The following is a 55,646-nucleotide window of genomic DNA, read 5'->3' on the forward strand; positions in this document are numbered from 1 at the left end:
CGCCGGCTCACCTCCGGCGGTCCGGTGAAGCAGCTCGCCGGCCTCGCCACCGCCCCCGCCCGCCGCCCGACCCTGCACGTCCACCTCGGCACCCCGCTGCACCTCCCGGCCGACACCGCCGAGGCAACCGCCCGCGCCCACCACGCCGTCACCGCCGCCTGGACGGTCGCCGCCCGCCGCGCCGGGTGGGAGCCGGGGGCACCCGCGGAGGCGTGAGCCGGTTGGTTGCGGGCCGCGTGCGGTGGGCTCCGTACCTCGCCGGTTCGCCTGTGGGGTGGCGATCGCCCGGGTTCGTCGTGTGGTCATTGCTGCGGGGGTGGTTGGGAGGGCGTGGTTGACCGGCGATGTGAGGTCGTCGGGGCGATTGTGTCGAGCTGGGTGGTCGGGTCCGCGCTGCCGTCGCTGCCGTCGCTGCGGTCCACCGGGCCGGGCCGTGTCCCGGCGGGCGGGTTCGGGTCGGGGCGCTCCTCCTGGGGCTGTCCTCCGCGCGGTGCGGGCCGTCCGCCCGCCTGCGTCGCCGAGGGGCCGAGGAGCCCCGGCAGCGATGTCGGTGGAGTGGTCTACGGTCGGGGCATGGACGACGAACACGGCACGACGGCAGGGTTGTTCACGGCGGTGGGTCGCACGGTGGTGCTGGTCGAGGACGCCGACGCGGCGCTCGCCTTCTACCGGGACGGCCTCGGCTTCCGCGTGCTCTTCGACGGGGACCTCGACGGGTACCGGCTGCTGCACGTCCGGCCGGCGGGCGGCCCGGGGGCGGGACTGTGGCTGATGCCGGCCGAGTCCGCGGACGCGCGGGCGGCGGTGGGGCGCCAGACGGGCGGTCTGCCCCTGCTGGTGCTCTACACGGACGACCTCGACCGGGTGGCGGCCCGGCTGGCGGAGCTCGGCGTGCCCGTCCGGCCCGGTGTGCCGGACGGCGGGCCGGGCCGCTCGCTGCACTTCCGGGACCTCTACGGCAATGAGCTGATCGCCGCCCAGTTGTAGGGCGGGTCCGGGGCCGACGGGGCAGGATGGGCGGCATGGAGCGTACGTTCGAGGAGCTGGTGGACGAGGCGGCCCGGGCCCCGGTCGACGGCTGGGACTTCTCCTGGCTGGACGGCCGGGCCACCGAGGAGCGCCCGTCCTGGGGCTACCAGCGGATGCTGGGGGAGCGGCTGGCGCGCGCCTCGGCGGCGCTGGACGTGCAGACCGGCGGCGGGGAGGTGCTGGCCGGCGTCGCGGACCGCTTCCCCCGGACGATGGCCGCCACCGAGGCGTGGCCGCCGAACCTGGCCCGGGCGAGCGCGGTGCTCCACCCGCTCGGCGCCGTCGTGGTGGCGGACCAGGACGAGCCCCCGCTGCCGTTCACCGACGACGCCTTCGACCTGGTGACCAGCCGTCACCCGGTGACCGTGTGGTGGGCGGAGATCGCCCGGGTGCTGCGCCCCGGCGGGAGCTACCTGGCCCAGCACGTGGGGCCGGCCTCGGTGTTCGAGCTGGTCGAGTTCTTCCTCGGGCCCCAGCCGGAGGCGCGCCGGGCCCGGCGGCCCGAGGACGCCGCGGCCGCCGCGCGGGCCGCCGGGCTGGAGGTGGCCGACCTGCGCTCGGAGCGGCTGCGGGTCGAGTTCCTGGACATCGGTGCGGTGGTCTGGTTCCTGCGCAAGGTGGTCTGGATGGTGCCGGGCTTCACCGTCGAGGCGCACTGGGCGCGGCTGCGCGAGCTGGACGCCCTGATCCGGGCGGAGGGGCCGTTCGTCGCCCACTCCGCCCGGTTCCTCATCGAGGCGCGCAAACCCTGACGGCACCCCCTGACACCGCCCCCTGACACCACCCCCGGTGCCGGGAGACCGGCCGGCCTACCCCTCGGCGACGAGGGCGAGGTACTCCTCGCTCCACAGGTCCTCGTCCCCGCCGGGCAGCAGCAGGACGCGGTCCGGCCGCAGCGCCTCCACCGCCCCCGGGTCGTGGGTGACCAGCACGATCGCGCCCGGGTAGCCGCCGACCGCCGCCAGGACCTCGGCCCGGGAGGCCGGGTCGAGGTTGTTGGTGGGCTCGTCGAGCAGCAGCACATTGGCGCCCGAGTGGACCAGCCCGGCCAGCGCGAGCCTGGTCTTCTCGCCGCCGGACAGCACCCCGGCCGGCTGGTCGGCGTCGTCGCCCCGGAACAGGAACGCGCCGAGGACGTTCCGCACATCGCCGTCGGTGAGCCCCGGTGCGGCCGCGGCGAGGTTCTCCCGGACGGTGCGGGCCGGATCGAGGGTGTCGTGCTCCTGGGCGAAGTAGCCGAGCCGCAGCCCGGGCCCGGGCACGACGCGCCCGCCGTCCGGGGCCTCCCGGCCGGCCAGGATCCGCAGCAGGGTGGTCTTGCCCGCCCCGTTGGGGCCGAGCACGACGAGCCGGCTGCCCCGGTCGACGGCGAGGTCGAGCCGGTCGAGCACGGCACGCCCGCCGTAGGCCTTGGCGAGGGAGACCGCGCCGAGCGGCATCCGGCCGCAGGGCGCCGGCTCGGGCAGCCGGATGCGCGCGGTGTGCTCGGCGCGGCGGGCCGGTTCGAGCGCGGCGAGCATCCGGTCGGCCCGGCGGGCCATCGAGCGGGCGGTGACGGCGGTGGCCACGTTGGCCCGCATCCGGTCGGCCTGGGCGTGCAGGGCGGCGGCCTTGCGTTCGGCGCTGGCCCGCTCGCGGGCGCGCCGGCGATCGTCGGCCGCGCGCTGCGCCAGGTAGGCCGCCCAACCGGTGTTGTGGACGTCGATCGTGGCGCGTTGCGGGTCGAGGTGGAACACCCGGTTGACGGTGCCGGCCAGCAGCGCCACGTCGTGGCTGACCATGACGAGCCCGCCCGGGTAGCCGGCCAGGTAGCCGCGCAGCCAGCCGACGGCGTCCGCGTCGAGGTGGTTGGTGGGTTCGTCGAGCAGCAGGGTGCCGTGGTCGGCGAAGAGGATCCGGGCCAGCTCGACCCGGCGCCGCTGGCCGCCGGAGAGCGCGCCCAGCGGACCGTCCAGCACCCGGTCGGGGAGTCCGAGGCCGGCCGCGACCCGCGCGGCCTCGGCCTCCGCCGGGTAGCCGCCGCGGGCCTGGAACTCGGCCTCGGCCCGGGTGTAGGCGGCCATGGCGCGGCGCTGTCCTCGTTCGTCGGGGGCGGTGGCCATGGCGTGCTCGGCGGCGCGCAGCTCCTGGACGGCGGTGTCCAGGCCGCGCGCGGACAGGATCCGGTCGGTGACGGTCACGGCCGGGTCGGCGGCGCGGGAGTCCTGGGCGAGGTGGCCGACCGGGCCGGTGCGGGTGACGGTGCCGGCGGCGGGGCGCAGCCGTCCGGCGAGCGTGGCGAGCAGGGTGGTCTTTCCGGCGCCGTTGCGGCCGACCAGGCCGATGCGGTCGCCGGGGGCGATGTGGAGGGTGACGTCGGACAGCAGCAGGCGGGCGGCGACGCGCACGTCGACACCACGGGTGGTGATCAAGGGGATGACGCTCCGTAACAGCGGACGGACACACGGGTGGCGTGGAGGCGGGTCCGTCGGCTAGGAGATGCGGGGCGTCGGCATGGCGCCGAGGGTAGCCCGCGACGCGGGGCGGGCGCATGCGGTTTTCCCGCAGGACCCGGCCGCCCCGAGCGGCGCGGCCCGGGACGCTCCGGGGCGCCGCCGGGACGCCGTCCGGATGCGCCCGAACGCCTTTTGGGCGGCTTCCGGTTGACGCGACGTCAGGCGCAAGAGCCGCAGCCGGAGGCGCCCGGCGCGGGATCGCCGCCCGACCCCCGGTCGAAGGAACCCTCCGGCGGGTACTAGACTCGTGGAGGTTGTGAAGGCACCTCGTTCGGTGAGGCGTCGCCACGGACACAGGCCACTGACCCCACGACGTCGAGAGACGCCCAGGGTCAGGACAGGTCTCCCCGGCCTAAGGGGTGACCCCAAGTGGCTGCACCCCGGGAAGCCGGGGCGCTACGCCGTGGCGTGCCAAAGCTCTGACGAGATCAGGGGTGCCCACCCGCCGTCGCGGCGCCCGTGCGCGCCCGCTCCGGCGCGTGGAGCCTCCTGATGGCCCGGGAACGGCGACCCTGCGAGGGCGCCCCGACGGCGAGGAGGTGAGAGCAGTGGAGTGCAGTGGCAGTCCGGGTCGAAGTCGGCCCCGCCCCAGGACGTCCCCCCTTCTTCCTGGCACCCGGCACCCCTCCTCCCGTACCGCTCCCGACCCCCGCCGCCGCACCGCCCGCCGCTGATCCCGGTCGGGCCGCGCGCGGCCCGGGCGCCGTGCGCGGTGGAGGACGGCCGGGCGCCTCCCGCCCGCCCCGCACCCGCGACCCGCCACGTCCGGGGTGCGGCGGCCACCGAACCGCGGAGGTACCCCGACATGTCCGACTGGCGTGTGCGCGCCGTGCGCGCGAGCAAGCGTCCCTTCTCCCGTCCCGTCGCCCCGTCCGGCGGCGCGGCCCCCCTGCCCGCCCCCGAGCACTCCATGGACCCGCGCCCGGACCAGCCGGCCGAGCAGGTGAGCCTGGAGCGCTCCGTCGTCGACGCGGCCGTCTACCGCGACGGCCACCGGGTGCAGTCGTCCGCCACCCTCGCCGACGTCTACCGCGAACTGCCCGGCAAGCCCGGCACCATGGCCTGGATCGGGCTCTACCGCCCCGCCGAGGCCCAGCTGCTGGAGGCCGCCGAGCGGTTCAACCTGCACGAACTGGCCGTCGAGGACGCCATCGTCGCCCACCAGCGCCCCAAGCTGGAGCGCTACGGCGACACCCTGTTCGTGGTGCTGCGCGCCGCCCGCTACCTGGACGACGTGGAGGAGGTCGACTTCGGCGAGATCCACCTGTTCGTCGGCCCCGACTTCGTCCTCACCGTCCGCCACTCCCAGGCCCCCGACCTCTCCGCCGTCCGCCGCCGCCTGGAGGCCGACCCCGACCTGCTGGCGCTCGGCCCCGAGGCCGTCCTCTACGCGGTGCTCGACGCCGTCGTCGACGGCTACGCCCCGGTCATCGCGGGCCTCCAGCACGACATCGACGAGATCGAGACCGAGGTGTTCGGCGGCGACCCCCAGGTGTCCCGGCGCATCTACGAACTCTCCCGTGAGGTCATCGAGTTCCAGCGGGCCACCCGGCCGCTGCTGGAGATCATGAAGAGCCTGGAGGCCGGTTTCGGCAAGTACGGCACCGACGAGGAGCTCCAGCGCTACCTGCGCGACGTCGCCGACCACGCCACCTACGCCGCGGAGCGGGTCGACGGCTTCCGCCAGATGCTGCAGAACATCCTCACCGTCAACGCCACCCTGGTCTCCCAGCGCCAGAACGAGGAGATGAAGCAGCTCGCCGAGGCCGGCCACGCCCAGAACGACGAGATCAAGAAGATCTCCTCCTGGGCGGCCATCCTCTTCGCCCCCACCCTGATCGGCACCGTCTACGGCATGAACTTCGACGAGATGCCGGAACTGCACTGGGCCTTCGGCTATCCCTTCGCGATCGCGCTGATGGCCCTGGTCTGCACCAGCCTCTACCTGATCTTCAAGCGCCGCGACTGGCTCTGACGCTCTGACGGCCCGCCGGTGCGGGGGCGGTGCGGCGGCCGGTCCAGAGGAGGGCCGCCGCGGCGAGGGCGGCGGCGCCCGGGCCCGCGGTGCGGGCGGTGGCGGCGAGCAGCAGGACCCCGGCGGCGCCCGTGGCCAGGCCGAGCAGGACGGCCCGGCCGCCGGCGCGGCGCCCGGCCACCCCGGGCGCGAGCCGGGCGCCGAGGGGCCCCCGCCGGGCACTCTGCAAAAGAAGTTCTGCAACAGGGGGCGGGGCGGCGGCGGACCGGATCTCCTTCCGGGCCGGGCGGACTGACGATCGGTCACATGGTGGGACCGGGCGCGCGTGTCAACGCCCGCGGCGGCACTGTCGTACCCGGTTCGGACGTTCGCGAGGATGAGATCGCGGGGCCGCGGGACCTTCTGGAGACGGAGAACGGATCCGCCTGCCGGTGCATGGGCCGGTGGTCGGTGTGCCTGCTAACTTCCGGACCATGGGATCACGTGGAGCACGTGGGATGGCGGCGCAACAGGCGATCGGGGGGCTCCGGGAGCTCGCCGCGGCGGGGTTGACGGCCGAGAAGGTGTTCCGCAGAGCCGACGAACTGCTCCGCCCGCTCCTGGAGTACGACGCGGTCTGCTGGCACTCGGCGGACCCGGCGACCGGGCTGGTGACCTCGGTGCTGAGCGACGACCTCAGCCTGGCGGGGTTCGAGGACGCCGTGCGTCTGGAGGTGTGGGCGGACGACGTGGCGACCTTCCCCGCCATCCGCCGCAGCGGCGTCCGCGCGGAGACGCTCAGCCGGGCGACCGGGGGACGGCCGGCGGACAGCGCGCGGTTCCGCGAGCTGATCGGCCCGGCCGGCTTCGGCGACGAACTGCGGGCGGTGTTCGACGCCCACGGCGGGATGTGGGGCTGCGCGGCGTTCATGCGGGCGGCCGGCCGGGGGCCGTACCTGGCCCAGCAGCGCGAGTTCGCGGACCTGGCCGCCCGCCACCTGGGCAATGCGCTGCGGGCCTGCCACGTGCCGCCGGCCACCGCGGACGGCCGGTGGGAGACGGAGCCGGGCGGGCCGGGGGACGACGGCCCGGCCGTGGTGGTGCTCGGTCCGGCGAACCGGCCGCTCGCGCTCTCCGGCCCGGCGGAGGAACTGCTGGGGCGGCTGGCCGACCCGAGCCGGACCTCGCTCGGCGTGCCGACGGCCTTCGCGGTGGCCGCCGAACACGCCCGCCGGGCGGCGCGCGGACTGGCCGCGCCGCAGTGCAAGGTCCGGGTGCAGGACGGCTGCGGCCGCTGGTACGTGCTGCACGGCTCGGCGCTCAAGGGCGGCAGCGAGGGCGAGGTGACGGTGGTGGCGTCCCCGGCGACCCCCGCCGACGCGATGCCGCTCTACCTCTCCGCCTACGGGCTGACGGCACGGGAGCAGGAGGTGGCGCTGCTGCTGGTGCGCGGGTGCGACACCCGGGACGTGTCACGGCTGCTGGCGATGAAGCCGTACACCGTGCAGGACCACCTGAAGTCGGTGTTCGCCAAGGCCGGGGTGGCGAGCCGCCGTGAGCTGGTCGCGCGGATCATGCTCGCGGGCGGGACGGCGTAGCGGGGCCGCGGCCCGGGGGCCCGGCCCGGGCGGCCGTGGTGGGCAGCGGTGCACGGGTGTACGTTCTGACGGGTCGGCGGGAACCACCGTTCGTTAGCTGACAACGGGGGGTCCCGCGGCGGGGCCCGCCGGGCCGTCCGGAGGGGGCCAGGGATGAGCATCGAGGAGACCGCGGGTTCGGCGGGCAGCGGTGAGGCCGGTACGGGCTCCGGCCCGACGAGTGGTCCGGCCGGTGGCCCGAGGAGCGGCCCGGCCGGCGGTCCGGCGGAGCCACGGGCCGCGGCGGGCCCGGTCGGTGCGGCGGGCCCGGAGGCGGGGGAGGCGAGGTCCGTCGCCGCCCCGGTGGCCGCCGCGACCGCGACCGCCGCCGGCGGCCCCGGTGATCCGGACGGCCCGGGCGGCCCGGACGGCCCGGAGGGGAACGGCGGCGACGGCCGGGAAGGCGGCGCCGGGAGGGGCAGGGGCCGGCACGGGAAGACGGCCCGGAAGAAGCGGCCGCTCTGGCAGGAGCTGCCGATCCTGATCGGCATCGCCCTGCTGCTCTCGCTGGGCATCAAGACCTTCTTCGTCCAGGCGTTCTCCATCCCCTCCGGCTCGATGCAGCACACGCTGGAGAAGAACGACCGCGTCCTGGTCGACAAGTTCACCCCCTGGTTCGGCGCCGAGCCGGAGCGCGGCGAGGTGGTGGTCTTCAAGGACCCGGGCGGCTGGCTGGACACGGTGCCGAGGGAGAAGGGCAACGCCCTCGCCGAAGGCATCCGCACGGTGTTCAGCACCGTGGGCCTGCTGCCCTCCGACGACGAGAAGGACCTGATCAAGCGGGTCATCGCGGTCGGCGGCGACACGGTCGAGTGCCGGCAGGGCAGCCCGGTCAAGGTCAACGGGGTGGCGCTGGACGAGCCGTACCTGTTCCCGGGCTCGACGCCGTGCGACGACGCGCCGGTCGGCGAGGTGACCGTCCCCAAGGACCACCTCTGGGTGATGGGCGACCACCGCAACGACTCCCGCGACTCGCGCTTCCACGTCAACGAGCCGGGTGGCGGGTTCGTCCCGGTGAAGAACGTGGTCGGCCGGGCGTTCGTGATCGCCTGGCCGCTCTCGCGCTGGGACACCCTGCCGGTGCCGGACACCTTCGACCAGCAGGGCCTGGCCTCGGGCGGCGGTCCGCGCGGCGAGGCCGGACCGGCCGGGCCGTCGGCCCCGGAGGCCGCCGCGATGGCCGTGGTCGTCCCGTTCGCGCTCCGGGGGCGGCGCCGGGCCCGGCGTGCCGGGAGCGGGGGCCGCTGACGACGTCCGGGGCGCCCGGGGCGGCGGCCGGAGGCCGCCGCCGGGCACTCCAGGCCACCGGGGCGGGATTGGACCTGTTCCGCTCCCGCGGCGGCGGGCCAGCATGGGTGGCATGAGTGATCACCACGGGCTGCGCCCCGAGAGCCGGATCGTCCACCCGCCCGTCGAGGAGGCGGCCGGCAGCCGCCCGCTGGGCGTGCCGCTGCACCAGGGCCATGTGTTCGCCTTCCCCGACAGCGACTCCCTCGCGGACGCCTTCGGCGGCCCTGACGGGGCCTTCTTCTACAGCCGGTTCGGCAATCCCACCGTCCGTTCGCTGGAGCGCGCGGTGGCCGGCCTGGAGGGCGGCGGCGATGCGCTGGCCGCCGCCTCCGGCATGGGCGCGATCACCACCGTGCTGGGCGCGCTGCTCCGCTCCGGCGACCACGTGATCGCCCAGCAGAGCCTGTACGGCGGCACCTTCGCGGCCCTCGCCGACCTGACCGCGCGCTGGGGCGTGAGCGTCACCCATGTGCGCGGCGACGACCCGGAGGAGGTGCGCGCCGCGCTGCGCCCGACCACCCGCCTGCTGTACCTGGAGACCGTCTCCAACCCCACCGCACGCGTCACCGACCTGCCCGGGCTGATCGGCGCGGTCCGCGAAGCCGGCGTGCTGAGCGTGGTGGACAACACCTTCACCACCCCGTTGCTCTGCCGCCCGATCGAGCACGGCGCCGACATCGTGATCCACTCGGCCACCAAGTACCTCGGCGGCCACTCCGACGTCCTCGCCGGGCTCGCCGTCTTCGCCGACGTGGACCTGCACCGCCGCGTCTGGCACCACGCGGTGGAACAGGGCGCCGCGCTCGACCCGTTCGCCGCCTGGCTGACCCTGCGCGGCATGCAGACGCTGGGCCTGCGGGTCCGCCGGCAGAACGAGACCGCGCTCGACCTGGCCCGCGGGCTCGCCGCGCACCCGGCGGTCGCCCTCGTGCACCACCCGGGCCTGCCCGGCCACCCCGACCACGAGCGGGCCCGCCGGCTGCTGCCGGACGGCCAGGGCGGGGTGTTCGCCTTCGACCTGGCCGGCGGGCGGCAGGCCGCCCGCAGCTTCGTCGGCGCGGTCCGCCTCGCCTCGCTCGCCCCCTCGCTGGGCGGCGTGCACACCCTGGTCCTGCACCCGGCCAGCACCTCGCACCGCCAGCTGTCCGACGACGAGCTGACCGCCGCCGGCATCGGCCCGGGCACCGTCCGGATCGCCGTCGGCATCGAGCACCCGGAGGACATCCGGGCCGATCTGGAGCAGGCCCTCGCCGCACTCTGAGCCCCCCGGCGGCCGGCGGCCGGCCGTGGGAGCGGTGCGGGCCGCGTGGGGCCGTTTGGACCGGGCGCACCCGGGCAGCCGACCGGTAGCCCACGATCGGTGGGCAGCCCACGACCGGTGACCGAGACGACCCGGATCGCCGCCCGGCCACCCGGAGGACGGTGCGAACGCCATGGGACACGGCGGAAACGTGATCGCGGAACTGATGACCGACCATCGCGAGGTGGAGGAACTCTTCGAGAAGTTCCAGGTCCTGCCCCCGGGCGACGACCGCCGCCGCGAGATCGTGGACGCGTTCACGATCGAGCTGGTGCGCCATTCCGTCGCGGAGGAGCAGTACCTCTACCCGGCGGTCCGTGCGCACGTCCCCGGCGGTGCGACGCTCGCGGACAAGGAGATCGCCGACCACGCCACGGTGGAGCGCCTGCTCAAGGAGCTGGAGGGCATGGCGGCCACCGACAGCCGGTTCGACCCGCTCGTGGAGCGGGTGATCTCGGAGGTGTCGGAGCACCTCGCCGACGAGGAGGACCACCTCTTCCCGGCGCTCGCCGACGCCTGCTCGCCGCAGCGGCTGTCGGAGCTCGGCGAGCAGGTGCGGACGGCGAAGAAGCTCGCCCCCACCCGGCCGCACCCCGCCGCCCCGCACACCCCGCCGGCCAACAAGCTGCTGGCGCCCGGCACCGGACTGGTCGACCGCGCCCGCGACCTGGTGACCGGTCGCGGCAGGTCCTGAGGCCCCCGGCCGTCGCGCCCCCGTCGGCGCGGCGGCCCCGGCAGGGCAGTGCCATGTCCACGCTCTCCGTCACCCGCCCGGTGCAGGCCGGCCCGACCGTCACCGTCGAGCTCGCCGGCGCCGCCGACATGGACAACCAGCACGAACTCCACCAGGCGCTGCGTGCCGCGGTGCGCCGGGCGCACCGCGGCGGGGCCGTCCTGGTGGACTGCTCGGCGCTGGCGTTCTGCGCCTCGGCGGGCCTCAACCAGTTCCTCTACGCCCGCAAGGGCGCGCACGACCGGGGCGTCCGCTTCGTGCTGACCGGGGTGAACGGCCAGCTCGCCCGGCTGCTCGAACTGACCGGCACGGCCGGGCTGTTCACCGGCGAGGGAACCGGTGACGGAACCGGCGGCACCGGTGGCGCACGCTTACCGCCCGCTACGCCCGGAGCCGGGGCCGGGCCGCCAGGACGGCGATGTCGTCCTCCGCCGGGCCGGCGGTGTCCGGCCCGGCGCCGCGCAGTGCGGCGTCCAGCAGGTCGTCCAGCGATCCGGCGGCGGGCAGGCGCAGGGCGGCGAGTCGGGCCAGCGAGACGTCGATGTCCTCCCCGCGCCGTTCCACCAGACCGTCCGTGTAGAGCAGCAGGGTCTCGCCCGGCAGCAGGTCGCGGGCGGTCTGCTGGTAGCCGCCGAGCCCGGTGCCGAGCGGCGGCCCGGTGGGGATCCGCAGCAGTTCGGTGGGCCGCCCGGGCGCGATCAGGGCCGGCGGGAGGTGGCCCGCGCTGGAGAACGTCCAGCGGCCCCGGCCCGGATCGGCGAGGGCGAGCAGGCAGGTGGCCGGCCGGGCGGACTCGTTGGCGGCGATGACGGTGTCCAGCTGGCGCAGGATCCGGTGCGGCGGAAGGTCCGTCCCGGCGACGTCGCGCAGGGTGGCGCGGTAGCTGCTCATGTCGACCGCCGCCTCGACGCCGTGGCCCATGACGTCGCCCATGACCAGCAGCGTCCGCCCGAACGGCAGCCGGACGGTCTCGTACCAGTCGCCGCCGACCACCGAGCTGGCCCCGGACGGCAGGTAGCGGGAGGCGAGTTCGAGGTTCTGGTGCGGATGGCCCGGCTCGCTGAGCAGGGCGCGCTGGAGGTCCAGCGCGATGCCCTGGGAACGGCTGTAGCGGCGCGCGTTGTCGATGCCGGTGGCGGCCCTCGCGGCGAGGTCGCCGACCAGCACCGCGTCCTCGGGCCCGAAACCGGGGGAGGCGGCGGTGCGGGCCAGCGTGAGCAGCCCGACCACCCGGCCGCGCGCGGCCAGCGGCACCACCAGCAGCGAGGTCACCCCGGCGGCCCGGTAGGCGGCCGCCGAGGCCTGGTCGGGCGCGGCCTCGGTCAGCTCCCCGGCGGTGCGCGGCGCGAGCAGCACGGCGGCCCCGGAGGACAGCGCGCGGGCGGCCGCCGATCCCTCCCGGTGGCGCACCGACTCCCCGGGGCGGGGCAGCCGGTCGACGGCCGGGCGCAGGCCGTCCGCGCGGTCGAGCGCGGCCCGGTGGAAGCGGCGGCCCGGGGTGCGACCGGTGCGGGCGTCGGCGTCCGGCGGCAGCACGTCGACGGTGGCGAGCTCGGCCAGCCGGGGAACGGCGAACGCGGCCAGCTCGGTGCAGGTGGTGCCGACGTCCAGCGTGGTGCCGATCCGCTCGGCGGCGGCCTCCAGGAGCGCCAGCCGCGTCCGGGCCCGGGCCAGTTCGTGCCGCAGCTCCCGGACCGGTCCGGGGTCGTCCGGCACCAGGACCAGCACGCCGGTGACGCGGCCGCCGGCACCCAGGGGCCGGTAGCGCACCCGCAGGCCCGCGGGCACGGGCGAGCCCGGACCGTCCGGCGCGCCGGTGGCGTGCTCGCGGTCGCGTCCGTCGGCCAGGACGCGGCGCAGCGTGGCGACGGCGCCCGCGAAGGCCGTCGCCCCGGCGGGCCGGCCCAGCAGGTCGGCCCGGCGCAGGCCGGTGACCGCGGTGAACGCGGGGTTGAGGTGGCGCCAGCGCAGGTCCGCGTCGAGCAGGGCCACTCCGGCCGGCAGCACGTCGATCAGCTCACCGAGCAGGTCCGGGCCGTCGCTGTCGGTAGTGCCGGCGCCTCCGGCGGCGAGCGCAGCGGCCGCCGCCGCGAGCACCGTCCTGTCCGCGCCCGCCGTGCCGCCGCCCTCTCCTGCGTCGTCGTACCGGAACCGCATGGCTCCATGATCACGCGTCGGGGCGCGGCACGCCCACGCGGTGGCCGGTGGTTGACCGGCCGGCGGGTTTCCGCTAGGTCCTCCCCTTCGGATCACGACGCCCGCCCGGTGGGATCCGAAGGAGAGGGCCCGAGGGGCCGCTCAGGCCCCGGCCGGGCGCTTGAGCTTGGCCCAGACGCTCTCCAGTGCGGCGATGTCGGCGTCGTCGAGGCGGTCGTCGAAGACCTCGGCGAGCGCCGCGCGACGGGTCGCGTCGGCGGCGGCGAACAGCTGCCGGCCCTGCGGCGTCAACGCGATCCGCACCGACCGGGCGTCGGTGGGGGAGGGGGCGCGCTCGACCAGGCCGCGGGCCTGGAGGGCGTCGGCGACCCGGGAGACCTGGCTGCGGCTGAGCAGCGTCTTGGCGCCCAGGTCGGAGGCGGCCACCGGCCCGTCCTGGGCGTGCAGCCAGAGCATCACCTCGAACCAGGAGAGCGGCAGGTCGTGGGCCCGGGTGAGGGCCTGGTCGACCCGGGTGCTCAGGGTGGTGCCGGCCCAGACCAGGCCGTAGAAGGCGTGGTCGCGGGCGGTGAGGTCTCCCAGGGTGAGGTCGGTGCGCTGCGCCATGCCGGTCAGCCTACCTTTTTGCGTGTGCGTGCACACACATCCTGCTAGGGTGTGTGTGCACGCACATAAACCTGGAAGAAGGAGCCGCCGTGACCGGCGACCGCATCGTCCTCATCACCGGCACGTCCAGCGGCATCGGTCTCGCCGCCGCGGTGGCCGCCGCCCGTGCCGGATTCCATGTCGTCGCCACCATGCGCGACCCCGGGCGCCGCGGCGCGCTGCTGGAGGCCGCCGATGCGGCCGGTGTCACCGGCCGGGTGGAGGTCGCCCGGCTCGACGTCACCGACGCCGGCTCCGTCGCCGCGTGCGTGGCGGGGGTGCTCGACCGCCACGGCCGGCTGGACGCCCTGGTCAACAACGCCGGTGCCGGGCGGGTCGGCACCGTCGAGCAGGACGGGCTCGGCCCGGTCCGCGAGGCCATGGAGGTCAACTACTTCGGCGTGGTCGAGGTGACCCGTGCCGCCCTGCCGCACCTCCGGGCGAGCGGCGGGCGGGTGGTGACCGTGACCAGCGTCGGCGGCGTGGTGGGCCAGCCCTTCAACGAGGCCTACTGCGCGGCGAAGTTCGCCGTGGAGGGCTTCATGGAGTCGCTCGCCCCGGTCGCCGCGACCGTCGGGGTCGCCGTCACCGTCGTCGAACCCGGCGCGGTGGCCAGCGAGTTCGTCGCCAGCCAGGGCATCGACCTGCCCGCCCTGCTGGCCGCCGCCGGCCCCTACGCGCCCGCCCTGGACGCCTACGTGGCGCGCACCCGGGCCGCCTTCGACCAGGCGCAGACCCCGGAGCAGGCCGCCGGGGCCGTGCTCGACGCCCTCACCGCCGACCGGCCGCCGTTCCGCGTGCAGACCTCCGAGCGCGCCCGGGCCTTCGTCGGCGTCAAGCTCGCCGACCTCGACGGCTCCGCGGTGCAGGGCCTCACCGCCGGCTGGGTGGCCTGAGCCGGGGGGCCGGCCGTTCGGCGGCCCAGGTGAACGGCCCGGGCGGGGCGGCGTGCGGCGAGCGTCGTCGTGTTCACCTGGAGGTCATTGACCCGCCGTCGGCACCGCTGGAACGATGCGTGGCTGTGACGACGCGCGTCAACACTCCTGGCGGCGGCCCCTCGCCCGCCACCGGGGGCGGGCCGGAGCCGCCGGCTCCGCTGGTGGCCCTGTGGAAGGTGGCGGACGGCCTGATGACCGAGGCCGGTGTGACCGTGTACCCGGCCGGGTCCCTCGGCGAACGCAACGCCACCTACGAGGTCGCGCGGTACGCACCGGGCTTCGTCCGCGTCGGCGACGACAGCGGTGGCCGGGGGTTCCTCCTGCGCACCGGCGATCCGGGGTCCCCCGTGTACGCGTCGGACCTCGGCGACCTGGGGCCCGAGGACTTCGAGGTCGAGTCCGCGGACTTCGCGTCCTGGATCGACGCGCTCCGTCCCGGACTCCTCCGCTGACCGAGGCCGTTCACGGCCCGCGACCGCCGTGCCGGTCACCGCCTCGCGCGGACGGCTGTGACCGGCACGGCTTCCCGGGGCCCCGCCCCCCGCGGGCCCAGGACACCCCGGGCCCGGCGCCGGAGGTCAGGCGCCGGTGAGCACGACGAGCTGCCGGGTCGCCCGGGTCATCGCGACATAGCGGTCGACCGCGCCCGCGACGCCCGCACCGAAGGACGCCGGCTCGACGAGCACCACGAGGTCGAACTCCAGCCCCTTCGCCAGCTCCGGCGTGAGCGCCCGGATCCGCGGCGTCCCCCGGAACTCCGCGCGGCACGTCGCCCCGAACTCCGCCGTGAACGCGGCGTCGCCGATCACGCAGGCGGTGCCCTCGGCGTGCGCGTCCAGCCAGCCGCCGAGCAGGCCGTCCAGCTCAGCGACCGTCCCGCGGGTGACCGGCACCCCGCTGCGCCGGACGGAGGTGGGCACGTTGGCGTCCGGCAGCGCGGCCCGGATGACCGGCTCGGCCTCGGCCATGACCTCCTCCGGGGTGCGGTAGTTGACGCTCAGCGAGGCGACCTCGGCGCGGTCCAGGCCGATCCGCGCCAGGCGCTCCTGCCAGGACTCGGTGAAGCCGTCCCGGGCCTGGGCGCGGTCGCCGACGATCGTGAAGCTCCGGGACGGGCAGCGCAGCAGCAGCATCTGCCACTCGGCGTCGGTCAGCTCCTGCGCCTCGTCCACGACGATGTGGGCGAACGGTCCGGCCAGCCGATCCGGGTCGTCGGCGGGCAGCGCGCTCCCGTCGACCAGGGTGTCCTTCAGGTCCTGGCCGCGCAGCATGGTGACCGCCCCCTCGCCGTCGTCGTCGGCCGCGAGGATGTCCGTGATGACGTCCGCCATCCTGGCGCGCTCGGCGGCGACCGCGGCCTCCTGGCGGCGCTTGCGCCGGGCGGCCTCCGGGTCGCCGAGCCGCTGCCGCGCGGCGTCCAGGACCGGCAGGTCGGAGACCGTCCAGGCCTGCGCCTCGGCGCGCTGCAGCCGGCGCACCTCGTCGGGGGTGAGCCAGGGGGCGCACAGCCGCAGGTAGGCGGGCACCGTCCACAGGTCGCCGACCAGGTCGGCGGCCTCCAGCAGCGGCCAGGCGCGGTTCAGGGTGGTGACCAGTTCCTCGTCCCGCCGCAGCGAGCGCAGGAAGGTCTCGACCGGGATGTCCTCGCCGCCGTCCAGCTTGGCCAGCAGCAGTTCGGCCAGCTCCGCCCAGACCTCCTCGCGCGCCTCGTTGTGCGGGGTGCCGGGACCGGGCGCCCCGAAGGCCTCCGCCCAGTCGTCGGCGCTCAGCCAGAGGTCCTCCCAGTCCGTCGAGACGGTCATCCCCTCGGTCGGCGGCTCCTCGTAGATCCGCACGGCCTTCTCCACCGCCCGCACCATGTCCGCCGAGGACTTCAGCCGCGCCACCTCGGGGTCGCGCTCGACCACGGCGTCCGCGCCCTCGGCGACCAGGTCCCGCACGGTGCAGGTCCGCACGCCCTCCTCGCCGAGGCTCGGCAGCACGTCGGCGACGTAGTCCAGGTAGGGCTGGTGCGGGCCGACGAACAGCAGGCCGCCGCGGCGGTGGCCGAGCCGCGGGTCCGCGTAGAGCAGATAGGCGGAGCGGTGCAGGGCGACCACCGTCTTGCCGGTGCCGGGACCGCCGTCGACCACCAGCGCGCCGCGCGAGCCGGCCCGGACGATGGCGTCCTGGTCCGCCTGGATGGTGGCCAGCACGTCCCGCATCCGCGCCGAACGGCTGCCGCCGAGGGTGGCGATGAACGCGGACTGGTCGTCGAGGGCGGCGTGTCCCTCCAGGCCCTCGGCGGCGAACACCTCGTCCCAGTAGTCGGTGATCCGGCCGTCCGTCCAGCGGTAGCGGCGCCGGCTGGCCAGGCCCATCGGGCCGGCGTGGGTGGCGGCGAAGAACGGCTCGGCGGCCGGCGACCGCCAGTCGAGCAGCAGCCGGCGGCCCTCGCTGTCGGTCAGGCCGAGGCGGCCGATGTACACCGGGGCCCCGCCGTCCGCCGGGACGATCCGCCCGAGGCACAGGTCCAGGCCGAAGCGGCGCAGCGCGCGCAGCCGGCCGGTGAGGCGGTGGACCTCCGCGTCCCGGTCCATCGCGGCCCGGCCGGCGCCGCCGGGCGCCCGCAGAGCGGCGTCGAGCTGGCCGGAGACCTCGGCGACCGCCCGCTCCAGGCTCTCCGCGACGGCGGCGAAGTGCCGTTCGTCCTCGGCGGTCAGCGCCGGGTCGGCCTTGGCACGGAGACGGTCGGGGAGGTCGAACACGCCGGTGGCGGGGGCGGTCAGGGACGTCATGGCAGCGGCTCCGGTCCTGGATTCCGACACTTGCTGATGCACTACGCACAACTCCCGAGTGGGCTGGTTCCGGCTGAGGCCGACGATTGTGCGCCAGGACCGGGGCCTTGCGGCAAGACCCCCCGTGCGCTATACGTTGAGAGTGGCAAGGAGAGCGTGACGCCCTTCCGCCCCTGCCTCCCTCCCCCTTCTCCGGTACCGGCCCCGTGCGCGGAAACCCCCCGGTGAGCGGCGTGACGACCGGTCATACTGGCTGGTGCCCCGGGCCCGGGCGCGCCCCGGGACCCGTGCCCCAGACCCGTGCCCCAGCGCGGCGTGCCGGACCGGCGCGCCGGCACTGCGCCCCAGACCGGAGGACCCGATGAGCCGCAACCTGCCGACCGCCGTTCCGCCGGGGCCCGCACCGGCGCAGCCGTGGAACCGGCAGCGGCTGCGCAGCAACAACGAGTGGCTGCTGCTCGAACGGCTGCGCCTCGGCGGACCGTCCTCGCGCGCCCAACTCGCCCGGGACACCGGCCTGTCCAAGCCCACCGTCTCCGCCGCCCTGGCCGCCCTCGAACACGCCGGGCTGGCCCGCGAGGCCGGGCGGTTCGTCCCCGAGCGCGGGCGTGCCGCCGTTCTGTACGAGCCCGACCCGCTCGCCGGGCACGTCCTCGGCGTCGACATCGGCCGGGCCCGGCTGCGGGTCGCCGTCGCCGACCTCGCCGGGGACGTCGTGGCCCGCCGCGACATCCCCAACGAGGGGCGGACGGCGGACGCCGTCGCCGACGCGGTGGTGGCCGCCGCCCGCGAGGCGACCGACGAGGCCGGCGTGACGGCGGCGGACATCGTGCATGCGGTGATCGGCACGCCCGGCGTCTGGGACGAGCAGCGGCGCGGCGTGCGGTACGCCACCAGTCTGCCGGGCTGGGGCAGACCCGGGCTCTTCGACCGGATAGCGGACGGGCTGGCGACCACGATCACCGTCGGCAACGACGCCAACCTCGCCGCGCTCGGCGAGTACACGCTCGGCGCGGGCCGGGGGAGCGGCAGCCGGATGTTCGCCTACGTGCTCGTCGGCACCGGCCTCGGCGTGGGCGTGGTCAAGGACGGCGAGCCGCTGGTCGGCGCGCACGGCGCCCTGGGCGAAGTGGGCCTGGTCCCGCTCCCGCCGTCCCCCGACGGGACGCCCGGCGGCACCGTCGAGCAGGCCGCGGCGGCGGACGCCGTCGTCCGCACCGCCCTCGACCTCGGGATGACCGGCCCGCTGACGGCCAAGGAGGTCTTCGACGCGGCGCGCTCCGGCGACCCGCTGGCCGCCGCCGCGGTGCAGCGTGCGGCCGGTCAACTCGCCTACGCGGTGGCCGTGCTGTCGGCCGTCCTGGACCCGGACCTGATCGTCCTGGGCGGCGGCATCGGCGGCAGCGCCGACCTGCTGCTCGACCCCCTCGGCCGGACGCTGCAGCACCTCAGCCCGATGCGCCCCACCCTCGCCCCGAGCCGCCTCGGCGAGGAGGCCGTCCTCCTGGGCGCCGTCGCCACCGCCCTCGACCGGGCCCGCCCCGAGGTGTTCGAACGCCGCTCGGCACTGGTGGGCTGAACGACGGGCGGACCGCGCGGGCGGCGCAGGGCCTGGACGGGCCGGGCGTACCCGGTGAAGTCATGACCGGAATTGGCGGCAGGTGATCGAACCAGTCCGCTGATCGACGCTCTGTGATCGACAGGTCTCGATCTGCTTACAAGTGTTTGAACTATGGACAGATCGTGTGGCCGGCCTGGTTGACTCGCGAACCTCACCCAAACGGAACGGAGCGTTCACGTCCATGCCTTCACGGATGCGCGGCGGTCGTCGCGGCCTGGCCGCCGTCGCCGGACTCGTCTTCACGGTCGGCCTCGCGCTGACCGGTTGTGACCCCACGACCGGTGACACCGCCACCGTCGCGGCCACCACCCCGGCGGTCACGGCCGCGGTCACCACCCCGGCGGCGCCGCCCGCACCGGCGACTCCCGCGCCGGAACTGACGCCCGCACCGGTCGCTCCGCCGGTCGCTCCGCCGGTCGAGACGCAGCCGCCGGCGCCGGAGCCGCCCGCCGTGCCCGCGCCGACCGCCCCCGCGGCGCCCCCGAAGGCGCAGCCGGCCAAGACCACCGCCCCGGCCGCCGCCACCCCCAAGCCGCAGCCGACGCCCACCAGGGCCGAGCCGCAGCCCAAGGTCACGACCGCCCAGCCGCCGGCCGACCCCGACCCGGCGCCCGCCGAGACCAAGGCCGCGGCGGCCACCGGCGACTGCGAGATCAAGTCCAACGCCGGCAACTGCTACAAGGCCGGCCAGTTCTGCCGCAACGACGACCTCGGCAGGAGCACCCACGAGGCGAGCGGCCGGGTGATCACCTGCCGGATGGTCAGCGGCAAGCCGCACTGGCAGGCGTGAGCCCGGTCCGCGTCCCGGGCGGCTCAGGGCAGTTCGGCGAGCGTGCTCCAGAACAGCCGCTCGTACGCCTGTAGCAGCCGGCCGTACTCACGGGCGGCGTCGAGGTCCGGACCGGCGGTCAACCCCGCCGGTCCGAGCGCCTCGGCCGCCGCCCGCTCCAGTGCGGTCGCGGGCTGCGCGAAGAAGTCGAAGAACGCGCACGCCTCGTCCCCGAACCCGTGGAACCGGCGCAGCGCCCCGGCCAGGGCGGCGCAGTACCCGCCCCAGGCCGCGAAGTTGGCCACCAGCGCCGCCGCCACGGCGGGCGGCCGCCCGTTCAGCGCCAGCCACGCCAGATACGCCGGGTAGGCCTGGCACCCCGGCAGCGGCGCCCCCGCGGCCGCCGGTCCGCAGGCCGCCGCCAACGCGGGCAGCGTGCGCAGCGCGGCGCTCTCGCCGTCCGCCAGCCGGGCGAACCACGCGCCGAGCGGCTCGTCCGCGCACCGGGTGGCGAGCAGCAGCAGGCTGCGCCGGTCGGAGGTGATGACCCGCCGCTGCTGCGCCGCCAGCTCGGCGAGCACCGCGAGCCGCCCCCGGCCCGCCGCGAACTGCGCCACCACGGCGGGCTGCTCCTCGCCGGGCGGGGTCAACTCGGTGCGCAGGCCGCGGAGCTGCTGCCCGGCCGCAGGCTCCGGCTGGTCGATCGGCATGGAAGCCCTCCGCCTCGCTCGGCATCACCCGCCGGGCCGCGCCGTCCTGCGGCCCGTGGGTCACCGCCATCACGCTAGCCGGGCGGGGGAGCGGAGGCACGTCGGCGCCCGCGCGGCCCGGCGGTGGGCGACCGGGCGCGGCCCGGCACGGGACGGCGGGACACACCGGGTGATCGGTGCGCCGTCACCCGTAGCGCCCGGAATCCGCAGGCTCCGCAGGCTCCGCAGGATCCGCACGGGGGCTTCCCGGATCCGCCCGTTCGGGTGGAGCGGCCGGTGACCGCCCCGGCCGGGTCTCCGGTGCGGCCGGGACCGGTGTCCCCGGCGTGGGCGCGTCGGCCTCCTCCGTCCGGCGGGTCCCGCGCGGGTGGTCCGTGGCCCCGCGTTCACGGACACATGATCTACTGGTCCGACCGTACCGATCTCTGCGTCCGATGTGCGAGGGGTTCACCATGCGAGGGCAGGCGGCGGCGCCGTCGAACGCGCTTCCCGACGTCGGCGATCTCGGTGCCTACGTGATCGACGGGACCGGGCGGATCGTCGCGGTCAACGATCACGGCCTCCGGCTGCTGGGCCTGGGTCTCGGCGAACTGGTGGGGCGTGACCACCACGAGGCGTTGCACCGCGGCGCGGACGGGAGCACCGTCCCCCGGGCGCAGTGTCCGCTGATGGACGCCGTCGTGTCCCGCACCGCGTGCAGCGGCGCGGGCCTGTGCTTCCTGCGCGGCGACGGCCTGCTGCTGCCGGTGTGCTGGACCGCCACCCCTTACTCCCTGGCCGACGGCACGGCGACCCTGGTGCTGTTCCACCCCGGCGAGGTGGTGCCGGAGGTCCGCACTCCGGGGGCGATGCCGGAGCTCGAACGACTCGCGCTGCTGGCGGAGACCACCGCCTCGCTGACGTCGACCCTGAACGAGGAGGACATCGTCGACCGGCTGGCCGCCCTGGTGCTGCCGCGCCTGGCCGACTGGATGGTGGTCGACCTCGTCGACGAGATCGGCGACACCTGGCGGACCCGGGTCGTCGAGCACCGGGACGGCCGTGCGGTGCGGCACCCGGAGCTGGAGGGACCGATTCCCGCCGTCACCGCGCAGTCCCGGCTGCCGTTGTCGCGCGCCCTGCGCGGCACCGCGGCCTCCCTGGCGGGGCCGGAGGTGTACCGGGACGAGCCGGACTCCGGCATCGCCGTCGTCCAGCGCGAACTGTTCGCCGCCACCGGCATGCACTCGGCCGCGATCGCCCCGGTCCGCGGGGCCCGGGAGGTCCTGGGGGCGCTGACGCTGGGGCGCGGCGGCAATCCGGTGCCCTTCGCCACCCGTGACCTCTCGCTGCTGGAGGACATCACCCGCCGCGCCGGACTGGCGCTCTCCAACTCCCGTCTCTACCAGCGTCAACGGCGGGTGTCCGAGACGATGCAGCGCCACCTGCTGCCGCACCTGCCCGACCTCCCCGGCGTGCGACTGCACGCCGCGTACCTGTCCGCACCGGACGCCTCCCAGGTCGGCGGCGACTGGTACGACGCCTTCGCCCTCCCCGACGGCGCCACCGCCCTGGTCATCGGCGACGTCGTCGGCCACGACCTGGAGGCCGCCGCCGGCATGGCCCAGCTGCGCAACATGCTCCGGGCGCTCGCCTGGTCCCACGACAGCCCGCCCAGCGGCGTCGTCGACCGGCTCGACCACGCCGTGGGCCGCGTCACCGACCTGCTGATGGCCACGCTGGTGCTGGGCCGTCTCGTCCCGGGCCCCGGAGCCGGCTGGACGTGGACCTGGACCAACGCGGGGCATCCGCCGCCGCTGCTGGTCACCCACGACGGCCGCGCCGACTACATCGAGGCGCCGCACAGCCTGCTGCTCGGCACCGGCGCCACCGCGGCCCGCGGTGATGCCTCGGTCGTGCTGCCGCCCGGCTCCACCCTCCTGCTCTACACCGACGGCCTCATCGAATCCCGGGCCCTGGGGATCGACGAGGGCCTCGCCCGGCTCCGCCGCCACGCGGCGGCCCTCGCCCACCACGACCTCGAAGCCCTGAGCGACCGCCTCCTCGAACGCGTCCGGCCCCAGGACAACGACGACGACGTCGCTCTCCTGGCCCTGCGCGTGCCCCGCCACCCCGGCCGCTGATCCCGGGGGCCGCCCGCCGGGAGGATCGCCGCGCCCGCCGCCGTCGGCGCGACCCGGTGGGGGGTGCGCTCGAACAGCGGCGTGCGCCGTCCGCCGCCCGCTGCCCGCCGTGCGCCGTGCGCGCCCGACCGTGCACTCGCGGGGCACCACCCGTGCGCCCACGGGCACGTCCGCCCGCCCGGCCCGGCCTAGGGTCCGAGTCCGAACCCTCGACCCCCACCCGCAACGGACCGGTATGAGCACCATGACACCCCCCGCCCGGCGCCCGGCGGACGACTCGGCGTGGGCCCCGCTCGCGGGCCGCGTCTTCCGCGCCCTGTGGATCGCCCAACTCGTCTCCAACGTCGGCAGCTGGATGCAGACCGTCGGCGCCCAGTGGCTGCTGGTCGGCCACGACGCCGCCCTGCTGGCCCTGGTGCAGACCGCCGCGAGCCTGCCGGTCGTCCTGCTGGCGCTGCCCGCCGGTGTGCTGGCCGACCGCCGCGACCGGCGCTCGGTGCTGGTCGCCGCGCAGCTCGTGATGCTCGTCGTCGCCACCGTCCTCGCGGTGCTGGCCTTCGCCGGTGCGCTGACCCCCGGCCCGCTGCTCGGCCTCACCTTCCTGCTCGGCTGCGGCACCGCCGTGATGGGCCCGGCCTGGCAGGCCGTCCAGCCGGAGCTGGTGGAGCGCCGGCAGCTGGGGCAGGCGGCGGCGCTCGGGGCGGTCAACATGAACCTGGCGCGGGCGGTCGGGCCGGCGGTCGGCGGCGCGGTGGTCGCGGCGGCCGGCGCGGGCTGGGTGTTCGCCTTCAACGCCGCCTCCTACCTCGGCGTCCTGGTGGTGCTGCTGCGCTGGCACCGGACGGCGCCGCAGGACGGACCGGCGGGCGGGGCCGAAGGCCTGCTGGCGGCCGTGCACGCGGGCCGCCGCTACATCCGGTACGCGCCGGGGGTGCGGCGGGTGCTGCTGCGCACCGCGCTGTTCGTGCCCGGCGCGGGCGCGCTCTGGGCGCTGCTGCCGCTGGTCGCGCGCCGCTCGCTGGGCCTCGGCCCGGGCGGCTACGGACTGCTGCTCGGGGCGGTCGGCGTCGGCGCGGTGGGCGGGGCGTTCGCGCTGCCGCTGCTGCGGCGCCGGCTCGGGGCCAACGGCACCCTGGTCGCGGGGACGATCGCCCTCGCGGGGGTGCTGGCGGTGCTGGCGACCGTCCGGCTGCCCTGGCTGGTCGGCTTCGCCCTGCTGCCCGCCGGCGTGGCCTGGATCGGGGTGCTGTCCACCCTCAACGCGGCGGTCCAGACCCGGCTGCCCGGCTGGGTGCGGGCCCGCGGCCTGGCCGTCCAACTGCTGGTCTTCCAGGGCGGCCAGGCCCTGGCGGCCCCGCTGTGGGGCGTGCTGGCCGAGCGTCACGGGCCGGGCGTCGCGCTGCTGACCGCCGGCGCGGTGCTGCTGGCGGGGGCGGCGGGTGCCCGCCGGCTGCCGCTGTACGACGGCGACGGGGTCGACCCGACGCCCTCCGGCCACTGGCCGCGACCGCCACTGGTGGTCGAACCGGCCCACGCGGACGGACCGGTGCTGGTCACCGTCGAGTACCGGGTGGAGCCGGAGCAGCGGGCCGCCTTCACCGGGCGGATGCGCCGGGTCGCCGCCTCGCGCCGCCGCACCGGCGCCCTCAGCTGGGGCCTCTACCAGGACGGCCGCGAGCCCGAGCGGTTCGTGGAGACCTATCTGGTCTCCTCCTGGGCGGAGCACCTGGCCCAGCACGACGGCCGGCTCACCGCCGCCGACCGCCGCGACGAGGAGGAGGCCCGCTCCCTGCTGCGCCCGGGCACCGGGCCGGAGGTGACGCACGCCTTCGACGTCTCGGCGGGCCCCCTGCCGCCGGTGACGGGCGCTTAGGACCGCGACACCGTCGGGCCGGCGCCGAAGCGCTGTCCGGGGGTTCGTCGTGACGGTACGGCCGCTCGCCGGTGCCCGTTCACGTCCACCGGTCCCGTGCTGCTCGCCGATCCGGTCCGTCCAAGCGCGGCAGGGGGAGAATGCCCCGCCGAAACCCGCTGGTGACGGTGGATCCGGCCCCCGTAGACTCCGGTGCTCGTGACCGACACCAGCACCCCGACCGATGCCCGTACCGCCGCGCTCCGCCGGGACGCCGAGCTGATCGCCGCCGCCGTGGACGCCGCCGGGCGCGGCATGGTCGACCGCGAGACGGTGGCCGAGGTGGTCGCGCTCTGCGCGGTCGCCGGGGAGCACCTGCTGGTCGTCGGCCCGCCCGGCACCGCCAAGTCGCAGGCCGTGCGGCGGGTGGCCGGTCAGTTCGGCGGCCGGTACTTCGAGTACCTGCTCGGCCGCTTCACCGAACCCAACGAGCTGTTCGGGCCCGTCGACCTGCGCAGCCTGCGCGAGGGCCGGGTCGAGTTCGAGACGGCGGGAATGCTGCCCGAGGCCGAGATCGCCTTCCTCGACGAGGTCTTCCTCGGCTCCACGGCCGTCCTCAACACCCTGCTCGGCCTCCTCAACGAACGGGTCTTCCGGCGCGGCGGCACCGTCCTCGCCAGCCCGCTGCGGGTCTGCGTCGGCGCGGCCAACCACCTGCCGGAGGACCCGGCGCTCGCCGCCTTCGCCGACCGCTTCCTCGCCCGGGTCTTCGTCGAGCCGGTCGCCGACGCCCGGCTGGAGGAGCTGCTGGAGGCCGGACGGCGGCCCGCCGCCCCCCCGCCGGCCGGCGCGGCGGGGGACGTGCTCGGCGCGCTCGACCGCCTCGCCGACGCCGCCCGCGGCTGCGACCTCGACGGCGTCACCCCGCTGCTCGCCACCGCGCTGCGCCGGTTGCGCGCGGCCGGCGTGCCCGTCGGCGACCGGCGGGCCGTCCGCTCGCAGCGGCTGGTCGCGGCCGCCGCCGTGCTGGACGGGCGGGGCGTCGCCACCGCCCGCGACCTGTGGGTACTGCCGCTGGTCGCCCCCACGGCCGACACCCAGGCGCTGGCCCGCGACACCCTCGCCGACCTCATCGAGAAGGCCGCCAACGAATCCCTCGCGCACGCCGCCGAGGAACTCTCCCGGAGCACGGCCGCCCGCGCCGAACGGCTCGCCCGCACCGGGGCCGCCCTGCTGGCCCAGCACCGCGGGCTCCCCGGCGGGCGGGACTCCCGGCTGCGCCTGGAGGCCGCGCTGCGCGAGATCGACGCCGGGTTCGCCCCCGCCGACCTGCCCGCCGCGCTCGCCGGCATACGCGCCGAGCTGGTCGCGGCGGTCGCGCCCTCGTGACGCACCTTCCCCCGCCCGCCGTGGCGCTCACCTGGGAACGCCGTGAGCCGCCGCTGCCCGCCGCCGCCGTCCTCGCCGTCGGCGAGGCCGTCCCGGCGCTGGCCGTCGCCACCCGCGCCCGGCTCGCCGACGGCGCCCGGCTCGGCGTGCTCGCCGACGACACCGCGCTGCTGGTCCTCGGCGCGGAACCCGACCTCCCGTGGTCGGACGGCGCTCGCTACCTCGGCCGCGACGGCGAGCTGCTGGTCCCGACCACCGCCCGTCCCAAGCCGGCCCCCGCGCTCTGGCGCGCCGCGCTCGGCGCCGAACCCGGCGAGCTGTGCGTGCTCACCCCCGACCACGCCCTCGTCGCCGCCCCGCCGGCTCCCGCCACCGACCCGCAGGCGCTCACGCCCTGCACCGGGGAGGCCGGGCGATGAGCGGGACCCGCCTTCCGGCCCCCCTGGCGCCCTGGGCCGGCGCACTGTCCGCGCTCACCCCCGAGCTGGCCGCCGCCCTCGGGCCGCTGCTGCGCCGTCTCGACGCGCTGGTCGCCGAGCGCGAGCCGGTGACCGACGGCCCGGGGGAGCCGGACGGCCTGGGCGGACTCGGCCGCTCCGGGCGGCCCGAGCGGCTGCTGCCCTCCGAGTGGCTGCTCGCCGAGGAGCATCCCGAGGAGTTCCTGCGTCGCTTCGTCGATCGCGAACTCCTTTATCTCGAACCGGAGTTCCGCACCGCGACGGCGCGCGGCCGGACGGTGGCGATGGTGGATGCCGGGCCCTCGCAGGCCGGCGCCGGGAGGCTGGTCCAGCTGGCCGCGCTGCTCGTGCTGCACCGCCGGGCCGCCGCCCGGGGCGGCGAACTGCTGGTGGGTGTTCTCGGGGACGAGCCGGTGCACTGGTTCGGCGGCGAGCCCGCCGACCTGCTGCCCACCTGGCTCGCGGCCCGCCGCCCCGCCGAACCGGCCCCCGAGGACGTCGAGCGCGCCGCCGCCACCCTGGACGCCGCCGACCGGGCCTGGCTGCTCACCTCCCCCCGGCTCGCCGACCGGCTGCCCGCCCTGCCCCGGGTGCTGGTGAGCGAGCCGGCCCGCTGGGGCCCGGCGGGCGCCACCCACGTCACCGTCCGGCTCGACCGCGCGGAGTTCGAACTGCCGCTGCCCGCCGCCGACCTCGCCGTCCGGACGCTGCGCGGCGCGGAGTTCCGGCGCACCGGCCCGACGGCGGCCGGCCCGTCGCCGGCGGCCGGACCGTCCGGGCAGTGGCTGCCCGCGTTCACCACCGAGGCGCCGTTCCTGCTCGCCCGGGGCCGGGACGCGGGAACGCTCCGCTCGGTGGACGTGCGCGACGTCGAGCAGCGGCACGGGGGCGCCGTGCAGTCCAGGACGTACCGGCTGAACGGCCGGGTGATCGCCGCCGGGCGCACCGGCCGGCGGCTGATCACCCTGCACCTCCACCGCGGCCGGGTGGTGCGCCACGTCATCGGGCGCCCGCTCGCCGGGCCCGCCGAACTCTCCCTCGACCCGGCCCGGCTCGGCCTCGACGAGGGCCTGGTGGCGCGGCTGGCGGACCGTCCCGTGCTGCCGCTGCTGCGCGCCGGGGACGACCTGCTGGTCCCGCTCGCCGGACGCTGGCGGCGGATCGCCCCCGACGGCACGGTCACCGACGACGGCCCGGTCGGGCACGGCACGGAACGCGACCGCGGCTTCGACCGGTTCCGCGAGCCCCGCCTGTTCGGCCGCGCCCTGCCGCCGGAGGCCGCGCGGGCCCGGCACCTGCTGCACGCGGACGGCACGGCGGCCTGGTCGGAGGACGGCAAGCAGTGGACGGCGCGGACCTTGCGCGGTGACGAACGGCGGCTGTCGTTCCGGGAGAAGGCCGAGGTGCTCGGCCTGGTCCACGTCGGCCACGAGCCCGCGCTCATCACCTGGTCGCCCGGCGGCCGGCTGGTCCGGGCGATCCGCCCCGACGGCGTCCGCACCCTCAGCCGGTTCTCCGGCGGCGGTGCCGCGCCCGCCGTGCACCCCACCCTGCCGCTGATCGCGGCCGAGACCTCGCTGGGGCGGCTGGTGGTCGGCAGTGCCCTGTCCGGCCGGATCCACCATGTGCTGGGGAGTGACGAGTGAACGCCGCGGGCTTCGTCCTGGATGTGCCGCTGACCGGCCCGGCGGAGGCCGCCGAGCGCGTCCTGGACCTCTGGTGCGACGGCGCCCGGCTGCGTGAACTGCCGGACGGGCGGTGGCTGTTGACGCTTCCGGAGCCGGTCCGGGTGCGTGCCGGGCGGGCTCCCGGCCTGCCGCTGGAGGGCACCGGGCGCGGCGGGCTGGCCGCCCCCGGGGCTTCGGACGGTGCCGCGTCCGGCCACCTCGCGCTCGTGCGGGGCGGGGTGGTGGAGATCCATGTCGTCGACCGGCTGCCGGAGGTGGACCCGTCCGGCTGGCTGCTGCTGACCGGCCTCACCCTGCACCGCCCGCGCCCGCTCGGCGTCGCCCCGGCACCCGACGCGGCGCCCGTCGAGGAGTCGCTGCCGCCGCGGCCCCGGCCGGACCTGCGGGCGGCGGCCGGCATCCGGCCGGCCTCCGGGCGGGCCCGGCGGCTGACCTCCGACAAACCGCCCGCCGGGACCGCGCGCCGCCGGCGCCGACGGCGGCGCGGTCCGGAGCCCGCCGTCGACGAGCGCACCGCGGCGGTCATCGTCGTCCTGGTGATCGTGCTGCCCCTGTCGATGGTGGTGCTCCACGGCCTCGGACTGCTCGACGGCCACGGCATCGACCCGGGCGGTGTGGTGGTCGCGTCGGCCGTCGCGGCCCTCGCCTACGCGCTGCTCTTCGGCCGGAGCGCGGCCAGGGGCGGGGGCACCGGCACCTCGACCGACGGCACCTCCGCCGATGGCACTTCCGCCGAGGGCACCCGCGCCGCCGCCCCGCGCCGGACCGCTCCGCGCCGGCTCGGCCACCTGCTGGCCCGGCTCACCCTGCGCACCCCCGCCGCCCGCCTCCTGCACGGGCGGCACGCCCGCTACCTGCGCGACCTCACCCGCGCCTTCGAACAGCACCGCTGGGACGACGCCCTGCGCGACGCCCTGCCGCTCGCCTCCGCGCACCGGGGCGGCGGGACGACGCGGGTCTGGCTCTCGCTCTCCCTGCCCAAGCGCTTCACCGGCGCACTGCGCCCCACCCCGGGCGAGGGCCCGGCGGCCTCGGTCAGCCCGCTCAGCGGCCCCACGGCCTACCAGCACCTCAGCGCGCTCTACCGGCACGCCGCCGAGCGGCTGGAACAGCAGGGGCGGACCGACGAGGCCGCCTTCGTCCTCGCCGACCTGCTGGACGCGCCCGCCGAGGCCGTCGCCCTGCTCGACCGGCACGGCCGGCCCGCCCAGGCCGCCGAACTCGCCGAGGGCCGCAACCTTCCCGCCGACCAGGTGGTCCGCCTCTGGTGGCGGGCCGGCGAGCACGAGCGCGCCGTCCGCACCGCCCACCGCCGGGGTGTCTTCGCCCGGGCCGTCGAGCGCCTGGACGCCACCGACCCGCAGGCCGCCCGCGCCCTGCGTGCCGCCTGGGCCGAGCACTGCCGCGCGGCCGGCGACCGGCTCGGCGCCGTCGAGGCGGTCTGGCCGGACGCGGCCCTGCGCCCGACGATCGCCGCCGACCTGCGGGACGCCGTCGCCCTCGGCGGCCCGCTCCGCGGCCGGGCGCTGCCGTACCTGCTCGCCCTGGACGCCGGTGACGCCACCCGCGCCCTGGCCCGCGCCGTCCTCGACGGCGACGGCGACCCGCACACCACGGGCCGCTCCGCCCTCGCGGCCGCGCTCGCCGTGCTGCCCGCCGCCGACGCGGCCACCGACCGCGAACTCGCCACCGCCGCCGCCCGGGCCGCCGCCCGTGACGGCGGCTTCGGGGGCGCCCTGGGCAGCGGTCCGGGCGCCGTCGCCGAGCGCGCCCTCTTCGACCGGCTGCTGCGCCGCGCCGACCCGCTGACGGCCGCCGACCTGGCCCGCCCGCGGCCCCGGCCGCGCCCGCCCGCCGCGGCCCTGCGGTACACCGCGGCCGACCGGCCGGGCACCCTGCCGGTACTGGACGCCGCCCGGCTCGCCTCGGGATCCCTGCTGGTCGCCTGCGGCCAGGCCGGGGTCCGGCTGCTCGCCCCCGACGGCCGGGTCCGCGCCCGCTGGGACACCCCCGCCGACCGGTTCGTGCTCGCCGACCACGGCGGCAGCGCCCTGCTGGTCGAGGACCACGGCCCGGAGCTGCGCGGCTTCGCCCGCCTCGACCTCGCCACCCGCACCGTCCGGCCGTGGACCACTCTGCGGGCCCGGCAGCTGGCGCCGTCCTTCGACGGCCGGCACCTGATCGCCTCGGACGGGCGCGAGCTCGTCGTGCTCGACACCCTCACCCCGCGCCCGACCGTGGTGTGGCGCGAACTCGGCGGTGACCAGCGGCTGGTGGGCGGCATCACCCGCACCCCCGGCGGCTGCGCGGCCGTCGTCCGCTCGCCGCTGCCCGACGGCTCCCCGCTCACCGAGGTGTGGCGCTGGGACCTTCCGGGCTGGGAGCTGCGCGGGCGCCTGCGCGTGGACGACGCCCTCGCGGTGGAGCCCCTCGCCGCCGTCGCCCTCGCCGCCGTCGCCCTCGCCGCCGGAAGCCTGCTCACCGCCACCACCGCGAGCGGCGCCGCCGCGACCGCCGCCACCGCCGCCACCGCGACGGCGCCGGGCGACCACACCCTCCTGTGCTGGACCTCCGAGCGCCCGGACACCGAACTGTGCGTCGACGGCCGGGCTTCGGCCGGCCCCGCCGCCGACGGCGACCACTGGGCGCTCACCGTCCCCGAGGGCGCGGACCTGCGGGTGCACACCGGCACCGGCCAGTCCTCCGCCCCCGCACTCACCCTGCGCTTCCCCGATGCCGCCGGCCCCCGGACCGGCCTGCGCCATCACGCCGGCGCCGTCACCCACTGGCACCGCTCCGGCCGCGTCCTCGCCACCTCCGCCGACGGCTCCGCCCTGCTCGCCAACCTCCGGGTGACCACCGGCTGACGGGCCCGCGCCCACCCCTCGGCGGCCCGGGGGATCCGGCGGACCGCGGTCCCGGGGAGGACTACCCTACGAACATGCGCCGCTACCCGGTGCGGCCGTCGAGGAGGACTCCTGTGTCGTCGCCCTGTGACCCCGCCCACGCCCGCGCCGGCGATGTGAGCACCGCCGTCATGGTGATGGACTCCCGGCTCAAGGCCATCTACGACGGCAGGACCGGCGTCGACCCCGAACAGCAGCGGATGACCGAGGAGTTCGCCGCCTCGATGGGCCCGGAGGAGGCGGACGAGCTGCTGGACGGCGTCTGCACGCTCATCTACATGTACATGGACTGGCTGCGGACGGTCTGCGAACGGCACGACAAGGACGTCATCGAGCACGTGGTGCCGACCCTGGTGTCCACGATGCGCATGATGCCCAACACCTTCCGCCCGGAGGTCGTCCCCACCATGGCCGGCCTCCTGATCGCCGCCGGCACCGGCCTCAGCCCCAACCTCTGGCGGGCCCAGTACGGCGACTGGACCCGCGCCGAGCTGAACCCCCTGGAAGCCACCGCCGTCATCCTCGCCGAGCACATCAACCGCATCGTCGGCGACGACCAGGAGTTCGCGACCCGCCTGATCACGGACGCCCTGGCCGTCACCGACGACCACTGACCGCCGGGCCGCCCGGCCCGCCGGACCCCCGTCAGGCGGTCTTGACGGTGCCGCCGTCGATGACGTGGTCGGCGCCGTGGATGTTGGCGGCGCGTTCGGACAGCAGGAAGGCGACCAGGTCCGCCACCTCCCCGGGTTCGGTCAGACGCCCCGAGGCGATGGCGAACCGTCCCGGGAGGTCCGCCAGCAGTTCGGCGTGGCTCACCCCGGAGGCGGCGGCCACCCTGCCGGCGAGACGGTCCGGGTCGGTCCACTGCGGCGTGGCCGTGGGGCCCGGGGAGACGGTGTTCACCCGGACCCCGCGCGGCGCCAGTTCCTCGCTGAGCCGTTTGCCGAACTGGGTGAGCGCGGCCTTGGCCTCCGCGTAGCCGACCGGCGAACCGGTGGGCATCCGGGCGTTGATCGAGGAGATGTTCACGATCGCGCCCCCGCGTTCCAGGATGCTCGGCAGCGCCGCCTTCGTGGTCCACACCGCGCTGAACAGGTTGAGGTCGAAGATCCCCTGCCACTGGTCGTCGTCGGTGTCCAGGAACCCGCCGAGGGAGAGCTGTCCGGGATCGCCCGCGCCGACGTTGTTGACGAGGAAGTCGATCCCGCCGACCGCGGCCAGGGCTTGGCGGACGACCGACCGCGCCCCCTCGCGGGTGCTCAGGTCGACCCGCACGGTCGCGGCGGCGGCCTGCTCCAGCTCGGGGGTGACGCTCCGGGCCGCACCCACCACCCGGACTCCCTCCGCGGCCAGGGTCCGGGCGATCGCGAGGCCGATGCCGCGACTCGCTCCGGTGACCAGAGCCGTCCTCCCGCCGATTCCGAGGTCCATGTGCTCTCCTTCGCCATGATTCTTGAATTCCAGGTCAAAAACTAGGGCGCAAAAAGCGGCGCCACGTCGGGCGCCGTGTCTCAGAGGCCCGTCAGGGCCGTGTCGATGACCCGATGCAGGGCGGGCCGGTCGAAGGTCCTGGCCATGACCCGCAGCCCCGCGAGGGTGGTCTGGAGGAACAGTGCCTGCGCCCTGGCGTCGACGCCCCGGTCGACGTCGCCCTCCCGCTGCCCCCGCTCGATGCGGGCCGCCAGCAGCTCGATCATGCGCTCCTCGATGCGGTGCGCCGCGCGGGCGGCCTCCTCGTCCCGCCCGCCGAGCTCCTCGACGGTGTTCTGCGCCAGGCATCCGCGGCGGGCGGGGCCGTCCAGGTCGATGTCCACGAGCAGGGTGAAGTACGCGTGGATGCGTTCCTTGGCGGTGCCCGGCCGGGAGAGGAACTCCTCGGCCGCCGCCGTGCCCGTCCGGCCGTAGTGGTCGAGCGCCCTGGCGAAGAGCTCGCGCTTGGAGCCGAAGGCGTGGTAGAGGCTGCCCTTGGCCACTCCGGTCGCCTCGGCCAGATCGGCGGGGGAGGTGTCGGCGTAGCCCTTGGTCCAGAACGTCTCCATCGCCCGCGCGACGACGACGTCCGGTTCGAAGCTCCTCGGCCTGCCCATGCGGCAACCGTAGTGAGTAGTTGACCCCGGGGTCAACTACTCACCGGGGCGGCGGGGTGACGGGGAATACCGGGACGGGTAGTATCCCGATTGTGCTGATGGGCGAGGGCGTCGAGTGGGGGCTGCACTGCTGTCTGGCGCTGGCGTGGCTCGACGAGCAGGCGCCGGTCCCCGCCGGGCGGCTGGCGGAGATCTTCGAGCTGCCGCCGGTCTACCTGAAGAAGCAGCTCCAGCCGCTGGTCCGGGCCGGGGTGCTCGCCTCGGTGGCGGGTGCGCGCGGCGGGTACCGGCTGGGGCGGGCGCCCGAGCGGATCACCTTGATGGACGTCGTCGCGGCCGTCGAGGGGGCGACCGAGGCGTTCCGCTGCACCGAGATCCGGCAGCGGGGCGCGGGCGTGGAGGCGCGGGCGGGGGAGTTCGCGAAGCCGTGCGGCGTCGCGGGGGCGATGCGGCGCGCCGAACTCGCCTGGCGGCGGGAGCTGGCCGCGCAGACGATCGCCGACCTGCTCGCCGCCAGCCCGGCCGGTGCCCCGGACCGGATCCGCCGGTACCACGAGCGCCTCGGCTCCTGACAGCACGTCGATCGCGGCCCGGCCGGACGGCCGGGCCTTTTCCGGGAGGGGAATCGGGATGTCCAAGGTCTCGTTAAGGGTCGCTTCGGTGCCGGTGCCGGTGCTGGCGCTCGGGACCTTCGCCGTCGGCACCGACGCCTTCGTGGTGGCCGGCTTCCTGCCCGAACTCGCCGCCGACCTCGGCGTCTCCACGGCCACCGCCGGGCAGGCCGTCACCGTCTTCGCGGCCGCGTACGCGCTGCTCTCCCCGGTGCTCGCCACCCTGACCGCCCGGCTGCCGCGCCGCCGTCTGCTGGTCGGCGCGCTCCTCGGCCTCGGCGCCGCCAACCTCGCCTCCGCGCTCGCGCCCGACCTCGCCGTGCTGCTCGCCTCCCGCGTCGCCGCCGCGGCCGCCGCGGCGGCGTTCACCCCCAACGCCGGCGCCGTCGCCGCCTTCCTGGTCCGCCCGGAGCACCGGGCCCGGGCGCTGGCCGTGGTGGTGGGCGGGCTGACCGTGGCCACGGCCCTCGGCGTACCGCTCGGCGGCCTGGCCGGGCAGTGGACGGGCTGGCGCTGGGCGCTCGGCGCGGTGGCGGTGCTGGCGGTGCTGGCCGCGGGGGCCGTCGCGGTGCTGCTGCCGTACCTGCCGGGCAATCCGCCCGTCCCGCTGCGTGACCGCCTGGCCGTGCTGCGCCGCCCGGCGGTACGGGCGATCCTGCCGCTGACCGTGCTCGGCATGGCGGCGGCGTACACGGTGTACGCGTACAGCGTCCCGGCCCTGGCGGCGGTCGGCCTGACGGCCGGGGGCGCGTCGTGGGCGCTCGGCCTCTACGGAGCCGGGGCCGTCCTGGGGAACCTCGGCGCCGGCCTCGCCACCGACCGCCTCGGCGGCGTCAGGGTGCTGGCGGCGGGCTGCACCGTGATGGCCGCCGGGCTCGCGGGCCTCGGCGCCCTGGCCGCGACCGGCACCCGGGAACCGGTGCTGGCCGGCCTGCTCATGGTGGCCTGGGGCGCGGGCAGTTGGTGCCAGACACCGCCGCAGCAACACCGCCTGATCGCGGCCGCTCCCGGGGAGGCCCCGTTGGTGGTCGCCCTGAACTCCTCGGCGGTCTACGCAGGGATCGGAGCGGGTACGGTGGTCGGCGGCCTGACAGCCGGGCCCGGGGCGACCGCGATGTACGCGACGGCCGCCGGCCTGGCACTCGTCGCCCTCGCCTACCTGCTGCTGACGGCGGGAGAACGGACCGTGAGCTCATGACGGACGGCCTGGCGCTCCCCGCCACCGGTCTCGCGCGCCGCACGCCGAGCTACGCGCAGGGCCTGCTGCCCGCCGCGCTCTTCCACCACAGCGTGCGGACGTACCTCTACGGGCGCCTTCCCGGCGAGCGGCGCGGCTGCGGGCGGATCGCGACTACGACGACGAACTGCTCTTCCCGGGCTGCGTCCTGCACGACTGCGGGCTCGGCGCGGAGGGCGACGACGACCAGCGGTTCGAGCTGGACGGCGCCGACCTGGCCGCCCGCTTCCTGACGGGGGAGGCGGTGGCGGCGGACCGCACGGAGGCGGTGTGGGACGCGATCGCGCTGCCCATGGACCGCGAGCTCGCCGAGCGGAAGCGCCCGGAGACCGCCCTCGTCGCCCTGGGCGCCGGCTTCGATCCGGGCGGTGCGCCGCAGAAGCTCCCGCCCGGGTACGCGGACCGCGTCCACCGGACGCTGCCACGCCTGCACGCGGCAGCGGTCCTGCACGACGCCGTCGTCGGCCGGGCGCTCGAAAACCCCCGGAAGGCACCGCCGTTCACGATGCAGGGCGAACTCGTCCGCCGGGCGACCGGCCGGACCTGGCCGTCGTGGGAGCAACTCGCCCGATCGGCGGGGTGGAACGACTGCGAGGGCTACCGGCCCGACCCGCCGGCCGCGAGCCGAGACGGGGATCTCGGGCCGCTTCGAGCGGGTCGGGCCGGCCTCGCCGGGCCGGCGTCAGCCGATGCCCGCCGTGCGCCCGGCGGCGAGGTCGGGGCCGGTGAGCGGGAGGGGGAGGACGGGCGGCGCCGTGCGGGCGGTCGCGCCGGCCGGCGGGTCGCAGAGGGTCTTGACGATCAGTGAGCCGATCGGCTGACCGCTCGCCGAGGTGTCCTTGCCGAGGAACGGGTTGTGCGACAGGGCGAACTGCCGGCGCCCGTCGCGGCTGCCGAGCAGCAGGGTGCTCCAGCCGGGGAGGCTGCCGTCGTGGCCCCAGGCCGGCTCGCAGCCCGGGCCCAGGTCGATCTGGAGCACGCCGAGTCCGTACCGGCCGCCCCCGATCGTGGTCGGCACGGTGTCCGTCAGGGCGGCCATCTCGGCCGGGCGCAGCAGCCTGCCGCCGAACAGGGCGGCGTGGAAGCGGTCGAGGTCGGTCGTGGTGGAGATGCCGTTGCCGGCCGCGTCCACGAGGCTGGGGTTGAGCCGGGTGACGTCGGCGGGCCCTGCCGGCATGTCGACGTACGCGTGGGCGTGGGGGCCGCCGAACCCGGTCCCGGAGCCCGGGAACAGCGTGTCGTCCAGGTGCAGGGGCCGGACGATCCGGCGCTCGACCTCGCGCTGCCAGGGGTGCCCGGTGACCTTCCGGATGATCATTCCGGCGAGGACGTAGTTGGTGTTGGAGTAGTGCCAGCCCTGCCCGGGCGCGAAGTACGGCGGGTGCTCGGCGGAGACCGCGGCCAACTGCTGCGGCTGGTAGTCCCGGTAGCGCCACGTCCCGTACACGAAGTCCTGGAGGTCCGCCTCGCTGCGGAGCTGGAAGCGCTCGTCGTCCGTGTAGTTGAACAGGCCGCTGGTGTGGTTGAGCAACTGCCGGACGGTGATCGCCCCGCCGTTCGGCACGACGCCCGGCAGGTGGCGCTCGACGGGGTCGTCCAGCCGGAGCCGGCCCTCGCCGACCAGCTGGAGGACGACCGTCGACACGAAGGTCTTGGTCACGCTGCCGATCCGGAACCGGCCGTCCGGCCTGGCCGGCTGCCCGGTGGCCAGGTCGGCGGTCCCGGCGGCGCCCCGCCACGGGGCGCGGCCGGCGATGCGGATCTCCGCGAGCGCGGCGGTCATCCCGCCGAGGTCCACGAGGTCCCGCAGCTCCTGCTGTCCGTCGACACGCGGGCGCTGCGCCTCCGCCGACGCGGCGGCGCCGTCCGCCGCCCCGTCCGCCGCCACCGCCGCCGGGGCGAGTGCGACGACGGTGGCCCCGGCCAGGGCGACGGCGGCGAGCCGTGTCCCCAGCCGGCCGCGCCGGTGCGATGTCCGAGCCTGAACGATGGTCATGGTGCCCGCCCCTTCCCGCCCGGCGGCCCCGGGCCGTCGCCACCACGATCGCACCTGCCGCAGGCCCCGCGCGTCCTCCTCCGGGGGGCGTCACCGTGCACCGGCGGCGGAGACGGCGCCGGATCAAATCATCGTCAGGGGCCTTGACTTGGCCTTTTCCGTCCGGCAGTGCCCCGCGGGGCGGACCGGTGTTGCCTGACCGTTCGATCGTACGTGAATATACGTACCGTCAGGTTGCAGCCCCACTGCAGCCCCACTGCGGCCTCGCCGCGGCCTCACCGAGATCGAGGAGTACCTCCGCATGCCCGTGACACCGCTCAGTCCCGCCCGCCCGGGCTGGACGCTGTTCCTGCTGGCCCTGGGGCAGACCGTGTTCGCCCTGGACCTCAACATCGTCTTCGTCGCCCTGCCCGAGATCGGCACCGACCTCGGCTTCCCGGGCCAGACCCAGCAACTCGTGGTCAGCGCCTACGTCGTCTTCGCCGGGGGCTTCCTGCTGCTCGGCGGCCGCGCCTGCGATCTGCTCGGGCGGCGCCGGGTGTTCATCGGCGCGCTGGTGCTCTACGCGCTGTCCTCGCTGGCCGGGGGGCTGGCCCGGTCGCCCGAGGCGATCGTGGCCGCCCGGGTCGTCCAGGGGGTCGGCGGGGCGCTGCTGCTCCCGTCGATCCTCGCGCTGGTCAACACGCTGTTCGAGGAGGGGCCGCGGCGCAACCGCGCGCTCGCGGTGTGGGGCGGGGCGGGGGCCAGCGGGCTGACCCTGGGCGCCCTGCTCGGCGGGGTGCTCACGGAGGGCTTCGGCTGGCCGGCCGTGTTCTTCGTCAACGTGCCGCTCGCCGGGGCCATCGCGCTCGCGGCGGTGTTCGTGATCCCGCCCGACCCGGCGCGCGGCGGGCGCCGCCGCTTCGACCTGCCGGGGGCGCTGACCGTGACGGCGGGCGCCACCCTGCTGGTCTTCGCCCTGGTCGAGGGCCCCGAGCGCGGCTGGGCCGATCCGTGGATCCTCGGCGCCCTGGCGGCCTCGCTCGTCCTGCTCGCCGCCTTCGGCGTCATCGAGACCCGCAGCGCCGACCCGCTGATGCCGTTCCGGCTGTTCCGCAACCGCAGCCTGAGCGCCGGTGCGGCGATCACCTTCCTCTACATGGCCACCTTCGGCGTCCTGCCGTACTTCCTCACCGTCCTCCTGCAGAGCGTGCACGGCTACAGCGCGCTGCGGACCGGGCTCGCCTTCCTGGCCCCCTCGCTGGCCATCGCCGCCGGTACCCAGCTCGGTGAGCGGCTGACCACCCGGGCCGGGCTGCGGCCCACCCTGCTCGGCGGCTTCGCGGTCGGCGCGGCCGGGACCGCGGTGCTGGCCGCGGGGTTCGACGCCGACGCCGGCTACCTGGCGCTGCTGCCCGGGCTGGTGGTCTCCGGGGTCGCCCAGGGCGTGGTCTGGACGGCCATGTGGATCGCGGCGGCCGCCGGTACCGCCGCCCATGAGCAGGGCATCGCCGGCGGCGCCGCGTCGACCACCATGAACCTCGGCAACGCGATCGGCCTCGCGCTGTTCACCGCCGTCGCCGACGCGGGCACCGACGGGTCGGGCGCCGGGGAACTGGCCCGCGCCACGGCGGACGGAGGGTTCCTGGTGGTCCTGCTCACCGCGGCGGGGATGCTGCTGGGCCTGCTGCTCGCGCTGACCCTGCGACCGGGGCGCGCCGCCGCTCCGGACACGGCCTGGGCGGCCGCTGCCGAGGACGGGCCGGAGACCGTGGCCACCGGCGGCCGCGCGCCGTCCGCGGGGGACTGACGTCGCGCCCCGCGCCCACCGGTCGCCCCGTCTGGGGCGGCGCCTCCGGCCAAATCCGCTTCGACGGGCACAACTTGACGGACCGTCGGGGTCAGCTCGGGCGCGGTCCGCCACGCATTCGGATGAATGCGCCGCTCGGCTCCGGCAGGTGGCCGGCGATCGGTGCTACCAATGACCGTGCGCTCGGGTCCGAGCCGACGAATCCCCCCTGGTGGCGCGTGCGCCGCATGCCCTCCCACCGTGAGAACGGAGCCCCCCATGGCCATCGCACTCCGCAAGACCCTGGCCGTCGCCGCGCTGGCGCTGACGGCGTCCTTCCTCCAGGCCGGTCAGGCGGGGGCGTCCGACGCCGCCGCGCCGTCGCCGCGCATCCCGGGCCGCTACTGCCTGGCGGACGCCTGGGGCACCCCGAACCTCTCCACGAAGCCGTGCGACGCCACCGACCAGGGCCAGCACTGGACGCTCTCGGGCCAGCAGATCTCGCTCAGCAACGCGCGGGCCTACTGTCTGGCCAACGCCTGGGGCACCCCGAACCTCTCGACGAAGCCCTGCGACCCCACCGACCAGGGGCAGTACTGGACCGTCTCGGGCCAGCAGATCTCCCTCACGTTCGCCCCGGCGTACTGTCTGGCCAACGCGTGGGGCACCCCGAACGTCTCGGTGAAGCCGTGCGACGTCAACGACCGCGGTCAGCACTGGGTGGTCTTCAACGACCAGATCAGCCTGGCGCTCGTCTGACCCGGCCCGCGGGCGGTCCGCGCGGGGCCGTGTCCGGGGCGGGCCGCAGCAGCCACGGGCACGGCCGCCGCGCACGTCAGCCGGCGGCGGGGTCCTGTCGTTCGTCGTCGCGGGCGCCCGACAGCACGGCGTCGAGGAGTCCCGGGTAGCGGGCGTCGAGGTCCTCGCGCCGCAGGCGCAGCAGGTTCTCCCGGCCGGAGGGCTGCTGGTGGATGACGCCGCTGTCGCGCAGCACCCGCCAGTGGTGGGTCATCGTCGACTTGGCGGTGATGCCGATCGCGGTGAGCACGCTCCCGCAGTTGTGCGACCCGCCGCCGTCGAGGACGCGGACGGCGGAGAGGCGGACCGGGTTGCCGAGGGCGGTCAGGACGTGTTCGATCCGGATCTGCTCGCGGGCGGGATGGCGGTAGCTCATGGCCCCACCGTAACGCGAGGGTTGATGGGGACCCCACGCCGCCGTCGGCCCGCACCGCCCGGGGTGCCGCCCGTCCGCCGCACCCCCGTGAACCACGGACGGGGTGCGGCGGACGGGCGTCGGGCGTGCGGGGGTCAGGAATGGATGCCCTGGCCCGGCGTGAGGATCCCGGCCGGGTCGAAGCGGTGCTTGGCGGCCACCGCGCGCCCCCACTGGGCCCCGTAGTGGCGCCGCCACTCGGTGCGCGTCACGTCCGGGATCGCGCCGATCAGGTAGCGCTTGCCGCCCAGCGACACCGCCAGGTCGTACAGCCGGCGGTTGCGGCGCAGCGCGGCGGCGTGGTCGGCGCCGGGGAACGGGAAGGACAGCAGGTCGAAGTGGAAGCCGACCGGCTCGTCCGGCATCACGGTCAGCGGCCGGGTGAACACGTCGGTGCGGAACGGGTAGAAGAGCAGCAGGCCGGCGCCCAGGTCCTCCGGCGTCAGCAGCGCGGTGGCCTCGCGCATGAACGCCTCGGTGGTCGACGCGGGCAGGAACAGGCTCAGCCACGGCTTCGGCTGCGACCAGAGCCCGGCCGACTGCAGGTACCCGGCGAAGGCGTCCACCCGGAACGCGTACTCGCGCGCGGTCTGGTCCAGGAACGTGGTGTCGGCCGCCACGCAGCGCAGGCCGCTCACCAGCTTCGCGCGGTCCGGCGCGGCGGTGCCGTCGTAGTGGACGACGCCCTCCACCTTGTACCGCCAGCCGGTCCCGGCGGCGTTGCGCGAGACATCGCCGACGTGCAGGTCGAAGCGCTGCTCCAGCATCAGCTTCTGCTGGTCCGCGAGGTAGTCGGCCAGGTCGTCGTAGAAGAGGTTGAGCACCAGCGCCCGCTCGTGGGCCCGCACCAGGCGCAGGGTGGCCCGGACGATGAGGCCGGCCTGCCCGCCGCCGCCGAGCACGGCCTCGAACAGCTCGCGGTTGTCGCTCGCCGAGGCGGTCACCAGCCGGCCGGTGCCCGTGACCACGTCCACCGACTCGACCGTGTCCGTCTGGAAGCCGTACCGCTGCACACCGCCGCCGATGCCGCCGACGCTCAGCGTGCCGCCGACCGACAGGTGCAGGTAGTCCGTCAGGGTGGGCGGCATCCAGCCCTGGGCGAGCGCGGCGTCGGTCAGCTGCGCCCAGGTGACGCCCGCCTCGACCACGGCGCGGCCGGGGGTGATCCGGACGATCCGGTTCAGCCCGCGGGCGTCGATCGCGACGCCGTCGCGGGCGGCGGCCTGGCCGTAGCTGGAGTGCGACTCCAGCCCGGTCGCGCCGCCGGTGCCGCTCTGGCCGTTCATCGCGACCGGGATGCGGTGGCGGTGGGCGAAGGCGACCAGCGTGGCGACGTCGCGCACCGAGCCCGGGTGCAGGACGGCCCGCGGCGCGGAGGTCACCAGGTGCCCGAAGTCCCCGCCGAACCGCGCCAGCGTCCCGGCGTCGGCCACCAGGGTCCCGTCCAGCCGGGGCAGTGCGGCGAACGTGGCGCCGGCCGCGCCGGCGGGGGCCTCGGCCGGGGCCCCGGCGGTCCCGGCGGGCGCCGTCCCGACGGCCCAGGAGCGGCCGACGGTGTTCCAGCCGACGACGGTGGCCGCCGCGCCGACGATCACACTGCGGCGGGGCAGGGCTGAGTTGCTCATTACAGAAATCTCCGATCAATCGTCATATGAGCAGTGTTGTATCGCAGGCGGCGCGTACACGCGCAATAGGCCCGACCTGAACACTTCGGTGACGGTCCGTCCGGTGCACCGTCGTGCCGGGGCGGGGAGCGGTCTACACCACGTCGGGGACCGGGGACAAGATCCGGACACTCCCCGGCTCCGGTCCCGGCCCGCCGGCCAGCGGGAACGGCGGGCCGTCCGGGCGTGGCCGGACGGGCGCGGTGGCCGGAAATCCGGTTGTCCGGCCCCGGTGATCGAGGGAGAGTGGAGTCGTCGGGATCAAGGAACGACAACCGAGGGCGAGCTGGGCCTGGGAGAGCCCAAGGGCCTGTAAAGCCCCCGCTTCGGCTGTGGTGGTTCGAATCCATCCTCGCCCACCTCGGTGACCGCCCCGGGCCGTACCCACGGCCCGGGGCGGTGCGCTTCGGGCCCCGGGCCGGGAGTGGATAGGCTCGGCCGCATGTTCGTCCTGGAGCTGACCTACACCGCGCCGCTCGACCGCATCGACGCGCTGCTGCCCGCCCACGTCGAGTGGCTCGGCCGTCACTACGGGAGCGGCGCCTTCCTCGCCTCCGGCCGCAAGGTGCCCCGCGACGGCGGCGTCATCCTCGCGGTGGGGGAGGACCGGGCGGCGATCGAGGCGCTCGCGGCCACCGACCCGTTCGCCGTCGAGGGCCTGGTGGCCTACCGGGTGACGGAGTTCCTCGCCACCACCGTCGCGCCCGCCCTCGAACCCCACCGCCAGCAGCTCCCCGCCTGAGCACCCGTACGGGGCCGCCCCGGTTCGGCGACCGGTCGTGCACTGGCTACGATCGGTGAGCACGGGGCAAGGACGCGTCGGGCCGCGGGCCGGCGCACGGCGAAAGATCCAGTGGGAGTAGACGATGGCACACGCACGGGCCGGACAGCCGGCGCAGCCGGGCGACCTGGTGGACGTGGCGCGGCTGGTGACGGCGTACTACACGCTGCACCCGGACCCGGAGGAGCCCGGCCAGCGGGTCGCGTTCGGCACCTCCGGCCACCGGGGCTCCTCGCTGGACGCCGCGTTCAACGAGGACCACATCGCCGCCACCACCCAGGCGATCTGCGAGTACCGCGCCGCGGAGGGCATCACCGGACCGCTGTTCCTCGGCGCCGACACCCACGCGCTGTCGGAGCCCGCGCAGGCCACCGCGGTCGAGGTGCTGGCGGCCAACGGCGTGACCGTGCTGCTGGACAGCGCCGACGGCTACACCCCGACCCCCGCCGTCTCGCACGCGATCCTGACCCACAACCGGCGCAACCCGCACTCGCTCGCCGACGGCATCGTCGTCACCCCCTCGCACAACCCGCCCCGCGACGGCGGCTTCAAGTACAACCCGCCGAGCGGCGGCCCGGCCGGCTCGGAGGCCACCGGCTGGATCCAGGACCGCGCCAACGCCCTGATCCGCGAGGGCCTGCGCGGCGTCAAGCGGGTCCCGTACGCGCGCGCCCTGGCCGCGGCCACCACCGGCCGCCACGACTACCTCACCGCCTACACCGAGGACCTGGTCTCCGTCCTCGACCTGGACGCCGTCCGCGCGGCCGGTCTGCGGATCGGCGCCGACCCGCTCGGCGGCGCCTCCGTCGCCTACTGGGGCCGGATCGCCGAGACCCACCGCCTCGACCTGACCGTCGTCAACCCGGTCACCGACCCGACCTGGCGCTTCATGACGCTGGACTGGGACGGCAAGATCCGGATGGACTGCTCCTCGCCCTCCGCGATGGCCTCGCTGATCTCCCGCCGCGACGAGTACGCCATCGCCACCGGCAACGACGCCGACGCCGACCGGCACGGCATCGTCACCCCGGACGGCGGCCTGATGAACCCCAACCACTACCTCGCGGTCGCCGTCGACTACCTCTACCGCCACCGCGCCGAGTGGCCCGCCGACGCGGCCGTCGGCAAGACGCTGGTGTCCTCCTCGATGCTCGACCGGGTCGCCGCCGACCTGAAGCGCGAGCTGGTCGAGGTGCCGGTGGGCTTCAAGTGGTTCGTCGACGGCCTGCTGGAGGGCTCGATCGCCTTCGGCGGCGAGGAGTCGGCCGGGGCGTCCTTCCTGCGCCGCGACGGCGGGGTGTGGACCACGGACAAGGACGGCATCCTGCTCGCGCTGCTCGCCGCCGAGATCACCGCCGTGACCGGCCGCACCCCCAGCGAGTACTACCGGGACCTCACCGACCGCTTCGGCGCGCCCTCGTACGCCCGGGTGGACGCCCCGGCGGACCGCGAGCAGAAGGCGCTGCTGTCCCGGCTGTCGGCCGAGCAGGTCACGGCCGGGGACCTCGCGGGCGAGCCGGTCACCGCGGTGCTCACCGAGGCCCCGGGCAACGGCGCGGCCATCGGCGGCATCAAGGTGTGCACCGAGAACGCCTGGTTCGCCGCCCGCCCCTCCGGGACCGAGGACGTCTACAAGATCTACGCCGAGTCCTTCCACGGCCCCGAGCACCTGGCCCGGGTCCAGGAGGAGGCGCGCACCCTGGTGAACGGGGTGCTCGCCGGTCCGGCCGACGGCTGACCCGCGCACGCCCCGGTGGCCGGGGGCCGGGGGGGGGCCCCCCCCCCCCCCCCCCCGGGCGGGGGGGGGGGGGGGGGGGGGGGGCCCCCCCCCGCCCCCCCGCGCCCCGCCCCCCCCCCCCCCCGGGGTGCCGGGGGGGCGCGCGGGGCCGCCCCCGGGGGCCCCCGCCCCCCCCGGGGGGCCGCCCCCGGGGGGGGCCCCCCCCCGCGGGGCGCGCCCGGCCGGTGAGCCGTTGATGGCCGGGGCCCCCGTGCGGCCGGAGCTGCTGACCCGCCGCCGCCCCGTTGGTAGGTTGACTGGCCGATCCGACTGATCCGACCGGTCCGACCGGCCGGACCTCTCCGCCACGTCTTCACCCGGGGGACCACGTGAGCCAGCCGCCGCAGTACCCGAACGGCGAACCCCACCCGTACCAGCAGCCGACCCGGCCCCAGCAGCCGCCGGCCTACGGCGTCGCGCAGCCGTACCCGGGGCAGCCGTACCCCGGCCCGCCGTACCAGGGCCAGCCGTATCCGGGGCAGGCCGCGCCGTACGCGCCGCCCCGCAGCTCCGGCAGCCCGGTCGGCGCGTTCTTCCTCGGTTTCGCCGTCTCGCTCGTCGTCGCGGCGATCTACAGCGCGATCTTCGTGTTCACCTTCGGCGACCACCGGTCCCGGGGCGGCGTGCACACGCTCTACCTGGCGCACGCCCTCGTCAACGGGGCGGCGGTGGGCCTGCTGGTGGGCCTGGTCGGGCGCCGCAGCCCGGGCGCGTGGATCGCGGGCGCCGTGGTGGCCGCACTGGGCGCCTTCTTCGGCTACGCCAACGCGGTTCCCTTCCTGGTGCTCCGCGACAGCGGGGCCGACGGCCTCCGGTTCATGCTGGAGCACGAGCCCTTCGGCCCGGCCAAGGCGTGGTGGGGCGGCTGGGACGGGTCCGAGTGGATCTCGCTGGCGGGGCTGGCGATCGCCGCGCTGGCGGCGTGGGGCATCGCCTTCCTGACGGGCCGCAACCGCCGCTGACCCGGCCGGGACCCGCGGGGAGCGTGTCCCTACATCCGGGTCACCTCGACCCAGGACTCCCACTTGCCGCTGACGGTATGGTGCACGATGACCCCCGACACGCTCTCACCGCCGGTCAGGCCGGCCGTCACGCGGGCATCGATGGAAACGCCGTTCACCAGGCTCAGATGGTCCTTGAGCGCATCCCTGACGAACCGCTCGGGATCGGCCCGCATCGCCTCCAGATCGCTCTCTTCGAGGTCCATCCGGAAGATCTCGACTTCGCGGGCTTCGGCCTTGCCCTCGCGGTACAGCGTCGCCATGGCAACCTCCGGGTAGCAGTCGTCTGTTTTCAGGGTGCATCCGCTGCCGGATTCGGCAACCGGAAACAGGGCCGGCCGGCGCACGTCGACCCTGGTGTGCCCGGCCGGCCGTCGGCGCTCCGGGGTGGTGCGGTGTCCGGGTGGGACGAAGCCGCTCCCGGGCCCGCGCCGAGGACCATGACCACCGCGACGAGGGCCAGGGCGACGGCCACCAGCAGGGCGAGCGCCAGGGCCCCGCAGCCGCCGGTGCGCCGGGCGGCAGCGGGGCCGGCGGGCTGCGGCGCCGCCGCGGGCGGCGGCCCGCCGTCGAGGCCCTGCGCGGTCCGGCCCCCGTCCCGCGTGCGCCCGTCCCCGCCGAGCCCGGGCCGCTCGGGCACGTCCACCGCGAACGCAGCGCACGCCGCGCCCTGGCGGGCCGCGAGCGCGACCACCCGCAGGGCCACCCCGACCCGCACGTGCGGCGTGCCGTGCACCTGCCCCGCCGCCCCGGCCCCGGGGACGCCGAAGCGGGAGGCGATGTCCGGGCCCGACCCGGTGAGGACCGGCGGCAGGGTGCAGCGCAGTTCGATCCGGCGGGTCGCCCCGGCGGGCAGCGGCTCCTCGACGGCCCGCCGGTCGAAGTCCAGCCGGCCTTCGAGGGGTTCGACGGGTTCGAGGCGGAAGCCGGTCGGGCGCGGCCCCTCGTTGTGGACGAGCAGGTCCAGGGTGACGGTGGCGCCGGCGGTCCCGAAGCGGCGCGGCGGCTCGCACCAGGCGCGGACACCCGCGTCCGGCCCGGCCCGCAGATCGGTGCCGCAGTACTCGCCCGGGCAGTACCGGCCGAGCCGCTCGGCCCCGTCCGTGCCGCTGCCGCACAGTTCGCAGTAGAGCGCCATGCTGCCGCCTCCGTCCCGCCCCGGGGTTACCCGGCCACCCGCCGTGGCAACCGCCGCCGACCGGACCGGAACCGCCCCGTGACCGTGACCGCTGACGGCCCGTCCGCGGGGGCGCGGTCAGGGCGCCGCGTCGGCGGCGGCGGGCTGTTCGGCGTCCCCGAAGCGGGCCAGGGTGAGGGCCCCGGACACCGCCGCCGCGAAGCCCGCGACGGCGAGCGGTTCGAGGTCGTGGCGGGTGTGGTCGCCGAGCAGCAGCACGCCGATCACGGCCGGTCCCAGCGTCTCGCCGAGCACCATGGCCGCCGTCGCGGCCGTGACCGACCCGTTCTGCATCGCCCAGGTGAGCGCGGCGAAGCCGGCCGGCCCGGCGCACACGATCGCGTAGGCGGCCGGTTCGGTCAGCAGGTCCGGCAGCCGGGGGTCCGGCAGGACCCGCACGGCGACGCCGATCACGCCGAACTGAAGACCGGCGACCAGCCCCAGCAACGGCGCCCGGCGGCGCCCGCCGAGCCGTACGACCGCCCAGCCCGCGCCGGCCAGCAGGAACGCGACGAGCAGCGTACCGAGCCGCAGCGCCGGGGTGCCGTGCCCGGGCCCGTCGCGCCCGGCGCTGACGGCGAGCACGCACAGCCCCGCGCACACCGCGGCCACCCCGGCCCACTCGCTGCGCCGCAGCCGCACGTCCAGCACCCGGGCCGCGCCGACGGCGGTCACCGCGAGCGCCGAGGCGAGCACCGCCTCCACCTCGTACAGCGGAAGCCGTTCCAGCGCCAGGAGTTCGGCGCCGAAGCCGAGCATGTCCATCCCGATCCCCGCGAGGAACGGCCACTGCCGCAAGGTCCCCGCCAGCGCGGCAGCCCCGCCGGGCCGCTGCCCCGCGGCGGCCCGCCGCGCCCCGACCGCCTGCAGCACGGTGGCGGATCCGGTGAGCAGGGCGGCGGCCAGCGCCGCGAGCAGGCCGAAGGACATGCGCCGACGGTACGGGCCGGCGCCGCCCCGGGCCCGGTCCGGCACGCCGTACGGGCCGGGGGCGGGCGCGGTGCCGGGCCGCCGGGCCTGCCCGGCGAACGGCGGGGGCCGGTCGACGGGGGCCGGTCGGCGGGTGCGGATCAGGCCCGGTGGCTGATTGTCATGCACAAATTGGACCGGATATTACTTGTGGGTAGTGTGGCCGCGTCCGGCGGGTGAACGACCCGCCGCCCGCTCCTCGCTGAAGGAACATCACGTGTCCCGACCCGGCTCCTGCCGCTCCGGTCGCGCGCTGCGCACCGCTCTCGCCGCCGCCGCGGCCACCACCCTGCTCGCCGCCGCCCCGGCCGCCCCCGCCCACGCGGACCCCGCTGCCGCCGCCGGGGCGACGGCAGGCCCGGCCGCCCCCCACCTCGACGCCGTCGAACGCGTCCTGCGGGAGGTGTCCCCCGGACTGGAGGGCACCGTGTGGGAGCGCACCGGGGGCAACGGCCTCGCCGGAGCCGCGAACCCCGCCGGCCCGGCCGGCTGGCTGCTCCAGACGCCCGGCTGCTGGGGCGACGCCACCTGCGCCGACCGCCCCGGCACCCGGGCGCTGCTCGCCAGGATGACCGCCGACGTCTCCGCCGCCACCCGCACCGTCGACCTCTCCACCCTCGCGCCGTTCCCCGACGGCGGGTTCCAGGACGCCCTGGTCGCCGGCCTCAAGGCCTCCGTCGCCGCCGGTCACCGCCCCGTGGTGCGCATCCTGGTCGGCGCCGCGCCGGTCTACCACTCCACCGTGCTGCCCTCCCGGTACCGGGACGAGCTCGTCTCCCGGCTGGGCTCCGCGGCCGGTTCGGTCAGCCTCACCATCGCCTCGATGACCGCCTCGCGCACCGCCTTCTCCTGGAACCACTCCAAGCTGCTCGTCGTCGACGGACGCACCGTCATCTCCGGTGGCGTCAACGGCTGGAAGGACGACTACCTCGACACCGCCCACCCCGTCTCGGACGTCGACCTTGCGCTGGCCGGCCCCGCCGCCACCTCCGCCGCCCGCTACCTGGACACCCTCTGGGAGTGGACCTGCGCCCGCACCGGGGTGTTCGACAACGCCTGGTTCGCCTCCTCCGACGGCGGCGCCTGCCGTCCGTCGGCCGAGCGCGAGCTCAACCCGCCGGCCCCCGCCGCGGGCACCGTCCCGGTGATCGCCGTCGGCGGCCTCGGCGTCGGGATCAAGGACGCCGACCCCGGGTCCGCCTACCGCCCCGGGCCCGTCCCCGGGGCCGCGGACGCCCGGTGCAGCGCGCTCGCGCTGCACGACCACACCAACGCCGACCGCGACTACGAGACGGTCAACCCCGAGGAGAACGCGCTGCGCGCTCTCGTCGGCAGCGCCCGCCGGCACGTCGAGGTCTCCCAGCAGGACCTCAACGCCACGTGCCCGCCCCTCGCCCGCTACGACGCCCGCCTCTACGACACGCTCGCCGCCAAGCTCGCCGACGGCGTGAAGGTGCGGATCGTGGTCAGCGACCCGGCCAACCGGGGCGCCGTCGGCAGCGGCGGCTACTCCCAGATCAGGTCGCTCGCCGAGATCGGCGACCTGCTCAAGGCCCGCCTCACCGCCCTCACCGGCGACGGCGCCCGGGCGGCCGCCGCGCTGTGCGGCAACCTCCAGCTCGCCACCTTCCGCGCCGCCCCCGCCGCCACCTGGGCCGACGGCCGCCCGTACGCGCTGCACCACAAGCTGGTCGCGGTGGACGACGAGGCCTTCTACATCGGCTCGAAGAACCTCTATCCGGCCTGGCTCCAGGACTACGGCCACATCGTGGAGGACCGGGGCGCCGCCGCCCAGCTGGACCGGGAACTGCTCGGCCCCGAGTGGCAGTACTCCCGCGCCACGGCGACCGTCGACTGGACCACCGGCCTCTGCCGGGCCTGAGCGCCGCCCGGCGGCCGGGGGTCCGGTGACGGCCCCGTGGGTCCGACGCCCGCCGGTCAGTCGTCCAGCGGCGAGCACCCGGTGGCCGCGGAGCGGTCCCGGGTGCGCTCGCGGGCGGCGCGGCAGGGGAGGTGACGGGTGAGGGCGTCGCTGCAGTTGGCGGCGGCCATCCGTTGCAGCAGGGCGGCCAGCCGGGTGACGAGCGGGCGCAGCCGGGCCCTCAGGGCGGCGTCGGCGCGCGCGTCGATGCGCTCGATGGCGGAGCAGAGGCGGGTGACGAGATGTGCGGTACCGCGGACGGCGCGGCGGAGGTGCTTCACGCGAGTGCAACCGGTCCGTCACCCGGCCGGTTCCGGCCGGGGGCCGGGTGGCCGATGGCAGAGACCGGGCCGCGCGCCGGGCGCGCCCGGTCCGCGCCCGCGCGGGCGCCGCGCCCCCCGACGGGCCCGCCGCCCCCCGTGGGCGGCGGGCCCGTCGGCGGCCCCGTGCCGGAGCCGGCCGGTCGGGCGGTCAGTACGAGCCCGACACCAGTTCGGCCACCGCGCCCTGCCGCTCCGGCTTCCAGCCGAGCGCGGTGCGGGCCGCGGCGCCGCTGACGCTCTGGTCAAGGGCGAGCGCGCTCGCGAAGAGCGGGCCGAACACCTCGGCGGCCTGCTCCACCGGCACCGGCTGCGGGTCGCCGGGCACCCCGGCCGCGCGGCCGGCGGCCCGGGCGAGTTCGCGCACCGGGACGGCCGACTCGCCGACGCCGTGCCAGAGGGTCCCGGCGCCGGCCCGCTCGACGGCGGTCACGAACAGCTCGGCGAGGTCGTCCACGTGGACGGTCGGCCAGCGCACGCCCTCCTCGCCGTAGTACTCCGGAGCCCCCTGCCCGCGGGCCCGGTCGACCAGGAGGGCGGGGATGCCGCCGCCGCGGCCGTACACGATGCCGGGCCGCACGACGACCGCGCGCACGCCCTCGGCGGCCTCGGCCAGGACGCGCTGCTCGATCCGCGGGCGGTAGCCGACGATGTCGATCGGGTCGGTGGGGGTCTCCTCGTCGACCTCCTGGGCCTCGCCGGTGGCGCCGAGCACCCAGACGCCGCTGGTGTAGACGAAGGGGCGGCCGGTGCCGCGCAGCGGGGCGGCGAGCGCCGCGATGACGGCGGTGTCCACATCGGCGTCGCCGCTCGGGGGAGCCAGGTGGATCACGCCCTCGATGTCGGGGGTCACCGCGCCGGCCAGCGAGGCCGGGTCGGCGGTGTCGCCGACCACCTGGGCGTGCCAGCCCCGGCCGGGCTGCGGCTCAGGGTTGCGGGTGAGCGCGACGACCTGGTGGCCGGCGGTGGTGAGGTGCTCGGCGACGGCGGTGCCGATGTAGCCGGTGGCGCCGGTGAGCAGGATCTTCATGACATTCCACCTCTGTCGAAAATTTCGATATCGAAACTATAGGCACGCGGGATCGGCACTGTCAAACATTTCCACGTCGAACTGTTAGGATCGGTGCATGACGGAACAGCAGCCGCAGCAGCACGACGGCGTCGACCGCATCACCGCACAGTGGCGCGCGGTCCGCCCCGACCTGGACGCCTCCCCGATGGCGGTGATCGGCCGCATCTCCCGCGCCTCGCGGCTGCTGGAGCGCGGAATCAAGGACAACCTCGCCGCCCACGGCATCGAGCCCTGGGAGTTCGACGTCCTGGCGACCCTGCTGCGCTCCGGCCCGCCGCACGTCCTCAACGCCGGTGAGCTGAGCGCGGCCGCGATGGTCAGCTCCGCGGCGCTCACCAACCGCATCGACCGTCTCGTGGAGAAGGGCCTGGTCGACCGGGCCGTCGACCCCGCCCACCGCCGCCGGGTGCTGATCTCGCTGACCGGTGCCGGCGAGGAGCTGGCCCACCGCCTCGTCGAGCACCACCTCGCCGGCGAGGAGCGCCAGCTCGCCGGGCTCACCGCCGCCGAGCGCGAGCAGCTCGCCGGTCTGCTGCGCCGGGTCCTCCTCGCCCTCGGCGACCACGCCGAGGACCCGGCCGAGGGGTAGTCGTCCGGCGGGGGAGCCGCCGGGAAGTCGTGCCGATTCGGTCACCTGACGGTGTTTCGGCCGAGCGCCGGGCCGAGACTGGTCGCGGCGCCCCGGTCCGGGGGAGCGGGGCGCCGCCCGAGGGGGCGGCTCCGGGAGGCACCCGACCGGCAATGGCCATGCCATTGTTACAAGATGTGCTGAGTTTCTCCACCGTTGCCCCCGGGGCCCTACCATCCTGCGCGGGGGTGCCGGAGTTCCGGCTTCCGGTGCCTGCCCGTGCGCCCCGTGACGCCGCAACTCCCTTGCGAGGAAACGTGTCTGACTGGTCGTTGGCGATCGACTTCGGTACCTGCTTCACCACCGCGGCCGTGCGCGTCGAGCAGTCCGGGGCGGCAGGGCCGGGGGCGGTGGCGGCGGTCGAGACCGAGAACAGCCGCTATCTGCCGTCCCTGGTCTGCCTGGACGACGACGGCCGGCTGCTCACCGGGCGGGCCGCCGTGCAACTCGCCGCCCAGCGCCCGGAACGCGCCGAGCAGCACCCCAAACGGGCGCTGCTGCGGCAGCCGGCCGTGCTGCTGGACGACCGCGAGGTGGCCACCGTCGACCTGGCAGCCGCCGTGCTCGCCCGGGCGGCGGACGGGGCCCGGGCGCGGCGCGGCGGCACGGCGCCGGCGCGCACCGTGCTCACCCACCCCGCCGACTGGTCGCCGGGGGACCTCGACCGGCTGGTCGAGGCCGCCCGGCGGGCCGGTCTGGACGCGCCGGACCTGCTGCCGGAACCGGTGGCGGCCGCCCGCTTCCACGCGGCGGACGCCGCCCCGGCGGACGGCGGCGCACCGATCGCCGTCTACGACCTCGGCGGCGGCACCGTGGACATCGCCGTGCTCCGCCGGGAGGCGGACGGCTTCCGGGCCGTCGCGGTGGCCGGCGACCCCGACTTCGGCGGCCGTGACCTCGACCAGGCCCTGTTCGTACTGCTCCGCGACCGTGCGCTGGACCTCGACCCCGGGCCCTGGCAGCGGCTGTGGTCCGACCCGGCGCCCGCGGCCGCTCACCAAAGGTCCCAGCTCGCACGCGAAGTGACCCTGGCGAAGGAATCCCTGTCGCAGACCGGCACGGTGTACCTCGCGGTGCCCGGCTACCCGGATCCGTTCGTGGTCCAGGGCGGAGAGTACCGGGCGGCCGTCACCCCCGCGCTCACTGCCTCGGTGGGGCTGCTGGAGCGGACCGTCGCCCGCGCCGGGCTGACCCCGGACGGGCTGGGGGCCGTGGTGCTCTGCGGGGCCGCCAGCCTGACGCCGCCGGTCGCCGACCTGGTCGCCGCCTGGCTGGGCCGGATGCCCGACCTGGCCGCCGATCCCAAGGCCGCCGTGGCCCTCGGCGCGCTCACCGACCCGCCCGCTCCGCCCGGGCCGTCGGCCCCGGGCGGTCCCGACACCGACGTCGGCTCCGACCGGGCGGGCGCCGAGGAGCCCGCCGCCCGCCGCTGGAGCGTCACCCACTACCCGGACGAGGTCGATCCCGAGCTCTGGTTCTGAGCCGCCGGCGCTCCCGCCCCGTCACCGACCCGTCGCACCACCACCGTCACCGTCACCGCCCGCCGCCGTCACGGCCTCGCCGCCGCTCCGCGCCCTGCCGCGGCCCCGGCGTGCCCGGCCCCGCCCTGCCCGAAAACGCACCACCCGCCCGAGGACCCGCGAGAACCGCGAGGAACCGCATGGACATCGTGATGCTCGGCCACAGCGCGGCCGGGAAGACCAGCTACCTCTCCCTGATGTACGCCGCCATGTGCGACGGCGTCGAGGGCATGACCCTGCGCACCGCCGACCGCGACGCCCACCGCTCGCTGCTGGCCGACGCCCGCGCCATCCTGCGCGGCCGCTACCCGAGGGCCAGCGACCGGCCGCACTGCTACGAGTTCGTGCTCTGCCACGACGGCGACGAGGTCTTCCCGTTCCGCTGGACCGACCACCGCGGCGGCGCGCTCACCGAACACCGCCGCTCCAGCGCGCAGGCCGCCCGCCTGCACGACGACCTGGTCGCGGCCGACGGCATCGTGCTCTTCGTCGACGCCCTGCGCCTGGACACCGACCCCGAGGCCGCCGAGGACGTCCGCCGGCTCGTCGTCCGCGTCCACCAGGCCGTCGCCGACCGGGAGGAGAGTGTGACCCCGCTGGTGATCGCCCTCACCAAGACCGACCTCGTCGACCTCGGCGCGCCCGACGCGGAGGAGCGCTTCGTCGGACCGTTCGTGCCGCTGATCGAGGCCGTCCGGGACACCCGGCACATCCAGGGGGCGTTCATCCCGCTGGTCTGCGGGCCGGAGCCGGAGGGCGTGGCGCTGCCGGTGCTCTGGACGCTCCGGTTCGGGATCATCGGCCGGGCGATGGAGCTGTCCGCCTCGATCGACAGCCTGATGGCCTCCGCCCGTTTCGCCGACCAGCGCGACACCCTGTGGGACCGGCTCAGCAGCTGGTGGGAGGACGAACCGTCCTGGGCCTCCATCCGCGACCGCGACCGCGCCCGGGCCGCTGCCGAACTCGCGCGCCTGGAACCGCTGGTGGAACCGGCCGACCGGCTGGGCGAACTGCTGGAGGACGTCCTCGCGTTCTGAGCGCTCCGATCGGACCGACCCACCACCGGCGAACAGCGCCACCGGGCAACGACGTCACCGACGACCGACCGACCACCGACCCCGCCAGACGAAGGACACCGCACGATGACGGTCCCCACCCTCACCCTCACCATGCTCGGAGCCAGCGGCTCGGGCAAGACGGCCTACCTGCACGGCATGTACAACCGGCTCTCCATGGGCGTCCAGGGCTACTACCTCTACACGACCGACCCCGATCTCGACCTCGACCTCGCCGAGGACTGGGCCCGGCTGCGCCGCACCGGCACGATGCCCAAGGCCACCTCGGACCGGCCGATCTCCTACGAGTTCGTGTTCCGCCGGGGCATGCGCGACCTCATGACCATCGACTGCGTGGACTTCCGCGGCAACGCCGCCCTGGACCGGCGCGGCGCGGCCGAGGACGTCGCGCTGCTGGAGGACCGGCTGATGCGGTCCGACAGCATCATCCTGGCGCTGGACTCCGAGCACGTGGCCGAGTGGATCAAGCACGGCGCGCCCGGCAGCCTCGACCGGGACGACGACCCGATGGAGATCTCCCGGTTCAGCCGCGCGATCTCCCGGGTGTTCAGTGCCCGGCTGGCGGACGGTGACCCGGTCCCCGGCGTCACCGTCCTGCTCACCAAGGCGGACCTGCTGGCGGAGCGCACCGGCCTGCGGCCCGCCGAGGCGCTCCAGACGGCCGGCCGCAACTTCGCCAAGCTGGTCCCGGTCCTCGGCGGCGACGACGCCGAGGGCGTCACGGTGGCGCTCTGCGCCGTCCAGCTCGGCAACTTCGGCGCGGCGGCCCAGGCCACCGTGGACGCCAGCCGGATCGCCCCGAAGAACCTCCACCTGCCGATCATCTTCAGCCTCCGCCACTACCTCAGCGAGGGCATCGTGCGGAACCGGCAGGAGATGACCCGGCTCGCCGGCAGCCTCGACGCCTCGCGCGGCGAACTGGCGGCGCTCAGCCAGGGATTGTTCGGCGGGCTGTTCAAGGGGGCGCAGAAGAACAGCGCCCGGCAGGAGATCGACCGGCTGCTCGCCAGCAGCTCGGCGACCTCGGCCGACCTGCAGCGCGCCCAGGAGCGCTGCCGGGAGCTGGACGAGGAGCTGCGGGGGGTCGCCATCTTCCGCGACGGCCGGCTGCTCACGGACTGAGGGGCGAACGCCATGACGAGGAGCACGACCCACGGGCCCGGGCCCGAGAACGCCGACGGCTGGTCGGCGGTGGTCTACGGCCGCACCCTGCGGGTCGACCAGTGGTGGCGGGCGCTGCCCGCCGGGGTCGACCGGCAGGGCCCGGTGGGGGAGGCCGTGCGCGCCGCCGTGGCCGGCGGGAGCCGGCTGGAGCACGGCCCGCGCTTCCTGCTGCACCGTGACGACCAGGGTGTCCTGGTCGGCGCCGCCTGCGAGCTGGACCTGATCAGCCGGGTGATGGTGCAGGACCGGTTCGGCCGTCCGCTGTACGGCTTCGTGGGCTGGTACCGGCCCGCGTCGGCCGGCAGCGGCGGGCGGGTCCCCGCACTCGCCGAGCTGGCCGGCCACCTGGCCGACTGGGCCGGACCGGTGTACGCCGAGTGGACCGCGCAGACCTGGGAGGCGGCCGGGCGGGAGGAGGCCGAGCCGCGGACCACCCGGGCGGTCGCCGCGCCGTGGCCGGAGCGGGCGCCGCTCGCGGCCGGGGCGGCGCCGCCGCCGGTGGTCTGGCGGCCCGCCCTTCCGGCCGGGTGCCACCTGCTGCCCGAGGCGGACGCGCCCGGCCTCTGGGTGGCCGCCGCGGCCGGGCCGGGCCGGTGCGTACTGGTCACCGGCTGCCGCCGCCGCACGGACGCCGACGCGGACCGGCTCACCCATCTGACCAGCGCGGACTGCCACGGCTACGAACTGCTGCGGCCCCTGCCGCCCCCGCCCCCGCCGCCGCCCCGTCCCGTGCCGCCGCCGCCCGCGCCCGCGGCCGAACCGGGACCCGGTGCGACGCCGGGAGCCGGGCCCGGACCGCGCCCCGGACCGTCCGGATGGGGGAGGGCCGCACGCCGGATCGGGAAGGCCATGGCCGACGCCTTCTGGTCGGAGGAGCCCGAGCCGCAGGAGACCGGACGGAGCGGACCGGGGCGCCCGGAGGCCGCACCGAAGCGCCGGGGCCGGGCGGAGAGCGACCGGCTGGCACCCGCGAAGCCGCCGGGGGGCGAGCCGTGGCCCGGTCGTGACCGGGACCGCGACCCGTACGACGGACTGGGCGAGCCGCCGCCCGAGCCGCGGCGCCCGGAGCGCCCGGAGCGCCGGGAGCGCCGGGAGCGCCCGGAGCCGCCCGTGCCGGAACCCTTCCGCTCCGCTGCGTCCGGCGCCGCGGCGCCCGGCTCCGCCCCACCGCCCGCGGCCGGCCCGCCCCG

49 protein-coding genes, 1 tRNA gene, 1 pseudogene and 1 riboswitch (2 of these 52 running past the window's edge) are annotated in these 55,646 nt (G+C 76.4%); of the genes and pseudogenes, 35 read left to right on the forward strand and 16 right to left on the reverse strand.

Going from position 1 to position 55,646, the window contains the following annotated elements; genetic code table 11:
* From ACF1AK_RS11150 to ACF1AK_RS11160, 3 genes are all read left to right on the forward strand, one after another.
* Positions 1–216: the final stretch of a lysophospholipid acyltransferase family protein gene (locus ACF1AK_RS11150; protein WP_391498488.1), read on the forward strand. The gene continues 486 nt to the left of window position 1, outside the view; only the last 216 of its 702 coding nucleotides appear in the window; the start codon falls outside the window, past its left edge; its stop codon occupies positions 214–216.
* 357 nt (positions 217–573) lie between these two features.
* Positions 574–987, forward strand: a complete 414-nt coding sequence (locus tag ACF1AK_RS11155) for a VOC family protein (protein WP_391498489.1) — start codon at positions 574–576, stop codon at positions 985–987.
* A 35-nt stretch (positions 988–1,022) separates the two neighbouring features.
* Positions 1,023–1,781, forward strand: a complete 759-nt coding sequence (locus ACF1AK_RS11160) for a class I SAM-dependent methyltransferase (protein WP_391498490.1) — start codon at positions 1,023–1,025, stop codon at positions 1,779–1,781.
* Between the two features lie 57 nt (positions 1,782–1,838).
* On the opposite strand, the gene ACF1AK_RS11165 is transcribed toward ACF1AK_RS11160, so the two are convergent.
* Positions 1,839–3,440 (reverse strand): ABC-F family ATP-binding cassette domain-containing protein, encoded by a 1,602-nt coding sequence (locus ACF1AK_RS11165; RefSeq protein WP_391498491.1) that lies wholly within the window; start codon positions 3,438–3,440, stop codon positions 1,839–1,841.
* Between the two features lie 343 nt (positions 3,441–3,783).
* A riboswitch (M-box (ykoK) riboswitch) is annotated at positions 3,784–3,965 on the forward strand.
* 364 nt (positions 3,966–4,329) lie between these two features.
* Between ACF1AK_RS11165 and ACF1AK_RS11170 the strand changes: the two genes are divergently transcribed.
* On the forward strand, positions 4,330–5,499 hold the full coding sequence (locus ACF1AK_RS11170; protein WP_391498492.1) for a magnesium and cobalt transport protein CorA: 1,170 nt from the start codon (positions 4,330–4,332) through the stop codon (positions 5,497–5,499).
* Here ACF1AK_RS11170 and ACF1AK_RS11175 read toward each other — a convergent pair.
* Complete coding sequence (locus ACF1AK_RS11175; RefSeq protein WP_391498493.1) at positions 5,477–5,728, reverse strand: hypothetical protein; 252 nt, start codon at positions 5,726–5,728, stop codon at positions 5,477–5,479. The two genes, ACF1AK_RS11170 and ACF1AK_RS11175, sit on opposite strands and share 23 nt — an antisense overlap.
* Positions 5,729–5,996: 268 nt before the next feature.
* Here ACF1AK_RS11175 and ACF1AK_RS11180 point away from each other — a divergent pair, with 268 nt between their 5' ends.
* The 5 genes and pseudogenes from ACF1AK_RS11180 to ACF1AK_RS11200 all read left to right on the forward strand — a co-directional run.
* The gene (locus tag ACF1AK_RS11180; protein WP_391498494.1) at positions 5,997–7,076 is read left to right on the forward strand and encodes a LuxR C-terminal-related transcriptional regulator; all 1,080 of its coding nucleotides are present in this window, start codon (positions 5,997–5,999) and stop codon (positions 7,074–7,076) included.
* Positions 7,077–7,229: 153 nt separating this feature from the next.
* Positions 7,230–8,363, forward strand: a complete 1,134-nt coding sequence (gene lepB / locus ACF1AK_RS11185) for a signal peptidase I (protein WP_391498495.1) — start codon at positions 7,230–7,232, stop codon at positions 8,361–8,363.
* Positions 8,364–8,475: 112 nt separating this feature from the next.
* Positions 8,476–9,666 carry a trans-sulfuration enzyme family protein gene (locus tag ACF1AK_RS11190; protein WP_391498496.1) on the forward strand — a complete coding sequence of 397 codons (1,191 nt, stop codon included), beginning with the start codon at positions 8,476–8,478 and terminating at the stop codon, positions 9,664–9,666.
* Between the two features lie 172 nt (positions 9,667–9,838).
* On the forward strand, positions 9,839–10,399 hold the full coding sequence (locus ACF1AK_RS11195) for a hemerythrin domain-containing protein (RefSeq protein ID WP_391498497.1): 561 nt from the start codon (positions 9,839–9,841) through the stop codon (positions 10,397–10,399).
* A 53-nt stretch (positions 10,400–10,452) separates the two neighbouring features.
* Positions 10,453–10,749: pseudogene (locus tag ACF1AK_RS11200) on the forward strand (STAS domain-containing protein); the annotation flags it as partial.
* A 70-nt stretch (positions 10,750–10,819) separates the two neighbouring features.
* Here the strand turns inward: ACF1AK_RS11200 and ACF1AK_RS11205 are convergent.
* Positions 10,820–12,595: a SpoIIE family protein phosphatase gene (locus tag ACF1AK_RS11205; RefSeq protein ID WP_391498498.1), complete on the reverse strand. Its 1,776-nt coding sequence runs from the start codon at positions 12,593–12,595 to the stop codon at positions 10,820–10,822.
* A gap of 141 nt (positions 12,596–12,736) precedes the next feature.
* Positions 12,737–13,201 carry a MarR family winged helix-turn-helix transcriptional regulator gene (locus ACF1AK_RS11210; protein WP_391498499.1) on the reverse strand — a complete coding sequence of 155 codons (465 nt, stop codon included), beginning with the start codon at positions 13,199–13,201 and terminating at the stop codon, positions 12,737–12,739.
* 89 nt (positions 13,202–13,290) lie between these two features.
* On the opposite strand from ACF1AK_RS11210, the gene ACF1AK_RS11215 reads away from it, so the two are divergent.
* Positions 13,291–14,136 carry an SDR family NAD(P)-dependent oxidoreductase gene (locus tag ACF1AK_RS11215; RefSeq protein WP_391498500.1) on the forward strand — a complete coding sequence of 282 codons (846 nt, stop codon included), beginning with the start codon at positions 13,291–13,293 and terminating at the stop codon, positions 14,134–14,136.
* 119 nt (positions 14,137–14,255) lie between these two features.
* Complete coding sequence (locus ACF1AK_RS11220; RefSeq protein WP_391498501.1) at positions 14,256–14,630, forward strand: hypothetical protein; 375 nt, start codon at positions 14,256–14,258, stop codon at positions 14,628–14,630.
* A 126-nt stretch (positions 14,631–14,756) separates the two neighbouring features.
* Here the strand turns inward: ACF1AK_RS11220 and helR are convergent, their stop codons facing one another.
* Complete coding sequence (gene helR / locus ACF1AK_RS11225; RefSeq protein ID WP_391498502.1) at positions 14,757–16,955, reverse strand: RNA polymerase recycling motor ATPase HelR; 2,199 nt, start codon at positions 16,953–16,955, stop codon at positions 14,757–14,759.
* Positions 16,956–17,316: 361 nt separating this feature from the next.
* Between helR and ACF1AK_RS11230 the strand changes: the two genes are divergently transcribed.
* Together ACF1AK_RS11230 and ACF1AK_RS11235 are read left to right on the forward strand one after the other, a co-directional pair.
* Entirely contained in the window at positions 17,317–18,534 is a 1,218-nt protein-coding gene (locus ACF1AK_RS11230) for an ROK family transcriptional regulator (RefSeq protein WP_391498503.1), read from the forward strand.
* A gap of 223 nt (positions 18,535–18,757) precedes the next feature.
* Positions 18,758–19,366, forward strand: coding sequence for a hypothetical protein (locus ACF1AK_RS11235; protein ID WP_391498504.1), 609 nt, complete (start codon positions 18,758–18,760; stop codon positions 19,364–19,366).
* 23 nt (positions 19,367–19,389) lie between these two features.
* On the opposite strand, the gene ACF1AK_RS11240 is transcribed toward ACF1AK_RS11235, so the two are convergent.
* A complete protein-coding gene (locus ACF1AK_RS11240; RefSeq protein ID WP_391498505.1) occupies positions 19,390–20,055 on the reverse strand; it encodes a transcriptional regulator in 666 nt (221 codons plus the stop codon).
* Positions 20,056–20,507: 452 nt separating this feature from the next.
* Here ACF1AK_RS11240 and ACF1AK_RS11245 point away from each other — a divergent pair, with 452 nt between their 5' ends.
* The 7 genes from ACF1AK_RS11245 to ACF1AK_RS11275 all read left to right on the forward strand — a co-directional run bounded on the left by ACF1AK_RS11245 (position 20,508) and on the right by ACF1AK_RS11275 (position 31,085).
* The gene (locus tag ACF1AK_RS11245; RefSeq protein WP_391498506.1) at positions 20,508–22,178 is read left to right on the forward strand and encodes a PP2C family protein-serine/threonine phosphatase; all 1,671 of its coding nucleotides are present in this window, start codon (positions 20,508–20,510) and stop codon (positions 22,176–22,178) included.
* Positions 22,179–22,413: 235 nt separating this feature from the next.
* Positions 22,414–24,051, forward strand: a complete 1,638-nt coding sequence (locus ACF1AK_RS11250; protein WP_391498507.1) for an MFS transporter — start codon at positions 22,414–22,416, stop codon at positions 24,049–24,051.
* 198 nt (positions 24,052–24,249) lie between these two features.
* Entirely contained in the window at positions 24,250–25,419 is a 1,170-nt protein-coding gene (locus ACF1AK_RS11255) for an AAA family ATPase (protein WP_391498508.1), read from the forward strand.
* A complete protein-coding gene (locus ACF1AK_RS11260; RefSeq protein WP_391498509.1) occupies positions 25,416–25,838 on the forward strand; it encodes a hypothetical protein in 423 nt (140 codons plus the stop codon). The genes ACF1AK_RS11255 and ACF1AK_RS11260 overlap by 4 nt, the downstream gene beginning before the upstream one ends.
* Positions 25,835–27,523 carry a hypothetical protein gene (locus ACF1AK_RS11265; RefSeq protein ID WP_391498510.1) on the forward strand — a complete coding sequence of 563 codons (1,689 nt, stop codon included), beginning with the start codon at positions 25,835–25,837 and terminating at the stop codon, positions 27,521–27,523. Before ACF1AK_RS11260 ends, ACF1AK_RS11265 begins: the two co-directional genes overlap by 4 nt.
* Entirely contained in the window at positions 27,520–30,432 is a 2,913-nt protein-coding gene (locus ACF1AK_RS11270; protein WP_391498511.1) for a bpX6 domain-containing protein, read from the forward strand. Before ACF1AK_RS11265 ends, ACF1AK_RS11270 begins: the two co-directional genes overlap by 4 nt.
* A gap of 113 nt (positions 30,433–30,545) precedes the next feature.
* Complete coding sequence (locus ACF1AK_RS11275) at positions 30,546–31,085, forward strand: hypothetical protein (RefSeq protein ID WP_391498512.1); 540 nt, start codon at positions 30,546–30,548, stop codon at positions 31,083–31,085.
* A 31-nt stretch (positions 31,086–31,116) separates the two neighbouring features.
* On the opposite strand, the gene ACF1AK_RS11280 is transcribed toward ACF1AK_RS11275, so the two are convergent.
* Both ACF1AK_RS11280 and ACF1AK_RS11285 read right to left on the reverse strand, forming a co-directional pair.
* On the reverse strand, positions 31,117–31,905 hold the full coding sequence (locus tag ACF1AK_RS11280; protein WP_391498514.1) for an oxidoreductase: 789 nt from the start codon (positions 31,903–31,905) through the stop codon (positions 31,117–31,119).
* An 80-nt stretch (positions 31,906–31,985) separates the two neighbouring features.
* The gene (locus ACF1AK_RS11285) at positions 31,986–32,561 is read right to left on the reverse strand and encodes a TetR/AcrR family transcriptional regulator (RefSeq protein ID WP_391498516.1); all 576 of its coding nucleotides are present in this window, start codon (positions 32,559–32,561) and stop codon (positions 31,986–31,988) included.
* Between the two features lie 98 nt (positions 32,562–32,659).
* Here ACF1AK_RS11285 and ACF1AK_RS11290 point away from each other — a divergent pair, with 98 nt between their 5' ends.
* The 3 genes from ACF1AK_RS11290 to ACF1AK_RS11300 are packed head-to-tail and all read left to right on the forward strand — an operon-like array spanning position 32,660 to position 34,642.
* Positions 32,660–33,133 carry an RrF2 family transcriptional regulator gene (locus ACF1AK_RS11290; protein ID WP_391498624.1) on the forward strand — a complete coding sequence of 158 codons (474 nt, stop codon included), beginning with the start codon at positions 32,660–32,662 and terminating at the stop codon, positions 33,131–33,133.
* Positions 33,134–33,191: 58 nt separating this feature from the next.
* Positions 33,192–34,370, forward strand: a complete 1,179-nt coding sequence (locus tag ACF1AK_RS11295; RefSeq protein ID WP_391498517.1) for an MFS transporter — start codon at positions 33,192–33,194, stop codon at positions 34,368–34,370.
* Complete coding sequence (locus ACF1AK_RS11300) at positions 34,367–34,642, forward strand: hypothetical protein (RefSeq protein ID WP_391498518.1); 276 nt, start codon at positions 34,367–34,369, stop codon at positions 34,640–34,642. Before ACF1AK_RS11295 ends, ACF1AK_RS11300 begins: the two co-directional genes overlap by 4 nt.
* Before the next feature lie 449 nt (positions 34,643–35,091).
* Here the strand turns inward: ACF1AK_RS11300 and ACF1AK_RS11305 are convergent, their stop codons facing one another.
* A complete protein-coding gene (locus ACF1AK_RS11305; RefSeq protein WP_391498519.1) occupies positions 35,092–36,405 on the reverse strand; it encodes a serine hydrolase domain-containing protein in 1,314 nt (437 codons plus the stop codon).
* 301 nt (positions 36,406–36,706) lie between these two features.
* Between ACF1AK_RS11305 and ACF1AK_RS11310 the strand changes: the two genes are divergently transcribed.
* Together ACF1AK_RS11310 and ACF1AK_RS11315 are read left to right on the forward strand one after the other, a co-directional pair.
* Entirely contained in the window at positions 36,707–38,194 is a 1,488-nt protein-coding gene (locus ACF1AK_RS11310; protein ID WP_391498520.1) for an MFS transporter, read from the forward strand.
* A gap of 258 nt (positions 38,195–38,452) precedes the next feature.
* Positions 38,453–38,932, forward strand: coding sequence for a ricin-type beta-trefoil lectin domain protein (locus ACF1AK_RS11315; RefSeq protein ID WP_391498521.1), 480 nt, complete (start codon positions 38,453–38,455; stop codon positions 38,930–38,932).
* 76 nt (positions 38,933–39,008) lie between these two features.
* On the opposite strand, the gene ACF1AK_RS11320 is transcribed toward ACF1AK_RS11315, so the two are convergent.
* Together ACF1AK_RS11320 and ACF1AK_RS11325 are read right to left on the reverse strand one after the other, a co-directional pair.
* Positions 39,009–39,347, reverse strand: coding sequence for an ArsR/SmtB family transcription factor (locus ACF1AK_RS11320; RefSeq protein WP_391498522.1), 339 nt, complete (start codon positions 39,345–39,347; stop codon positions 39,009–39,011).
* A gap of 134 nt (positions 39,348–39,481) precedes the next feature.
* Complete coding sequence (locus ACF1AK_RS11325) at positions 39,482–41,011, reverse strand: FAD-binding protein (RefSeq protein WP_391498523.1); 1,530 nt, start codon at positions 41,009–41,011, stop codon at positions 39,482–39,484.
* 318 nt (positions 41,012–41,329) lie between these two features.
* Here ACF1AK_RS11325 and ACF1AK_RS11330 point away from each other — a divergent pair.
* The 4 genes from ACF1AK_RS11330 to ACF1AK_RS11345 all read left to right on the forward strand — a co-directional run bounded on the left by ACF1AK_RS11330 (position 41,330) and on the right by ACF1AK_RS11345 (position 44,570).
* A tRNA-Tyr gene (locus ACF1AK_RS11330) sits at positions 41,330–41,409 on the forward strand.
* Positions 41,410–41,492: 83 nt separating this feature from the next.
* Positions 41,493–41,792, forward strand: coding sequence for a YciI family protein (locus ACF1AK_RS11335; RefSeq protein ID WP_391498524.1), 300 nt, complete (start codon positions 41,493–41,495; stop codon positions 41,790–41,792).
* Positions 41,793–41,916: 124 nt separating this feature from the next.
* Positions 41,917–43,569, forward strand: a complete 1,653-nt coding sequence (gene pgm / locus ACF1AK_RS11340; protein ID WP_391498525.1) for a phosphoglucomutase (alpha-D-glucose-1,6-bisphosphate-dependent) — start codon at positions 41,917–41,919, stop codon at positions 43,567–43,569.
* 368 nt (positions 43,570–43,937) lie between these two features.
* Positions 43,938–44,570, forward strand: coding sequence for a hypothetical protein (locus tag ACF1AK_RS11345; RefSeq protein WP_391498526.1), 633 nt, complete (start codon positions 43,938–43,940; stop codon positions 44,568–44,570).
* Positions 44,571–44,599: 29 nt separating this feature from the next.
* Here ACF1AK_RS11345 and ACF1AK_RS11350 read toward each other — a convergent pair whose 3' ends face one another.
* From ACF1AK_RS11350 to ACF1AK_RS11360, 3 genes are all read right to left on the reverse strand, one after another.
* Positions 44,600–44,872, reverse strand: a complete 273-nt coding sequence (locus ACF1AK_RS11350; protein ID WP_391498527.1) for a hypothetical protein — start codon at positions 44,870–44,872, stop codon at positions 44,600–44,602.
* Between the two features lie 29 nt (positions 44,873–44,901).
* Positions 44,902–45,747 carry a hypothetical protein gene (locus tag ACF1AK_RS11355; RefSeq protein WP_391498528.1) on the reverse strand — a complete coding sequence of 282 codons (846 nt, stop codon included), beginning with the start codon at positions 45,745–45,747 and terminating at the stop codon, positions 44,902–44,904.
* 117 nt (positions 45,748–45,864) lie between these two features.
* Positions 45,865–46,884 carry a hypothetical protein gene (locus tag ACF1AK_RS11360; RefSeq protein ID WP_391498529.1) on the reverse strand — a complete coding sequence of 340 codons (1,020 nt, stop codon included), beginning with the start codon at positions 46,882–46,884 and terminating at the stop codon, positions 45,865–45,867.
* 88 nt (positions 46,885–46,972) lie between these two features.
* On the opposite strand from ACF1AK_RS11360, the gene ACF1AK_RS11365 reads away from it, so the two are divergent.
* The gene (locus ACF1AK_RS11365; RefSeq protein ID WP_391498530.1) at positions 46,973–48,637 is read left to right on the forward strand and encodes a phospholipase; all 1,665 of its coding nucleotides are present in this window, start codon (positions 46,973–46,975) and stop codon (positions 48,635–48,637) included.
* 56 nt (positions 48,638–48,693) lie between these two features.
* Here ACF1AK_RS11365 and ACF1AK_RS11370 read toward each other — a convergent pair whose 3' ends face one another.
* Positions 48,694–48,957, reverse strand: coding sequence for a hypothetical protein (locus ACF1AK_RS11370; protein WP_391498531.1), 264 nt, complete (start codon positions 48,955–48,957; stop codon positions 48,694–48,696).
* Between the two features lie 190 nt (positions 48,958–49,147).
* Positions 49,148–50,026 (reverse strand): NAD-dependent epimerase/dehydratase family protein, encoded by an 879-nt coding sequence (locus tag ACF1AK_RS11375; RefSeq protein WP_391498532.1) that lies wholly within the window; start codon positions 50,024–50,026, stop codon positions 49,148–49,150.
* A gap of 97 nt (positions 50,027–50,123) precedes the next feature.
* Between ACF1AK_RS11375 and ACF1AK_RS11380 the strand changes: the two genes are divergently transcribed.
* The 5 genes from ACF1AK_RS11380 to ACF1AK_RS11400 form a co-directional block, all read left to right on the forward strand.
* Complete coding sequence (locus ACF1AK_RS11380) at positions 50,124–50,657, forward strand: MarR family winged helix-turn-helix transcriptional regulator (RefSeq protein WP_391498533.1); 534 nt, start codon at positions 50,124–50,126, stop codon at positions 50,655–50,657.
* A 296-nt stretch (positions 50,658–50,953) separates the two neighbouring features.
* Positions 50,954–52,177 carry an Hsp70 family protein gene (locus ACF1AK_RS11385; protein WP_391498534.1) on the forward strand — a complete coding sequence of 408 codons (1,224 nt, stop codon included), beginning with the start codon at positions 50,954–50,956 and terminating at the stop codon, positions 52,175–52,177.
* 179 nt (positions 52,178–52,356) lie between these two features.
* Complete coding sequence (locus ACF1AK_RS11390) at positions 52,357–53,253, forward strand: hypothetical protein (protein ID WP_391498535.1); 897 nt, start codon at positions 52,357–52,359, stop codon at positions 53,251–53,253.
* 105 nt (positions 53,254–53,358) lie between these two features.
* Positions 53,359–54,414 (forward strand): hypothetical protein, encoded by a 1,056-nt coding sequence (locus tag ACF1AK_RS11395; RefSeq protein ID WP_391498536.1) that lies wholly within the window; start codon positions 53,359–53,361, stop codon positions 54,412–54,414.
* Positions 54,415–54,426: 12 nt separating this feature from the next.
* Positions 54,427–55,646, forward strand: partial view of a hypothetical protein gene (locus ACF1AK_RS11400; protein WP_391498537.1) — the 5' portion only. Its footprint extends 229 nt past the window's final position; 1,220 of the gene's 1,449 nt are visible here — the first part of the coding sequence; its start codon is at positions 54,427–54,429; its stop codon lies beyond the right edge, outside the window.

The sequence above is a fragment of the Kitasatospora sp. NPDC015120 genome (assembly GCF_043080305.1).
Taxonomy (GTDB): Bacteria; Actinomycetota; Actinomycetes; order Streptomycetales; family Streptomycetaceae; genus Kitasatospora.

Excerpts from the sequence above, each read along its gene's own strand:
- ACF1AK_RS11155 (WP_391498489.1), top strand. The coding sequence starts at position 574 with ATGGACGACGAACACGGCACGACGGCAGGGTTGTTCACGGCGGTGGGT.
- ACF1AK_RS11160 (WP_391498490.1), top strand. The coding sequence starts at position 1,023 with ATGGAGCGTACGTTCGAGGAGCTGGTGGACGAGGCGGCCCGGGCCCCG.
- ACF1AK_RS11170 (WP_391498492.1), top strand. The coding sequence starts at position 4,330 with ATGTCCGACTGGCGTGTGCGCGCCGTGCGCGCGAGCAAGCGTCCCTTC.
- ACF1AK_RS11180 (WP_391498494.1), top strand. The coding sequence starts at position 5,997 with ATGGCGGCGCAACAGGCGATCGGGGGGCTCCGGGAGCTCGCCGCGGCG.
- lepB (WP_391498495.1), top strand. The coding sequence starts at position 7,230 with ATGAGCATCGAGGAGACCGCGGGTTCGGCGGGCAGCGGTGAGGCCGGT.
- ACF1AK_RS11190 (WP_391498496.1), top strand. The coding sequence starts at position 8,476 with ATGAGTGATCACCACGGGCTGCGCCCCGAGAGCCGGATCGTCCACCCG.
- ACF1AK_RS11195 (WP_391498497.1), top strand. The coding sequence starts at position 9,839 with ATGGGACACGGCGGAAACGTGATCGCGGAACTGATGACCGACCATCGC.
- ACF1AK_RS11205 (WP_391498498.1), bottom strand. The coding sequence starts at position 12,595 with ATGCGGTTCCGGTACGACGACGCAGGAGAGGGCGGCGGCACGGCGGGC.
- ACF1AK_RS11210 (WP_391498499.1), bottom strand. The coding sequence starts at position 13,201 with ATGGCGCAGCGCACCGACCTCACCCTGGGAGACCTCACCGCCCGCGAC.
- helR (WP_391498502.1), bottom strand. The coding sequence starts at position 16,955 with ATGACGTCCCTGACCGCCCCCGCCACCGGCGTGTTCGACCTCCCCGAC.
- ACF1AK_RS11230 (WP_391498503.1), top strand. The coding sequence starts at position 17,317 with ATGAGCCGCAACCTGCCGACCGCCGTTCCGCCGGGGCCCGCACCGGCG.
- ACF1AK_RS11235 (WP_391498504.1), top strand. The coding sequence starts at position 18,758 with ATGCCTTCACGGATGCGCGGCGGTCGTCGCGGCCTGGCCGCCGTCGCC.
- ACF1AK_RS11240 (WP_391498505.1), bottom strand. The coding sequence starts at position 20,055 with ATGCCGATCGACCAGCCGGAGCCTGCGGCCGGGCAGCAGCTCCGCGGC.
- ACF1AK_RS11245 (WP_391498506.1), top strand. The coding sequence starts at position 20,508 with ATGCGAGGGCAGGCGGCGGCGCCGTCGAACGCGCTTCCCGACGTCGGC.
- ACF1AK_RS11250 (WP_391498507.1), top strand. The coding sequence starts at position 22,414 with ATGAGCACCATGACACCCCCCGCCCGGCGCCCGGCGGACGACTCGGCG.
- ACF1AK_RS11265 (WP_391498510.1), top strand. The coding sequence starts at position 25,835 with ATGAGCGGGACCCGCCTTCCGGCCCCCCTGGCGCCCTGGGCCGGCGCA.
- ACF1AK_RS11280 (WP_391498514.1), bottom strand. The coding sequence starts at position 31,905 with ATGGACCTCGGAATCGGCGGGAGGACGGCTCTGGTCACCGGAGCGAGT.
- ACF1AK_RS11285 (WP_391498516.1), bottom strand. The coding sequence starts at position 32,561 with ATGGGCAGGCCGAGGAGCTTCGAACCGGACGTCGTCGTCGCGCGGGCG.
- ACF1AK_RS11290 (WP_391498624.1), top strand. The coding sequence starts at position 32,660 with ATGGGCGAGGGCGTCGAGTGGGGGCTGCACTGCTGTCTGGCGCTGGCG.
- ACF1AK_RS11295 (WP_391498517.1), top strand. The coding sequence starts at position 33,192 with ATGTCCAAGGTCTCGTTAAGGGTCGCTTCGGTGCCGGTGCCGGTGCTG.
- ACF1AK_RS11300 (WP_391498518.1), top strand. The coding sequence starts at position 34,367 with ATGACGGACGGCCTGGCGCTCCCCGCCACCGGTCTCGCGCGCCGCACG.
- ACF1AK_RS11305 (WP_391498519.1), bottom strand. The coding sequence starts at position 36,405 with ATGACCATCGTTCAGGCTCGGACATCGCACCGGCGCGGCCGGCTGGGG.
- ACF1AK_RS11310 (WP_391498520.1), top strand. The coding sequence starts at position 36,707 with ATGCCCGTGACACCGCTCAGTCCCGCCCGCCCGGGCTGGACGCTGTTC.
- ACF1AK_RS11315 (WP_391498521.1), top strand. The coding sequence starts at position 38,453 with ATGGCCATCGCACTCCGCAAGACCCTGGCCGTCGCCGCGCTGGCGCTG.
- ACF1AK_RS11320 (WP_391498522.1), bottom strand. The coding sequence starts at position 39,347 with ATGAGCTACCGCCATCCCGCCCGCGAGCAGATCCGGATCGAACACGTC.
- ACF1AK_RS11325 (WP_391498523.1), bottom strand. The coding sequence starts at position 41,011 with ATGAGCAACTCAGCCCTGCCCCGCCGCAGTGTGATCGTCGGCGCGGCG.
- ACF1AK_RS11335 (WP_391498524.1), top strand. The coding sequence starts at position 41,493 with ATGTTCGTCCTGGAGCTGACCTACACCGCGCCGCTCGACCGCATCGAC.
- pgm (WP_391498525.1), top strand. The coding sequence starts at position 41,917 with ATGGCACACGCACGGGCCGGACAGCCGGCGCAGCCGGGCGACCTGGTG.
- ACF1AK_RS11350 (WP_391498527.1), bottom strand. The coding sequence starts at position 44,872 with ATGGCGACGCTGTACCGCGAGGGCAAGGCCGAAGCCCGCGAAGTCGAG.
- ACF1AK_RS11355 (WP_391498528.1), bottom strand. The coding sequence starts at position 45,747 with ATGGCGCTCTACTGCGAACTGTGCGGCAGCGGCACGGACGGGGCCGAG.
- ACF1AK_RS11375 (WP_391498532.1), bottom strand. The coding sequence starts at position 50,026 with ATGAAGATCCTGCTCACCGGCGCCACCGGCTACATCGGCACCGCCGTC.
- ACF1AK_RS11380 (WP_391498533.1), top strand. The coding sequence starts at position 50,124 with ATGACGGAACAGCAGCCGCAGCAGCACGACGGCGTCGACCGCATCACC.
- ACF1AK_RS11390 (WP_391498535.1), top strand. The coding sequence starts at position 52,357 with ATGGACATCGTGATGCTCGGCCACAGCGCGGCCGGGAAGACCAGCTAC.
- ACF1AK_RS11395 (WP_391498536.1), top strand. The coding sequence starts at position 53,359 with ATGACGGTCCCCACCCTCACCCTCACCATGCTCGGAGCCAGCGGCTCG.